This is a genomic window from Reyranella sp. GW821-FHT14A01, assembly GCF_058803965.1.
On record NZ_JBXAPM010000004.1, the window covers coordinates 175,026 to 228,195 of the forward strand.

General features: G+C 66.6%; 58 protein-coding genes and 1 pseudogene (1 of these 59 running past the window's edge). 24 read left to right on the forward strand and 35 right to left on the reverse strand.

What is annotated here, in order from left to right:
- From AC1ROX_RS09675 to AC1ROX_RS09695, 5 genes are all read right to left on the reverse strand, one after another.
- Positions 1–3,663: beta strand repeat-containing protein (locus AC1ROX_RS09675; RefSeq protein ID WP_493124822.1), on the reverse strand; the 3,663-nt coding region annotated here is incomplete at its 3' end.
- A gap of 124 nt (positions 3,664–3,787) precedes the next feature.
- Entirely contained in the window at positions 3,788–4,177 is a 390-nt protein-coding gene (locus tag AC1ROX_RS09680) for a DUF805 domain-containing protein (RefSeq protein ID WP_493124824.1), read from the reverse strand.
- Between the two features lie 25 nt (positions 4,178–4,202).
- Positions 4,203–5,408 (reverse strand): hypothetical protein, encoded by a 1,206-nt coding sequence (locus AC1ROX_RS09685; RefSeq protein WP_493124826.1) that lies wholly within the window; start codon positions 5,406–5,408, stop codon positions 4,203–4,205.
- A gap of 165 nt (positions 5,409–5,573) precedes the next feature.
- Entirely contained in the window at positions 5,574–5,855 is a 282-nt protein-coding gene (locus AC1ROX_RS09690) for a TehB family protein (protein WP_493124828.1), read from the reverse strand.
- Positions 5,856–5,995: 140 nt separating this feature from the next.
- Complete coding sequence (locus AC1ROX_RS09695; protein ID WP_493124830.1) at positions 5,996–6,397, reverse strand: group III truncated hemoglobin; 402 nt, start codon at positions 6,395–6,397, stop codon at positions 5,996–5,998.
- 114 nt (positions 6,398–6,511) lie between these two features.
- Here AC1ROX_RS09695 and AC1ROX_RS09700 point away from each other — a divergent pair, with 114 nt between their 5' ends.
- Positions 6,512–6,931, forward strand: a complete 420-nt coding sequence (locus AC1ROX_RS09700) for an Rrf2 family transcriptional regulator (protein WP_493124832.1) — start codon at positions 6,512–6,514, stop codon at positions 6,929–6,931.
- 25 nt (positions 6,932–6,956) lie between these two features.
- Here the strand turns inward: AC1ROX_RS09700 and AC1ROX_RS09705 are convergent, their stop codons facing one another.
- The gene (locus AC1ROX_RS09705; protein ID WP_493124834.1) at positions 6,957–7,559 is read right to left on the reverse strand and encodes a DUF1062 domain-containing protein; all 603 of its coding nucleotides are present in this window, start codon (positions 7,557–7,559) and stop codon (positions 6,957–6,959) included.
- 658 nt (positions 7,560–8,217) lie between these two features.
- On the opposite strand from AC1ROX_RS09705, the gene AC1ROX_RS09710 reads away from it, so the two are divergent.
- Together AC1ROX_RS09710 and AC1ROX_RS09715 are read left to right on the forward strand one after the other, a co-directional pair.
- Positions 8,218–8,973: a DUF5131 family protein gene (locus tag AC1ROX_RS09710; RefSeq protein WP_493124838.1), complete on the forward strand. Its 756-nt coding sequence runs from the start codon at positions 8,218–8,220 to the stop codon at positions 8,971–8,973.
- Positions 8,974–9,417: 444 nt separating this feature from the next.
- A complete protein-coding gene (locus AC1ROX_RS09715; RefSeq protein WP_493124840.1) occupies positions 9,418–10,233 on the forward strand; it encodes a Crp/Fnr family transcriptional regulator in 816 nt (271 codons plus the stop codon).
- A gap of 68 nt (positions 10,234–10,301) precedes the next feature.
- Here AC1ROX_RS09715 and AC1ROX_RS09720 read toward each other — a convergent pair whose 3' ends face one another.
- Entirely contained in the window at positions 10,302–11,081 is a 780-nt protein-coding gene (locus AC1ROX_RS09720) for an SDR family oxidoreductase (RefSeq protein ID WP_493124842.1), read from the reverse strand.
- Positions 11,078–11,401 (reverse strand): nuclear transport factor 2 family protein, encoded by a 324-nt coding sequence (locus tag AC1ROX_RS09725; protein ID WP_493124844.1) that lies wholly within the window; start codon positions 11,399–11,401, stop codon positions 11,078–11,080. Before AC1ROX_RS09725 ends, AC1ROX_RS09720 begins: the two co-directional genes overlap by 4 nt.
- Before the next feature lie 106 nt (positions 11,402–11,507).
- Between AC1ROX_RS09725 and AC1ROX_RS09730 the strand changes: the two genes are divergently transcribed.
- Positions 11,508–12,413: a LysR family transcriptional regulator gene (locus AC1ROX_RS09730; RefSeq protein ID WP_493124846.1), complete on the forward strand. Its 906-nt coding sequence runs from the start codon at positions 11,508–11,510 to the stop codon at positions 12,411–12,413.
- Positions 12,414–12,553: 140 nt separating this feature from the next.
- Here AC1ROX_RS09730 and AC1ROX_RS09735 read toward each other — a convergent pair whose 3' ends face one another.
- Positions 12,554–12,931, reverse strand: a complete 378-nt coding sequence (locus AC1ROX_RS09735; RefSeq protein ID WP_493124848.1) for a hypothetical protein — start codon at positions 12,929–12,931, stop codon at positions 12,554–12,556.
- An 84-nt stretch (positions 12,932–13,015) separates the two neighbouring features.
- Between AC1ROX_RS09735 and AC1ROX_RS09740 the strand changes: the two genes are divergently transcribed.
- From AC1ROX_RS09740 to AC1ROX_RS09760, 5 genes are all read left to right on the forward strand, one after another.
- Positions 13,016–14,206 carry an MFS transporter gene (locus AC1ROX_RS09740; protein WP_493124850.1) on the forward strand — a complete coding sequence of 397 codons (1,191 nt, stop codon included), beginning with the start codon at positions 13,016–13,018 and terminating at the stop codon, positions 14,204–14,206.
- 53 nt (positions 14,207–14,259) lie between these two features.
- Positions 14,260–14,595 carry an ArsR/SmtB family transcription factor gene (locus tag AC1ROX_RS09745; protein ID WP_493124852.1) on the forward strand — a complete coding sequence of 112 codons (336 nt, stop codon included), beginning with the start codon at positions 14,260–14,262 and terminating at the stop codon, positions 14,593–14,595.
- Positions 14,596–14,597: 2 nt separating this feature from the next.
- Positions 14,598–15,101 carry an SRPBCC family protein gene (locus AC1ROX_RS09750; RefSeq protein WP_493124854.1) on the forward strand — a complete coding sequence of 168 codons (504 nt, stop codon included), beginning with the start codon at positions 14,598–14,600 and terminating at the stop codon, positions 15,099–15,101.
- 117 nt (positions 15,102–15,218) lie between these two features.
- Entirely contained in the window at positions 15,219–15,428 is a 210-nt protein-coding gene (locus AC1ROX_RS09755) for a hypothetical protein (protein ID WP_493124856.1), read from the forward strand.
- Positions 15,429–15,490: 62 nt separating this feature from the next.
- Positions 15,491–15,856: a hypothetical protein gene (locus tag AC1ROX_RS09760; RefSeq protein WP_493124858.1), complete on the forward strand. Its 366-nt coding sequence runs from the start codon at positions 15,491–15,493 to the stop codon at positions 15,854–15,856.
- 33 nt (positions 15,857–15,889) lie between these two features.
- Here AC1ROX_RS09760 and AC1ROX_RS09765 read toward each other — a convergent pair whose 3' ends face one another.
- Positions 15,890–16,324 carry a hypothetical protein gene (locus AC1ROX_RS09765; RefSeq protein ID WP_493124860.1) on the reverse strand — a complete coding sequence of 145 codons (435 nt, stop codon included), beginning with the start codon at positions 16,322–16,324 and terminating at the stop codon, positions 15,890–15,892.
- A gap of 238 nt (positions 16,325–16,562) precedes the next feature.
- Complete coding sequence (locus tag AC1ROX_RS09770; protein ID WP_493124862.1) at positions 16,563–17,318, reverse strand: C40 family peptidase; 756 nt, start codon at positions 17,316–17,318, stop codon at positions 16,563–16,565.
- Positions 17,319–17,581: 263 nt separating this feature from the next.
- Here AC1ROX_RS09770 and AC1ROX_RS09775 point away from each other — a divergent pair, with 263 nt between their 5' ends.
- Positions 17,582–18,205 (forward strand): cell envelope biogenesis protein TolA, encoded by a 624-nt coding sequence (locus AC1ROX_RS09775; RefSeq protein WP_493124864.1) that lies wholly within the window; start codon positions 17,582–17,584, stop codon positions 18,203–18,205.
- Between the two features lie 9 nt (positions 18,206–18,214).
- Here the strand turns inward: AC1ROX_RS09775 and AC1ROX_RS09780 are convergent, their stop codons facing one another.
- The 3 genes and pseudogenes from AC1ROX_RS09780 to AC1ROX_RS09790 form a co-directional block, all read right to left on the reverse strand.
- The gene (locus tag AC1ROX_RS09780) at positions 18,215–19,717 is read right to left on the reverse strand and encodes an SGNH/GDSL hydrolase family protein (protein ID WP_493124866.1); all 1,503 of its coding nucleotides are present in this window, start codon (positions 19,715–19,717) and stop codon (positions 18,215–18,217) included.
- 156 nt (positions 19,718–19,873) lie between these two features.
- Positions 19,874–20,155: pseudogene (locus tag AC1ROX_RS09785) on the reverse strand (GFA family protein); the annotation flags it as partial.
- 1 nt (position 20,156) lies between these two features.
- Positions 20,157–20,846: a helix-turn-helix domain-containing protein gene (locus AC1ROX_RS09790; RefSeq protein WP_493124868.1), complete on the reverse strand. Its 690-nt coding sequence runs from the start codon at positions 20,844–20,846 to the stop codon at positions 20,157–20,159.
- On the opposite strand from AC1ROX_RS09790, the gene AC1ROX_RS09795 reads away from it, so the two are divergent.
- Positions 20,796–21,464 (forward strand): TauD/TfdA dioxygenase family protein, encoded by a 669-nt coding sequence (locus tag AC1ROX_RS09795; RefSeq protein ID WP_493125331.1) that lies wholly within the window; start codon positions 20,796–20,798, stop codon positions 21,462–21,464. The genes AC1ROX_RS09790 and AC1ROX_RS09795 overlap by 51 nt on opposite strands.
- Positions 21,465–21,491: 27 nt before the next feature.
- Here the strand turns inward: AC1ROX_RS09795 and AC1ROX_RS09800 are convergent, their stop codons facing one another.
- Positions 21,492–22,160, reverse strand: coding sequence for a glycoside hydrolase family 19 protein (locus AC1ROX_RS09800; protein ID WP_493124870.1), 669 nt, complete (start codon positions 22,158–22,160; stop codon positions 21,492–21,494).
- A 319-nt stretch (positions 22,161–22,479) separates the two neighbouring features.
- Between AC1ROX_RS09800 and AC1ROX_RS09805 the strand changes: the two genes are divergently transcribed.
- Positions 22,480–23,565, forward strand: a complete 1,086-nt coding sequence (locus AC1ROX_RS09805) for a hypothetical protein (RefSeq protein ID WP_493124872.1) — start codon at positions 22,480–22,482, stop codon at positions 23,563–23,565.
- Between the two features lie 9 nt (positions 23,566–23,574).
- On the opposite strand, the gene AC1ROX_RS09810 is transcribed toward AC1ROX_RS09805, so the two are convergent.
- The 8 genes from AC1ROX_RS09810 to AC1ROX_RS09845 all read right to left on the reverse strand — a co-directional run bounded on the left by AC1ROX_RS09810 (position 23,575) and on the right by AC1ROX_RS09845 (position 35,973).
- Positions 23,575–23,874 (reverse strand): PRC-barrel domain containing protein, encoded by a 300-nt coding sequence (locus tag AC1ROX_RS09810; protein WP_493124874.1) that lies wholly within the window; start codon positions 23,872–23,874, stop codon positions 23,575–23,577.
- A gap of 68 nt (positions 23,875–23,942) precedes the next feature.
- Complete coding sequence (locus AC1ROX_RS09815) at positions 23,943–24,371, reverse strand: GFA family protein (RefSeq protein ID WP_493124876.1); 429 nt, start codon at positions 24,369–24,371, stop codon at positions 23,943–23,945.
- A gap of 20 nt (positions 24,372–24,391) precedes the next feature.
- Positions 24,392–30,829, reverse strand: coding sequence for a beta strand repeat-containing protein (locus AC1ROX_RS09820; RefSeq protein WP_493124878.1), 6,438 nt, complete (start codon positions 30,827–30,829; stop codon positions 24,392–24,394).
- Positions 30,830–30,957: 128 nt separating this feature from the next.
- Positions 30,958–31,341, reverse strand: a complete 384-nt coding sequence (locus AC1ROX_RS09825) for a nitrile hydratase accessory protein (protein ID WP_493124880.1) — start codon at positions 31,339–31,341, stop codon at positions 30,958–30,960.
- Complete coding sequence (nthB, locus tag AC1ROX_RS09830; protein ID WP_493124882.1) at positions 31,341–32,000, reverse strand: nitrile hydratase subunit beta; 660 nt, start codon at positions 31,998–32,000, stop codon at positions 31,341–31,343. The genes AC1ROX_RS09825 and nthB overlap by 1 nt, the downstream gene beginning before the upstream one ends.
- The gene (gene nthA, locus AC1ROX_RS09835) at positions 31,997–32,656 is read right to left on the reverse strand and encodes a nitrile hydratase subunit alpha (protein WP_493124884.1); all 660 of its coding nucleotides are present in this window, start codon (positions 32,654–32,656) and stop codon (positions 31,997–31,999) included. Before nthA ends, nthB begins: the two co-directional genes overlap by 4 nt.
- Before the next feature lie 23 nt (positions 32,657–32,679).
- Positions 32,680–35,181, reverse strand: coding sequence for a glycogen/starch/alpha-glucan phosphorylase (locus AC1ROX_RS09840; RefSeq protein ID WP_493124886.1), 2,502 nt, complete (start codon positions 35,179–35,181; stop codon positions 32,680–32,682).
- A 492-nt stretch (positions 35,182–35,673) separates the two neighbouring features.
- The gene (locus AC1ROX_RS09845; protein ID WP_493124888.1) at positions 35,674–35,973 is read right to left on the reverse strand and encodes a PRC-barrel domain containing protein; all 300 of its coding nucleotides are present in this window, start codon (positions 35,971–35,973) and stop codon (positions 35,674–35,676) included.
- A gap of 140 nt (positions 35,974–36,113) precedes the next feature.
- On the opposite strand from AC1ROX_RS09845, the gene AC1ROX_RS09850 reads away from it, so the two are divergent.
- Together AC1ROX_RS09850 and AC1ROX_RS09855 are read left to right on the forward strand one after the other, a co-directional pair.
- Positions 36,114–36,302: a hypothetical protein gene (locus AC1ROX_RS09850; protein ID WP_493124890.1), complete on the forward strand. Its 189-nt coding sequence runs from the start codon at positions 36,114–36,116 to the stop codon at positions 36,300–36,302.
- Positions 36,303–36,306: 4 nt separating this feature from the next.
- Positions 36,307–36,510 (forward strand): hypothetical protein, encoded by a 204-nt coding sequence (locus AC1ROX_RS09855; protein ID WP_493124891.1) that lies wholly within the window; start codon positions 36,307–36,309, stop codon positions 36,508–36,510.
- 28 nt (positions 36,511–36,538) lie between these two features.
- Here AC1ROX_RS09855 and AC1ROX_RS09860 read toward each other — a convergent pair whose 3' ends face one another.
- Positions 36,539–36,946, reverse strand: coding sequence for a hypothetical protein (locus tag AC1ROX_RS09860; RefSeq protein ID WP_493124893.1), 408 nt, complete (start codon positions 36,944–36,946; stop codon positions 36,539–36,541).
- Between the two features lie 146 nt (positions 36,947–37,092).
- Here AC1ROX_RS09860 and AC1ROX_RS09865 point away from each other — a divergent pair, with 146 nt between their 5' ends.
- Positions 37,093–37,443: an ethanolamine utilization protein gene (locus tag AC1ROX_RS09865; RefSeq protein ID WP_493124895.1), complete on the forward strand. Its 351-nt coding sequence runs from the start codon at positions 37,093–37,095 to the stop codon at positions 37,441–37,443.
- Positions 37,444–37,455: 12 nt separating this feature from the next.
- On the opposite strand, the gene AC1ROX_RS09870 is transcribed toward AC1ROX_RS09865, so the two are convergent.
- Positions 37,456–37,806: a hypothetical protein gene (locus AC1ROX_RS09870; RefSeq protein WP_493124897.1), complete on the reverse strand. Its 351-nt coding sequence runs from the start codon at positions 37,804–37,806 to the stop codon at positions 37,456–37,458.
- Between the two features lie 180 nt (positions 37,807–37,986).
- On the opposite strand from AC1ROX_RS09870, the gene AC1ROX_RS09875 reads away from it, so the two are divergent.
- Positions 37,987–38,232: a hypothetical protein gene (locus AC1ROX_RS09875; RefSeq protein WP_493124899.1), complete on the forward strand. Its 246-nt coding sequence runs from the start codon at positions 37,987–37,989 to the stop codon at positions 38,230–38,232.
- Positions 38,233–38,238: 6 nt separating this feature from the next.
- Here AC1ROX_RS09875 and AC1ROX_RS09880 read toward each other — a convergent pair whose 3' ends face one another.
- Positions 38,239–39,438, reverse strand: coding sequence for an MFS transporter (locus AC1ROX_RS09880; RefSeq protein WP_493124901.1), 1,200 nt, complete (start codon positions 39,436–39,438; stop codon positions 38,239–38,241).
- Positions 39,439–39,544: 106 nt separating this feature from the next.
- Here AC1ROX_RS09880 and AC1ROX_RS09885 point away from each other — a divergent pair, with 106 nt between their 5' ends.
- From AC1ROX_RS09885 to AC1ROX_RS09895, 3 genes are all read left to right on the forward strand, one after another.
- Positions 39,545–40,471 (forward strand): LysR substrate-binding domain-containing protein, encoded by a 927-nt coding sequence (locus tag AC1ROX_RS09885; RefSeq protein ID WP_493124903.1) that lies wholly within the window; start codon positions 39,545–39,547, stop codon positions 40,469–40,471.
- A 126-nt stretch (positions 40,472–40,597) separates the two neighbouring features.
- Positions 40,598–41,350 carry a helix-turn-helix transcriptional regulator gene (locus AC1ROX_RS09890; protein ID WP_493124905.1) on the forward strand — a complete coding sequence of 251 codons (753 nt, stop codon included), beginning with the start codon at positions 40,598–40,600 and terminating at the stop codon, positions 41,348–41,350.
- A 202-nt stretch (positions 41,351–41,552) separates the two neighbouring features.
- The gene (locus AC1ROX_RS09895; RefSeq protein WP_493124907.1) at positions 41,553–42,011 is read left to right on the forward strand and encodes a hypothetical protein; all 459 of its coding nucleotides are present in this window, start codon (positions 41,553–41,555) and stop codon (positions 42,009–42,011) included.
- A 9-nt stretch (positions 42,012–42,020) separates the two neighbouring features.
- On the opposite strand, the gene AC1ROX_RS09900 is transcribed toward AC1ROX_RS09895, so the two are convergent.
- Entirely contained in the window at positions 42,021–42,830 is an 810-nt protein-coding gene (locus AC1ROX_RS09900) for a M48 family metallopeptidase (protein ID WP_493124909.1), read from the reverse strand.
- On the opposite strand from AC1ROX_RS09900, the gene AC1ROX_RS09905 reads away from it, so the two are divergent.
- The 3 genes from AC1ROX_RS09905 (at position 42,829) to AC1ROX_RS09915 (ending at position 44,585) form a co-directional block, all read left to right on the forward strand.
- Positions 42,829–43,029, forward strand: a complete 201-nt coding sequence (locus tag AC1ROX_RS09905; protein WP_493124911.1) for a hypothetical protein — start codon at positions 42,829–42,831, stop codon at positions 43,027–43,029. The genes AC1ROX_RS09900 and AC1ROX_RS09905 overlap by 2 nt on opposite strands.
- Positions 43,030–43,181: 152 nt before the next feature.
- Entirely contained in the window at positions 43,182–43,856 is a 675-nt protein-coding gene (locus tag AC1ROX_RS09910; RefSeq protein ID WP_493124913.1) for a nitroreductase, read from the forward strand.
- A 12-nt stretch (positions 43,857–43,868) separates the two neighbouring features.
- Positions 43,869–44,585 (forward strand): TSUP family transporter, encoded by a 717-nt coding sequence (locus tag AC1ROX_RS09915; RefSeq protein WP_493124915.1) that lies wholly within the window; start codon positions 43,869–43,871, stop codon positions 44,583–44,585.
- Here the strand turns inward: AC1ROX_RS09915 and AC1ROX_RS09920 are convergent.
- Positions 44,572–45,006, reverse strand: a complete 435-nt coding sequence (locus AC1ROX_RS09920; RefSeq protein WP_493124917.1) for a MerR family transcriptional regulator — start codon at positions 45,004–45,006, stop codon at positions 44,572–44,574. The genes AC1ROX_RS09915 and AC1ROX_RS09920 overlap by 14 nt on opposite strands.
- A 65-nt stretch (positions 45,007–45,071) precedes the next feature.
- Between AC1ROX_RS09920 and AC1ROX_RS09925 the strand changes: the two genes are divergently transcribed.
- A complete protein-coding gene (locus AC1ROX_RS09925) occupies positions 45,072–45,731 on the forward strand; it encodes a cation efflux transmembrane domain-containing protein (protein WP_493124919.1) in 660 nt (219 codons plus the stop codon).
- A 56-nt stretch (positions 45,732–45,787) separates the two neighbouring features.
- The gene (locus AC1ROX_RS09930) at positions 45,788–46,084 is read left to right on the forward strand and encodes a hypothetical protein (protein ID WP_493124921.1); all 297 of its coding nucleotides are present in this window, start codon (positions 45,788–45,790) and stop codon (positions 46,082–46,084) included.
- Positions 46,085–46,312: 228 nt separating this feature from the next.
- On the opposite strand, the gene AC1ROX_RS09935 is transcribed toward AC1ROX_RS09930, so the two are convergent.
- The 7 genes from AC1ROX_RS09935 to AC1ROX_RS09965 all read right to left on the reverse strand — a co-directional run.
- Positions 46,313–47,557, reverse strand: a complete 1,245-nt coding sequence (locus AC1ROX_RS09935) for an MFS transporter (RefSeq protein WP_493124923.1) — start codon at positions 47,555–47,557, stop codon at positions 46,313–46,315.
- A complete protein-coding gene (locus AC1ROX_RS09940) occupies positions 47,538–48,707 on the reverse strand; it encodes an MFS transporter (protein WP_493125333.1) in 1,170 nt (389 codons plus the stop codon). The genes AC1ROX_RS09935 and AC1ROX_RS09940 overlap by 20 nt, the downstream gene beginning before the upstream one ends.
- The gene (locus tag AC1ROX_RS09945) at positions 48,707–50,059 is read right to left on the reverse strand and encodes an FAD-dependent oxidoreductase (protein WP_493124925.1); all 1,353 of its coding nucleotides are present in this window, start codon (positions 50,057–50,059) and stop codon (positions 48,707–48,709) included. The genes AC1ROX_RS09940 and AC1ROX_RS09945 overlap by 1 nt, the downstream gene beginning before the upstream one ends.
- Before the next feature lie 60 nt (positions 50,060–50,119).
- On the reverse strand, positions 50,120–50,440 hold the full coding sequence (locus tag AC1ROX_RS09950; RefSeq protein WP_493124927.1) for an ArsR/SmtB family transcription factor: 321 nt from the start codon (positions 50,438–50,440) through the stop codon (positions 50,120–50,122).
- A 62-nt stretch (positions 50,441–50,502) separates the two neighbouring features.
- Positions 50,503–51,738: an organoarsenical effux MFS transporter ArsJ gene (gene arsJ / locus AC1ROX_RS09955; RefSeq protein ID WP_493124929.1), complete on the reverse strand. Its 1,236-nt coding sequence runs from the start codon at positions 51,736–51,738 to the stop codon at positions 50,503–50,505.
- Positions 51,735–52,778, reverse strand: coding sequence for an ArsJ-associated glyceraldehyde-3-phosphate dehydrogenase (locus AC1ROX_RS09960; protein ID WP_493124931.1), 1,044 nt, complete (start codon positions 52,776–52,778; stop codon positions 51,735–51,737). Before AC1ROX_RS09960 ends, arsJ begins: the two co-directional genes overlap by 4 nt.
- 16 nt (positions 52,779–52,794) lie before the next feature.
- On the reverse strand, positions 52,795–53,170 hold the end of the coding sequence (locus AC1ROX_RS09965) for a metalloregulator ArsR/SmtB family transcription factor (RefSeq protein ID WP_493124933.1). Its footprint extends 473 nt past the window's final position; the window shows 376 of its 849 coding nt (coding positions 474–849); its start codon lies off the right edge, out of view — the gene reads right to left on this strand; its stop codon occupies positions 52,795–52,797.

The window sequence follows — 53,170 nt, forward strand, 5'->3', positions numbered from 1 at the left end:
CAGCACGTTGGTCAGCGCGTTGCCCGTCCCGCCGATGTTGCCGCTCCCCGTCAGGGTCAGGTTCTCGATATGCTGGCCGGCGAGGCTGAAGGTCACGGTGCTCCACACGAGATCGGTACCCTCGCCATTCTTCTCGACCACCGTGTCGCCGGCATCGTCGACGACATAGGTGTCGTTGCCGTCGCGGCCGACCATTCTGTCGGCGCCGGCGCCGCCGTCGAGCAGGTTGTTGCCGGCATTGCCTGCCAGCACGTTGGTCAGCGCGTTGCCCGTCCCGCCGATGTTGCCGCTCCCCGTCAGGGTCAGGTTCTCGATATGCTGGCTGGCCAGGCTGAAGGTCACGGTGCTCCACACGAGATCGGTACCCTCGCCATTGTTCTCGACCACCGTGTCGGCGGCATTGTCGACGACATAGATGTCATCGCCCAGGCCGCCGGCCATCTGGTCGGCGCCAGCGCCGCCGTTCAGCGTGTTGTTGCCCGCGTTGCCGGTCAGCACGTTGGCCGCTGTGTTGCCCGTGCCGTTGATGCTGGCGCCTCCGGTCAGGGTCAGGTGCTCGACGTTCGCGCCCAGGGTGAAGGTCACGGAACTCAACACGAGATCGGTGCCCTGGCCCGCCAGCTCGAGCGCCCTGTCGCCGGTATTGTCGACGACATAGATGTCGTCGTCCGAGCCGCCCTCCATCCGGTCGGCGCCGATGTCGCCATTGAGCTGGTCGTTTCCGGCGTCGCCCCGAAGGGTGTCGTCGCCGGCCCCGCCGTCGATTGTGTCGTTGCCATCCCCGGCCTGGATCGTGTTTGCGACGGCGGTGCCGGTGATGGTGTCATCGCCGGCGCCCGTGACCAGGTTCTCGAAGTTGGTGAAGGACTCCCCGCCGTAATTCGTGGCGCCGGTCACGAGGTCGATCGTGTAGAGGCCACCCCAGCTCGTCGTGTCGAGCGTATCGATGCCGTTGCCGCCATCGATCGTCTCGAGCGAGTTGGTCAGGCCGGCAAAGACCTTGTCGTTGCCGTCGCCGGCGAGATAGACGCCGTCGCCGTTCGAACGGATCGTGTCGTTGCCGGCGCCGGCATCGATCGTCAGCGTCGCGATATGCGGGACGAGTCCAATCGCGGAAATGACGTCGTTGCCGCTGAGCCCGAGGAGGGTGAGCCGGTCCACGGTGCCGCTGGTCTCGAACTGGCTGATCGTCACGGTGGCCGGCAGCCCGGTCACCGTCAGAAGCGCGCCGGTCGTGCCGGTGAGGTTGATCGTGTTGTTGCCCCCGCTGGCATTGAGGGTCAGCGTGTCGACCTGCGCGTCGCCCGCCAGCCCTCCGGCCGTCGAGGCGAGGTCGATCGCCAGTTGCGTCAAGTCGGTCGACGCCAGGTTGTTGACGAGGATGGTGTCGGCGCCGCCCAGCGCTGCGAACTGGATCACCTCGGTGTCGTTGAGATCCATCGTGACGGCGGCGACGTCGCGGAAGAACGTGACGCGCCCGCCGTTGGCCGAGAGGGTAATGTTCTCGGCGATATTGGCGCCGTTGAAGCGCAGCGTGTCGATGCCGCCCTGGCCCTCGATGATGTCGTTGTCGTCGCCGGGATTCCAGAGGACGGTGTCGTTGCCGGCACCGAGCAGCGCCGTGTCGTTGCCGTCGCCGCCGGTGAAGATGTCGTTTCCGGCGGAGCCGATGAACGTGTCGTTGCCGAGCCCGCCGTTGACGTTGAGCGAGACGAGGCCGGCCGCGAGCGAGCCTGCGTCGATCACGTCGTCACCGGCTGCGGCGTTGACGTTCAACCGGTCGTTCGCGCCTTCCGCGCCGGCGATCGAGACGGTCCAGGGCAGTCCGGCCGTGGACACGATCCCGCCGGCCGACGATACCGAAATCGTCTCGGCGCCGTTTGTGCCGTTGACCGCGACGGTATCGGCTGTCCCGTCACCGCCGCCGCCGGACGCTTCGAGGTGCAGCTCGACAGTGGTGACGTCGGTGCCGCTCAAGTCGTTGACGGTGATGTTGTCCGAGCCGCCGAGCGCATGGAAGGTGATCTTCTCGACGTCGTCGAGATCCATCGTGACCGCCGCAACGTCGCGCAGCAGGAGCGCGCGTCCGCCGTTCGCGGAGAGCGTGACGGTCTCATTGGCGTTCGAGCCCGTGAACAGCAGTTCGTCGAAGCCCGCCTGACCCTCGACGATGTCGTTGCCGTCGCCGGGCGCCCATTCGAACCGGTCGTCGCCGGCGCCGAGGAAGGCGGTGTCGTTGCCGTTGTCGCCGAACACCTGGTCGTTGCCGTCGCCGCCGAGGATGGTGTCGGCGCCCTGGCTGCCCAGGATCGTGTCGGCATCCGCACCGCCGTCGATCACCAGCCTGACGATGCCGGCCGCCAGCGTGGTCGCGGTGATGGTGTCGTTGCCGCCAAGGCCGTTGACCGTGAGCGTGTCGTTGGCGCCTTCCGCGTTGGTCGCCGCGACCACGGCCTTCAGGCCCGAGACACTGAAGGAGGTGCCCGCGCCGGTCACGGCGATCGCATTCGCGGCAGCGCTGCCGTCGACGGCCAGCGAATCGGCCTGGCCGTCGCCGGCCGATCCGCCGATCGTCGAGGCGAGGTTGACGTTGACCGTGGTCGCGTTGGTCCCGGTGAGGTCGGTGACCGTGATCGTGTCGGCGCCGCCCAGGGCGTTGAGCGTAAACCTCTCGACGCCGTTCACGTCCATTACGATGGCGCCGACGTTGCGCGCCAGTTGCGTCCGCGTGCCGTTGGCCGAGAGGGTGAGAACCTCGTTGGCGGCGCTGGCGTTGAACAGCAGCGTATCGGTGCCGCCCTGGCCCTCGACGATGTCGGAACCGTCGCCCGGATCCCATTGGAACGTGTCGTTGCCGTCGCCGAGGAGGGCGATGTCGTTGCCCTGGTTGCCGTCGACGAAGTCGTTGCCGTCGCGGCCGTAGATCGTGTCGATGCCGTTGCCGCCCAGGATCGTGTCGTTGCCGTCGCCGCCGTCGAGCGTCAGCGCGATCAGCGCCGCGAGGTTGCCGGTGGCCGAGATCGAATCGTCGCCGGCGCCGGCGTTGAGCACGAGTCTCTCGGCGGTGCCGATGTCGAGCGCAAAGGGCGCAGGATCGATGCGGTCGAACCGCACGCGCGTGCCGTTGGCGCTGACGGTGAACACCTCGGTGCCGTTGCCGCCATTGACCTCGACCGTGTCGGTGCCGGCGCCGCCTTCCATCAGGTCGGAATCATCGCCCGGGTTCCACACCATCCGGTCATTGCCGTCGCCGCCGTAGATCTCGTCGTCGCCGTCGCCGCCGCTCAGCGTGTCGTTGCCGAGGCCGCCGACCAGCAAGTCGCTGCCGCCCCGGCCGAACAGCGTGTCGTTGTTGTCTTCGCCGGACAGCACGTCGCCGGCCGATCCGCCGGTCAGCGTGTCGTTGCCGGCGGCGCCGTTGAATTCCGCCGCCGGCAGGGCGCCGTTGGCCTCGTCGAGCGCGATGGTGTCGGCGCCGCTCAGGCCGACGGCCTCGATGATGTCGGTGTTGGCGACTGTCGCCGGCCCGCCCGTGACGGGAACGGCCCCGCCGTTGACGAGCAGGGTCCCGCCGGCGTTGCGCGAGATGGTAACGGCATCGGTGGCGGACGTGCCGGTGACGGCCAGCTTGAATTGCGCCGGAACGTAGGTCGCAGTGGCCATGCTATCGATCTCCCTGTGCAGGAGCCGGAGAGAATTTTTCCGCTCGAACGATCGCCTCGGTGCTCACGATGGCACGGGGTGCAGGCGGATGCCACCTCGGGGCGTCACCTGGTTCGGGATGGCCTCATCCGACCTTGTTGCCGGCCAGGGGATCGGCGCCGAACCTGTTCGGACCTGTCGTGCCTTCCAGGAAACCGCATTCGATCAGGAGCCACACGGCGCCCGCGACGGGGATGAAGACGATGAAGACCCACCAGCCGCTCTTGTCGCGGTCATGGAAGCGCTTGACGTCGGTCGCGATCGAAACCAGCAGGCTGACCAGGGTCACGAGGATGACACCCGCGATCAGGATCCATTCCCCGGTCTGCGTGGGCGGCCGATGCAGGGAGGAGTGGCCGAACTGTAGCGCCACCCAGATGTGGAAGAAGAAGTTCGCGAAGAAGATCCCGATCTTTATCCGCCAGTATCTTGCCCGATTGATCCGGCCCTCGAAGCTGAAGCCGTCGAACTTCATGTGCTGAGTCCCTCGCTGGGCATTGTCACTCCGCCGCGCCCTTCTTCGCCTGGCATTCCTCGATCTTGGCGATCGCGGCGCCGATGCCCTCGAGGCTGAAATCGTAGTCCTGCGTGCCGACGCCCACGAGGCCCTCACGGCCGCCCTTGCGCAGTCCGTCGACCTCCGCCGCACCCAGCCAGGCGATGCTCCAGTCGCCACCGGCGCCACTTGCGCCGATGCCGCTCATCTGGTTGCCGCCGCCGTTGCCGGAGCCCTTGCCGTCGATCTGCAAGGTGCCGTCCCATTCCTTCGGGCCCTTCATCGGCACGGCGAGCTGCCACTGCTCCGACGCGCCCAGCTGCACGAAGTCGACGCCGAGGCGGACCTTGCGGTTGTCGACGTTAGACACGGCCACGCAGTACATGAAGGTCTGCCCGCTCATCGCCGCCCGCACGGTCAACCGTCCGGCCTGGCCATAGGGCCGCTCGAACCTCTCGTTGCCGACGATGTCGTAGCCGCCATATTCCGTCGGCGCGGCCAGCGCGCCGTGGGTGCACTGGCTCGCGAGCCGGCGGATGTGCGTCGAGGCGCCTTCGACCGCCGTGCGATCGGTGCGCTGGCACCACTCGACATGCGCCTTGGTGACGGCGTGGACGCCCTTGCTGAAATCCTGGCAGGCCGGGTCGATCGCGATGGCGTCCTTCGCCACGGTCGAAACGGTAGCGGCATATTGCTGGCAGAAGGCGGCGTCGCCCGGTCCCGACCCCGAGCCCGATGCGGCCGCCTCCACCGCGTCCGAGGTCACGCAGCCGTCGATCCGGGCGCTCATCGTGTCGGGATCGCCGAGATCGAACGTCCGCTTGAGGTTGCGCGCGGGCAGGTTCACCTCCATGCGCTTCGAAGCGAAGAAGACGTCGGTGAAATCGTTCTCCAGGACGGGGCTCCACAGCCGGTTGGGATTGAGCTGGGTCATCGTGAAGGTGAAGACCTTGCCGCTGGGCCGCAGGGTGACGGTGGCCGGATCCTTCGTACCTCTCGGCGTTCCCGGCCCGGGCATGACGAAGTATCGCTTGCCGTCGGCCCCAAAGCTCAGCCGCAATCCCTCGTTTTGCGCACCGCCCGTCGTATCGGCGACGCAGCGCTGGAACTTGCCGTCGTCGCCCCGCAGCACGCTGATGGCCCAGCCGCCAAACAGGCCAAGCTTCTTCGTCTCGGCCATCGCAGGCCCGGCGAGGGCAAGAGCTCCCATGATTGAACCGCCGACCAGAATGCCCAACGCCCCTGTACCCAACGAACGTCCCGCCATAGCGACCCCCAGCTCACGCCGACGCTGATTCACCCGGTGCGAGTCCTATCGCGTCGATGATGCGGAAACCACGGAAAGCGAGTGCGTCAGTGTGGCAACCTCGTCTTCTTACCGGCTCGGAGGGGGAGGGACGTCGTAGAACTCGACCTGCATCCGAATCTTCCCGAGCGGCTCGACGTGATGGGTCTGCTGCGGCAGGACGAGGCCGGGACGGTCCGGCGTCAGGATCGTCTCGCCGCTGCCGTCGGATAGGACGAGCCGGACCTCGCCCTCGAGCACGCGGATCACGCCCCACACGCCGTCTTTCGTCCGATGCTCCCGCCGCAGGGCGGCGGGAAGCGTCTTCTCGTCGAAGACCGGCGTCGAATTGTAGGGCGCGGGGGAAATCATTCCATTCCTCTTCCTTCGACGCTCTCGGACCTTGCCAAGGGCCGGCGGTCGCTGAAGCTACGCGCCCGGTGATGGACGCCGAGATCGACTTTCGGAATCCGGGCCGGGATTTGTGCAAAGACAGCCATGACACTCCATCCTCAACGAATGCCCTGAAGCGTCCGGCTGCCGAGTGCCAGCTTGAAGCTCTCCGCGATGCGGGCCGCCTTTGCCTGCATCGAGTGGGCGGCCGCCGGCGGCATGTCCGCCTCGGTGGCCTCGCGCCACAGCATGAGCCAACGGTCGAACATCTGCGGCGTGATCCGGTCGCGGTGTTTCAGATGGGCCGCCATCGGCATGCCCTTGTAGCGGCCGCTGGTCAGCATCAAGGAGGACCAGAAGGCGGCAAGCTTCTCCAGGTGTTCGGGCCAGTCGTCGATGGCGTCGTTGAAGACCGGGCCGATCAGGGCATCGGCGCGGACGGCGGCGTAGAAGCGGTCCACGAGCCGGGCCAGGCCCGCTTCGTCGACACCTTCGAGTTCGCCCACCAGCCGGCCATCCATCACCCGCTCCAATCATTTATCGAGAATACATCTATGGTGGACCCCTAAACATGTAAAGTAGATGCATGTATTATGAGTGCCCGTTCCCCAACGTGTCGCAGGGCCACCCGACAGATGCGCCTGACCCGCTACACCGACTATGCGTTGCGCGTGCTCACCTATCTCGGCGCCCAGCCCGACAGGGTCTGCTCGATCGCCGAGATCGCGCGCGCCTACGGCATTTCGCAGAACCACCTGATGAAGGTGGCGCACGACCTGGGGAAGGCAGGCTACGTCGAGGGCGTGCGCGGCCGCGCCGGCGGCATCCGCCTCGGCAGGGCGCCCGAGAAGATCAATGTCGGCGAAGTGGTCCGCCACACCGAGGAAGGCTTCGATCTGGTCGAATGCGGCGGCTGCGCGATCGCCCCGGCGTGTGAATTGACCGGCGCGCTGAGCGAGGCGCTCGCGGCGTTCATGGCGGTGCTCGACCGCCACACGCTGGCGGATCTGTTGAAGCGACGCACGAAGCTGATGCGGTTGTTGGAGGTGGGGTAGGGCGTCCTGCGCCTCGTAGTGACGCTCATCTTGGCGCAAGATGGATGGTCAGGAACACCCCATCCCGCACTGGCCGCCGAAGGTCGATTCCCGCCGGCATCGTCCGGATCATCCCCGCCTTCGCCATCCGCCGAACCGCGTTCCGCGACAGCCGCAGCTCACCCGCCAGAAGCCGGTCGGCGCGCAGGCCGATCGGGTACGGTACGCGGCACTCGATCTCCAGCGTCAGCGCCGGCAGTGCGCGCGGTTCTTCGATCACGCGCTTCGTTACAGCGACGTCGCCGGACTCCTGCACGCGATCGGTCCAGCGCCTCAGCGCGGCGGTGTCACAGGCGAGAGTGCGGACGAGGGTGGGATCGTTCGACTGCAGCGCCTGCAGGTATTCGCGGTCGAGCGTGTCGACGTCGCGGCGCTCGACGATCGGGCGGTTCCAGGTGCCGTCGCAGTCGGCACATCGGTAGATGAGCCAGGCGTCGACGCGCCGGCCGTTGGCGTTGAGCCGGATGCGGCCGCTGCTGCGGAAGCCACGCGGGCCCCGGCAGCGGCTGCAATGGAGCCAGGGTTGCGGCTCGGTTCGGGGAGTGATCGTCCACTGCATGCGCAGGGTCTGAGGATGGGTATTGGACACGCCGGTTGGGTCTTCCCGTTGGGAAGCCCGGCGAGGCGGCAGTAGGAGCGAGGCCCCCTCTGGTCAGGGGCGCGGCGTGGCAGGGACGGTCTGAAGCGGACGCGAAGGAAACAGTCCAGGCGGCGGTGGTCAGCAATGCCAAACCGGTCTCGAACCGCCACCCCGACGGGCTCGCGCGCAGGCACTCGTGCTCAAACACACATGCACATGCGCAAGGATCGGCGGCGTCGCATCGCGTCGCCGCACGATCGGGGAACTGCTGAGACCGGCGTTACTTAGGCAAGGTGAACTCGGAACCGCTCTTTGCTGGAGGCGCGTTGCTTAGCCGAGAGGCGTGGGTTTGACAAGCTGTAGTGCCTGTCCTGCAGGCGCCATTGAAGTTGTCTTGTTATTAACGATGGTCGGTAAAGTTGTAGATGATTCTTGATAATGCAAGCTATCTTGACGTCAAGCTTGAAACAGCCAATCGACGTGTTGCTCGATGCGTTCGCCAGTCGACTGAAGGCTGCAGGATTCACGCATGTGTCGAGAGGCTTGGCGATGCGTAACAGCAGCGATGCCGTGCTCAATCATCTATTCTTCGCGACACACAATCCGACCGCGATTAGAATCGCCAACGACATCCTGACGGCTGAAAGCTCACCGAAGGTCCCGCGGCATGGCCAGTAGTTCGATCGAATGGACGGAGGCGACCTGGAATCCGGTTGCCGGCTGCACGATCCTGTCTCCGGGCTGCACCAACTGCTACGCAATGCGCATGGCCGCGCGCCTCGAGGCGATGGGCATGGCGAAATATGCCGGGCTGACGCGCAAGTCCGGCGGCCGCGCCAAGTGGACGGGTGCGGTGCGTCTCGATCGAGAGGCGCTTTGCGCGCCCCTCGGCTGGCGCAAGCCGCGCATGATCTTCGTCAACTCGATGTCGGATCTCTTCCAGGAGACGGTGCCCGAATCGTTCGTCGCCGAGGTCTGGGAGATCATGGCGAGGACGCCGCATCACACCTACCAGATCCTCACCAAGCGACCCGAGCGGATGGAGGAGCTGACAGCCCGGCTGCCGCTCCTCGCCAATGTATGGCTGGGCGCAAGCGTCGAGAACGCCGACCATCTGTTCCGCATTGACCCTCTCCGCCGCACCCGCGCGGCCGTGCGCTTCGTATCGCTGGAGCCGCTTCTGTCGTCGCTGGCTGGCATCGACCTCCACGAGGTCGATTGGGCCATCGTCGGTGGCGAGTCCGGTCCCGGCGCACGTCCGCTCGATCCATCGTGGGTCCGCGAGATCCGGGACGCCTGCAAGGCACAGGGCACCGCCTTCTTCTTCAAACAGTGGGGTGGCAAGAACAAGAAGAAGCAGGGCCGAATGCTTGACGGCAAAACCTGGGACGAATTCCCGGCAGTTGCTTCGTTCGCAGCCTAGAGGGCGGGCACGCGGCTCCTGCCGAAGCCGACCGTATCCGGCCCGAACCCGTGTTCAGCGTTTTGGCCTCGTCGGAACGAGCGATGACGAGTGCGTCATTGTTTGAGAATACGACCATAGGTTTTGCGATGCAGTGTCGGCCCGGCCGTCCAATCGAGTTCTCACCGATCATCACCGATTGTTGAACGCGGTCTCGTCATAGTCCTCGTCGGCCGCGCCAAACGCTGCACTGGCTGCATTTTGCGGGCATCCAGAGCAGGGGCGTAGAGCCGGCGCTTTGTTCGGTCGAATACCGACGGGTTGCTACACGTGAAAGTTTTCTCTCGAAGGTTTCACCGCCCCTGCTATAAATCTCGCAGTGTTCGAGTTGGGAGCTCGGCACTTCGTGTGGGTGACCTGCACTCCGTTGGGAGCGAAGCGCAGGTTTTGGGGTCGGAGTTCTACATGACCGTTTCGCTGAAGCGATCGGAGCGCGAGAGCTTTCGTCATCTAAGCGTGAAGCTCAAGAGTCTGGGTGTGGGCGACGCAGAAGTCGATGCGGTTCTCAGCCGGATCAGAGTGAGGACTGGTGTCGTCGATCCATCCGGGGAGGTCGAGGCCTGCGGCGGCTCACCTGGATGTTCGACAGTCGTGATGGAGGGAATTGCCTGTCTGTACCAGAGGCTGGCAGACGGCGGTCGACACATCCTCGCGTTTCAGTATCCGGGCGACTTCTGCGATCTGAACCGGCATCTGTTGCCGGAAGCCATCAGTGAAGTCGGCATAGGAGCCATCACGCACTGCTCGGTCGGCACGATCAGTCACGTCGACCTCGATCGACTGATCGCGCAATATCCATCGCTGGGCCGGGCGCTATGGCGCGCCTCCATGCTCGAGGCGGTCATCCTTCGCAAGAGCCTGGTCAATGTCGTTCGACAGCCGGCGCTGCAGCGCGTCGCCCATCTATTGTGCGAGCACCTGGTCCGGCGGGAAGCCGTCGGAATGAACACCGCCGTCGTTGCGCTTAGCCAGTTGGATCTGGCCGATGCGACGGGGCTTTCGATCGTACACATCAATCGTACCTTCAAGGAGCTTCGCGAGTTGAAGCTCGTGTGCAAGGAGGGCCGCAGGATGAAGGTGGTGGACAGGAAGCGACTCGCTTGTCTCGCCGCTTTCGATGGCGACTATCTCAATCTGCCGCAGCGCCTTTCGCACTGGCAGGTCGATATCGAGCCGCCGCAGCCAATTCCCTTTCGCCGACGACAGGGTGGCAATCAGTAACCACTGCAAGGGTTTGCGGACAGAGACTGTTTGCAACCCGTGGACGACGCCCCGGACCTGCCACCTCGTCACACCGTCGGGATCGTCCCGCCGTCGATGACGTACTCCGTGCCGGTGATGCTCGTGGCGCGGTCGGAGGCGAGGAAGGCGATGAGGTTCGCGACCTCGGCCGGCGTCGAGGGGCGGCCGAGGGGGATGCCGCCCAGCGCCTTCATGACGATCGCCTTGCCGCCTTCGCGGTCCACGCCGGCGTCCCGCGCGATCCGCTCCGTCAAGCGGACGGCGGCTTCGGTCTCGATCCAGCCGGGTGACACGCGCACGACCCTCACGCCTTTGGGCGAGACCTCCTTCGAGAGGCTCTTGCTGTAGGTCGAGAGTGCCGCCTTTGCGGCGGCGTAGGCGGTCGTCGCCTCGGGCAGCGGCAGCCTGCTCTGGATCGAGGTGACGTGGATGACGACGCCGCTTCCTCGCGCGACCATGCCGGGCAGGAGCGCGCGGTCGAGCCGCACGGCGGGCATCAGGTTGAGGTCGAGCTCCCGTGCCCAGTCGGTATCGTCCAGCACGGCGAAGCCGCCGGCCGGCGCGCTCGAGCCGCCCAGCATGTGGACGATAACGTCGATCTCGCCGAGTCGTTCGCGCGCCGCCGCGGCCAGGTCGGCGCAGCCCTGCGCGGTCGTGAGATCGGCGGCAACGAACATCGCTTCGGGGACTGAGGCCGGTCGCGAGCGGGCCGTCGTGAGTACGCGCGCGCCGAGTTCGGAGAAGAGCGCGACGGTGGCCGCGCCGGCGCCGCGCGTGCCCGATGTGATCAGCACACGCTTGTCCTGGAGGTTCAGGAAACCGCTCATGCGCCGATCCTCAAGCCCGAGATGCGCCCGCCCGTGAGCCGGAAGGTGAAAGTGAGGAGGGCGGGGCTGCCCGGAAATGCTCCTGTCATTTTGGCACGGACGATGGTCCGGTCCGGTTCCTCGCGGATCTCGCACGGCTCGGCCGTGTGCCGGTACTGCGCCTTGGCCGCGCGCCACCACGCTTCGATGGCGGCGAGGCCGGAATGCGTGCGGCCCTCGTCCTCGACAACCGCGTCGGATGCGAAGGCGGCGAGGGGAGGGGCATCGAGCGTGCCTTTGTCGGCGTCGAAAAAGGTTTGTATCGGGGCTGGCAGCTTCATGATCGTGTCCTTCCGCCTGTGGTTGCCCGCGATGTAGGCGTTTACGGAAATCCCGATAAGTAGGACAAATCGCTATGTGTTATTCCGAAAATCAGGACAATCTGCGATGAAAGGCATCGGGCTGGGCGAACTCGACGCCGTCCTGGCCGTTTCCCGCGAGGGCTCGTTCCGCGGCGCCGCCCTGGCGCTCGGCCTGTCGACGACGGCGCTGAGCAATGCCGTGGCGAAGCTCGAGGCGAGGGTGGGTGTGCGCCTGTTCAACCGGACGACGCGCAGCGTCTCGCTCACCGATGCCGGCCGCGCCTTTGTCGAGCAGGCGGGTCCGGCCCTGCGCGAACTCCACGGCGCGATGGACGCGGTGCGTGCGCAGCAGGCGACGCCCTCCGGCACCTTGCGCATCAACGCCTTCGCGTCGGGGGCGCGCGAGATCATTTCGCCACTGGTCCTGGAATTCCTGCGCCGCCATCCCGGCGTGCATATCGACCTGGTGACCGAGGGACGGCTGGTCGACATCGTGGCCGACGGCTTCGACCTCGGTGTGCGCCGGGCCGATCTCGTGCCCGCCGACATGATCGCGGTCCCGCTCGGCCGGCCGCTGCGTTACGCTGTGGTCGCGTCTGCGGCCTATTTCAAGCAGAAGGGAAAGCCGCGCACGCCGACCGATCTCGGCCGGCATCGCTGCGTCCGCGGCCGCCTGCCCAATGGCGCGCTGCTGCGGTGGCACTTCGAGAAGCGCGGGGAAACCATCCTGATCGACGTGAACGGGCCGCTCACCCTGGACGAAGCCAGTCTCGCACGCATCGCCGTCCTGGAAGGCGTGGGTATCGGTTTCTTCCTGGAGCAGGACGTGCGAGATGACATCGCGGCCGGCCGCCTCGTGCGCGTGCTCGAAGACTGGACACCGCCGATCGCCGATCTCTGCCTCTACTATCCCGGCCGCCGCAATCCGTCGGCCGCCCTCAAGGCATTCATCGGCCTGGCGCGTGAACTCGGCCGGAAGGCGAAATCATAGGCGTTGCGGGTCAGGCGCACGAACGGTCAGGGTCTCGTCCGCTCGAATAGGCGCGAAGAGCCTCGGCTGCCTCCTGCCAGAGTTCCTGGGCGCATCGCACGACCTCGGGATGTTGCTCGGTTTGGCCGCGTACCGCCCGGCTATCGTTGGCGAACGGCAGAGAGTGCGCCGTAACCTGCGACCGCACAGAAGCCTGCCAGGATGACGAAGAAGAGCGCAAACGGATCGTGGCGGCCCACACCCAACCAGACGGCCAAGGCGCCGAATGCCAGCACGAGGGTGACCGCACTCCACCATATCGCACGCACCCCGAAGCGGAGTTTCTGGAGGCGCTCGACCGGCTTCGGTTTGTCAGGCGGATCCTCGGGTGGTGGCGCCTCGGAAGGTTGACCCGGCGGCTTCGCCGGAGGCGCTTCCCTGGGCAGTTCACCTTCGGCGGGAGGCTCGCCGACAGGTAGATCTTTTGCGGGAGGGTCGATCCTGGGATCGTCTTTTGGGGCGATACGGGTCTCGGCCATCGACACTAACGCACGACACGGGCCAGGGCTGCGTGGGCCCAAAGGCTTGGCGCGGTGCCGCGGCCTGTCTAGACAGCATGCGTCATGACGATCGGCGATTCTCCGCACCCCAATGCGTCGAGCAGAGAAAAGCTCGTGCGCTGGGCGATCTCGTCGGCGACGCTGACCTTCCCGCAGGCTGCGGCTCCGGTGGCCTTTGCGCTGCTGGCCGTCGCCCTCAGCGGCGAGGCGAGCGGCGGTGCGGCCATGATCCTCGCCATGACGCTCGCGCAGGTGGCTGGCGCGTTGCCCATCACGCGGCTCGGCCGGCGTTTCGCCATGGCCACATTCCTCAGGCTGCTGCTGGCGATTCGCACGGCCGCGCTCGTGGCCATTGCGGTGTGCGCTGCCTCCGGGGTCTCGCTCCCCTGGCTCATCGCGCTCGCAGCCGTCGCCGGCCTCGTGAACGGCGCTGCCTCCGGTTACCTGCGCGCCGTTCTCAACCAGCTGGCGCCGGCGTCGGGGATGTCGCGCGCGTTGGGGATCGCTGCCACGCTCAACGAGCTGACTTTCGTGCTGGCGCCCGTGATGGCTTCGGGTCTCGGCTCGATCTCGCCGGTCTTCGGCGTCGTCGCGATGGCGCTCGTGGGCGCACTGCCCGCCTTGCTGATCCCGAACCTCGGTGCGGCCGCCGTTCCCGCCGGCGAGGCGCAGCACGGGAAGGGCTCGATCTTCACGCCGTCGATCCTGCTTTGGCTGTTCTGTGCGATGGCGGGCGGCGCGACCGTGGCGTCCATCGAGATCGGCGCCGTCGCGCTGGCGCTGAACTTCGGCTACGAGCCGGCGCTGGCGATCGTCTTCACGGTGCCGCTGTGTCTCGCCTCGGTGGCGGGCGGCGTCTGGGTCAGCGTGCGCAACCGGCGGGCGGCGCGGAGCACCGTCGTGGCGCAGCTCTTTGTCATGAGCGCGGGATCGGCGCTCGCGGCGGCCAACCTCTCCGTGGCAACGACCCTTGTCGGCGCGATCCTGATCGGCCTCGTGCTGGCACCGCTCGCCACCCATTACTCGCTGATCCTCGACACGCTCGCGCCACCGCACCGCCGCCCTGAAGTCTTCGCGTTGATGCGTACCGCCAACGCCTGCGGCGTCATCCTCGCCAGCGCCCTGCTGACCGTGGCATCCCTGTCTGCTTCCCTGGCCGCGGTCACTGGTGTGATTTTCGCTGCGACTCTTGCGGTCGCCGTGTCGTCGGCGGCTTTCGGCCGTAAGAGGAGGGCGCGGTTCTCCAATAGTTAGCCAACTATGAAAGTATTTCTTGACCGGTGCCGCGCCACTCAATACTTTCAGATATGGCTAAGTATTCGACCGATCTCGACAGGGCATTCTCCGCACTCGCGGATCCGACACGGCGGGCGATCGTCAGCCGTCTGTGCGAGGGGCCCAAATCCATCAGCGAACTGTCGGAGCCGTTCGACATGGCCCTGCCGTCGCTCTTGAAGCATGTGCAGGTGCTCGAGCAGAGCGGTCTGATCAGCTCGGAGAAGACGGGGAGGGTCCGGACCTGCCGGATCGAACCGCACGCCCTCCAGGAGACCGAAGCGTGGATCCACCAGCATGTCGCCAGCTGGGAGAGACGCCTCGACCGCATGGAAGCCCACATCCAGCGCATGAAGAGGAAGCACTGACCATGAGCAATCCCGTAAAGAATCCCGCGTCCCCCTGGCGCGACTGGCCCCTGGATCGCGAGATCGTGCTGGGCCGGCTGATCGATGCGCCGCGCAGCCTCGTCTATGCCGCCTGGACGGACCCGGAGCAGATCCAGGTCTGGTTCGGCCCCGAAGGCTTCGCCATCGAAACGAAGGAGATCGACCTCCGGCCGGGCGGCGTCTGGCGCTTCGACATGGTCGCGCCCGACGGCACGCGCTACGGCAACCGGATGGTCTTCCTCCGCCTCGAGGAACCGTCGCTCATCGAGGTCGAGCACGGGTCGGACCAGGACGACGATCCCGGCAAGTTCAGGATGCTTCTCACCTTCGACGAGCAGAGCAACGGCAAGACCGCGCTCACGCTGCGGCAGATGCATCCGTCCAAGGCGCAGCGCGAAGGCGCGATCGGCTTCGGCGCCGTCGAATATGGCGGGCAGACGCTCGACAAGCTGGCGCGCCATGTCGCGCAGCTCAGGAGCAGATGAGCGTAGGGTTACTGTTTTGTATCAATGGTAATCCGGCGGCCGGGCGCCCCTCCGCGCTTCGGCCGCCCGTGATATTCTGGCGACAAGGGTCGAGAGGACGGTTCGAGAGGATTGCCGGTGGCCAGGGACGACAGAAAGCTTGCCGAGCTCGAGAAGAGCCTCCATCAGCTGCGCGACGATCTCAACGATCTGTCGAAGGCGCTGAACGTCAACCCGAAGAACACCAGCCTCGTCATCCGCCGCGTCAACCTGATGGGCCGGATCGTGGCGGCGCAGTCCAACGTCGAGCAGTTGCGCGGCACGCTGCATCACGCCTCCCGCGCCTGACGCGGCCGCTGATGGCCAGTCGTCGCACTGTATCCCCGCGCGTTTAGGGGTATAAGGCGCCGATGTCCGATATCGAAGCGCTCCGCAAATCGCTCGCCCTCTCGTCCGAGGGGCTGGCGTCCGAAGACAAGAAGAAGATGGCGGTCGACGCCCTCATCGCGATCCTCGACGCGCTGGAGCGCGGCGACGGCTCGTTCGGCGAGTGGGAGCAGCGCTGCCTGGCGGCATCTGTCATCGCGCTGCGCGCCGCGAAGTACGACGACGCCCGCTCGCTGGCGCGGCGGGCGATCTGGCCTGAGGAAAACCGGCGCAATTCCGGCGTCGCCCGTCTGCTGCTACGGCCGGGGATGCTGACCATTCCCGAACTCCGCCACGAAATGAAGATCGCCCTGTCCATGCCGCCCCGGAAGGTCCGGCCCGTCGAATAGGATATTCGCGCGTCCCGTGCATGACCTCCGGGGTCAGCCTGTCGGCCGAAGGGTGAAGCGGCAGGAATACTGCCGGCTGAAGATCTGCAGCGCCCGGTCCTTCACGTTTCCCGTCAGGTCCACTGCGAACCGCCTTTCTCCTACCGGAACGGCGATGGCGCCGTTGATGAAGCCGTCGGCGGCGATCGGCACCGAATAGGTGCCGTTCTCGGCGGTCCTCACCGAAAGCTCGTTGCCCGTCTCGGTGAACTCCAGGACCACCTTCGAAACGTCCGCCTGCCTGCACAGGAAAGGAGACGAAGGATCGAGCATCGGCGCGGCCCGCCAGGAATTGGCCAGAGCGGCGGTCGACGACAGGGAAGCGGCGGCGACCGCTGCGACAGTGAGGAGCGAAGGGCGCACGAAATCACCTTGAAACGGGCTGTGAAGATGTCCCTCGTCAACCGGCTGCGGCGCCGCGCGTTGCATGGGAAGCGCGCCAATGCGCACTGTGGCCGGTAGGACACGCTCCCACCTCAATCCCGTCGCGCGTTGGCCATCGTCGCAACGCCGTGGACTCGCCGTCGTTCGTTTGCGTGCAACAACAGGATAGCCGCCAATGGACGACAGCTCTCGCCAACTGCTCTTCGCGACCTTCGCCTATCTGATGGTCATCGGCGGCATCATCGGCACACTGGGTGCCGCTTTCGGCGCCTGATCGGCGCCTTTACTGCGGCGTCAGACGGACGGCCTTCAGGTAACGGGTGTTGTAGTAGTCGGCATCGAGCGACGTCACCATCACCGGCGAGCCGCGATGGGTCGCGTGCACGAACTGATTGTTGCCGCTGTAGATGCCGATATGGGTGATGGCGCCGCGATAGCCGAACATCACGAGGTCGCCCTTCTGCAGGTCGTTGCGGGCGACGGGCGTGGCCTCGCGAACCATGTCGTGCGGCATGCGCGGGATGCGCTGTCCGAAGACCGCGCCGTAGAGATAGTAGACGAAGCCGCTGCAGTCGAAGCCGGTCTGGGGCGAGATGCCGCCGTAGCGATAGGGCGTGCCCAGGTAGTTCATGGCGCGCGAGACGAGCTTGTCGCCCCACTCGTTGCCGCCAGCGGCCTTCGGGGCGGCCGGACCCGTCGAGAAGGCGGCCGGGGTCACGGCGGCCTTGGAACCGGCCGCCTGGGGCGCCGGAGCGGCGGGCGTCGCGGCGGTGAAGCCGGCGAAGGCGTTGTTGTTGTCCTGCTGCCACCTGGCATTGAGCTCGTCGGCCATGCGATCCGTCGCATCCGCCGGCGCCGTCTTGGCCACCGGCTTCACCTTGGCCTTGGGCGGCGCCTTGCTGGCCTGCGCCATCGCGGGAGAAACCGCGCCGGCCGTTGCGAAGAGAGCCACTGCGGCCACCACCGCGAGCGAATAGGCCGTTGCTTGGAAAAGGACGCGCGCGCTCGTGCGGGTGTAGTGCCGGGCTCCCAACGTCATTATTTCGTCTCCTCTTGCAACCAATCCGGAGTGGCCAAAGCCTGACCCCATACTGGCCAAGGAAAGGCGGCCCGTCCAACAAATGTTGTAATTTTGCCACAGTAAAATTCGGCGCCTAAATAATTGAAATTTAAAGGTTTTTGACATTTGGCCGCAGCCGAAAGGTCGCGGCGGCGTCATCTTCCGGACGTAACCGCGCCGCCTCCAACCGCGTTGTCACGAGGTCGAAGCCGAACTGAAATCCGCTCCGCCGAGGGCCCAGGATGGCGCGCAAGCTCAAGACCTTCACCACCTCGGCCGGCTTCTTCGACCTCGCTGTGTCGGCTCCGTCGATGAAGGCCGCGCTGGAGGCGTGGGGTGCCGAAAGCAATCTCTTCCACCAGGGGTTTGCCCGCGAAACCAGCGACGTGGCGATCGTCGAAGCCACCATGGCTCACCCTGGCGTGGTGCTGCGCCGGCCGGTCGGGACCGGCGATGTCTTCACCGAAGATGCCGAGGTCTCAGCGGCCGTACTGACCGGCAAGGCGAAGGCCCAGCGGCCGAAGCCGCGGCGTCCTGAACCACCGAAGCCCAAAGATCGGCATGCCGGGCGCAAGGCGGCCGCCGCCTATGAGAAGGAGCAGCAACGGCGAGAGCAGCGGGAGCGCAAGGAAGAGGCGGCGCGGCAAAGGGAAGGGGCTCGGCGCGACAAGGCGATCGTGGCCGCGCAGGCGGCCCTCGACGAAGCCGAGAAAGCACACGGCCGGATCGTCAAAGGGATTGAAAAGGCGCAGGCCGCGCTCGACAGAAAGTCGAGTGCGGAAGAAGCGCGTTGGCAAAAGGAGCGGGAAAAGCTGGGGGACGCGGTGCGGCGCGCCCACGCACCGCGCCATCTGCGGCTGGTGTAGCGACGCCGACTACTGCGTCGGCTTCTGCTGCGGGCAGGTGAACTCGATCCGCCGCGGCGGCGTCTTGAGCACAGGCGGCGTGGCGTCCATGACGGGCTGCGGCTTGGGCCAGGCGCCGGATGCCAGGCGTGCTTCGATCAGGGGCACGAGCTGCTGGAGGATGACCCAGCCTTTCATGCGGGTGCCGGGATAGGTCGTGTGGACGCCATCGGCATAGAGGTCCGGGTCGAACGGCATCTTGCCCGCGAGGTCGATGAAGGGGAGCCCGTTCGCCTCGGCATACTTCTTCAGGACCCGGTTCTGGAAGAGCGCCAGGCGCTCCAGGTCGCGATAGCGCCACGGATACATGTAGATGTTGAGATAGTCCCAGATCATGCGGTTGCGGATCGGATCGAGCTGCATCCCGTCCTTCACCATCCACAGGAACGAGGTCAGTGCGAATTCACTGTCCACAGGCGCGAGGTCGGCGCGGATCCTGTCGAAGTCCCCCAGGATATCGGCGAGCTTCACTGGCAGGTCCTTGCGCGCCAGATCGGGATCGGTTTCGGACAATTCCTTGGGCCAGACGATTTCGTAATCGGGCTTGTCCGCCTCGCCGCCTTTCGACTGCAGCTTCATGGTGCCGACCAGCGTGTAGATACGCCTGGCGATATCGGAGTAGCGCGACAGGTCGGCCAGCCATCCCGTGGTCGTGTTATCGAGATGCACCATCGGCGCCGGCTTCTGCCCCGTCGGCACCGACGCCACGAGGCTCTCGAGCGAGAACTGGTTGCCGCCCTCGTGGTAGATCACGAGATCGGGACGGGCCGGCGCGACCTCGGTGCGCACGATCGCCTCGATGCCCGGCGATGCCACGGACTCACGCGCGGCACTGGCGACCTCGAAGCGGAGGTCGGGCCTGTTCTTCGCCGCCCACAGGTTCATCCAGTGGCCGATGAACTCGGGGAAGGAATAGGGCAGCTGGTGGGTGTCGGCGGTCGTCGAGGCGCCGACGAACACGATGCGGATCGTGCGCGGCGACCGGGCGAAGGTGATCGGCGGTCCGCGCCAGCCCAGCTCGTTGGTCACCAGCCCGGCCGGTGTCGTCATGTTCGGCAGGAAGCGGAAGGGCGGCTGCACCTTGCCGTCCACCGGGTCGAACAGATCGAGCCAGCCCGGCGCGCCGGCGAAGAATGGCGAGCTGCACGGGTCGTTGCCGACGAGCACCGAATTCCAGACCTTCAGGGCCTCGCTGGCCTTGAACGGCTTGCCGGCGCGTTCGAGCTTACGGTCGAGCTCCTCCAGTTGCTCGGGAACAGGCTGGCGATTGGGCAGCGGTGGCGGATCGCTGAAGAACCAGGCCCGCTCCACGGACGGCGCCCGCGCCACCTCGTCGAGGCGCTCGCCCGTCGTGTCGTTGCCGATGTTCACATAGCGCGTGGGAAGCGCGAGCTGGGTGAGCGGCAGCCTGTCGAAAGCCCGCGCAAGGGCTTCGGCAAGCAGGAGGCTGATCAGAATCGAGGCGGATGCCAACGCCACATTCGCCAACGTTCGACCGCGCAAAACCTGCTCCTCTGCCCGCTTCAGTGTTGGGGCAAATTTACGCGGCCGGATGGCAAAGGCAAAGCGCCCGGTTGCCGCAAGGAAGTCTCATGGCGCGCGCTACTTTCGGCTCGATGAGAACGGTCTTCAATCGTCGGCCGGGATGAAACGCAGCGTGCCGGCGCGGCGCGTGGGCTTGCCGGTGTCGTTGGTGTGGTTGATCCCGTCCATGACGGGTACCTCGGGAAAGTCGAAAGGGCTCACGCCGTCGAGGCAGGCGATGTTCACGGCATAGAGGCTGGTGTCGGAGCGCCGCTGGTGATGGGTGTAGATCCCGCAGTGCGAGCAGAAGAAGTGCTGCGCGGTCCCGGTGTGGAAGCGGTAGCTGGTCAGCGCTTCCTCGCCCCGCAGGAACTTGATCCCGCCCACCCTAAAACGACGGCGGCGTGTTGATCCAGACAACCCGGGTCGTCTGCTTGCCGGAATTCCCGTAGGTGTGAACCAGGTCGGACAGGAAGTGGAAGGAGTCGCCCGGCTTCAGCAGGAAGCGGGTGCCGCTGACCGTCAGGTCGAGCTGTCCTTCGAGGACGTAGCCCGCTTCCTCGCCGTTGTGCTGCAGCTCGCCGCTGAAGGCGCCAGGCTGCAGGACCACGATGAAGCCTTCCAGCAGCCGGCCGTCGGCCTGCGGCACGATGATCTCGGCATGGATGCGGTCATTGTCCTCCGCCTCGGCGTGGCCGATGAGCGGACCCTCCCCGTTGCGGCTGATCGAGACCGGCGACTTCGGCCCGCCATGCAGCAGCGCCGAGACGCTGATGTTCAGCACCTTGCAGATGCGGTGGTGGGTGGTGAGGGAAGGGATCACCCTCTCGTTCTCGATCTTGGAGATCATGCTCTCGGAGCATCCCGCGAGATCCGCCCTGGGACTGGAAATCGAAGACTGCGATCTGTCGACCCACGCCGAGCTGGATTGGAAGCAGATCGCAACGCTGGCTCTACCGGCACCAGCTGCTCGTCTTTCCGGCGCAGCGCCTGTCCAACGGCGATCTGGTGGCCATAAACCAACAGGCTGGGCCCGCCGCAGGCCCAGAAGCCGCACAAGTACACACTGCGGGGACATGAGGAGATTTTCCTTCTGTCGAACATCGTCGCGGATGGACGGCAGATCGGCAGAACCATGACCGGCTTCGGCTGGCACACCGACACGATCTACCTCGCTGAGCCGACGGCGCTCACGATGCTGTACATGGTGGAGGTCCCCGAGAATGGCGGATCGACGCTGTTCGCCAGCACCCAGGCGGCGCTCGACGCCATGCCGGCGGACGAGGTGAAGCGCCTCCGGCAGTCGCGCACCGTGCATTCGGTGGAGGCGATGTATGTGCGGCGGCGGAACTCGCCGCCGGTGCCCGACGAGGAACGCGTGCCCATCGTCTCGCATCCCATTGTCCGCGTTCATCCGGAGACCGGTCACGAGGGGCTGTTCATCAGCCGCAACTCACTGTGCGGCGTCGAATCGCCCTATACGGACATCACCGAGCAGACCGTGGTCGAGCTGATCAAGTACGCCACCCAGCCGCAGTTCTGCTACGAGCACCACTCGCGGCCCGGCGACTTCATCCTGTGGGACAACAGGGGAATGTTGCATTCGGCGACCGACTACGATTTCGAGAAGGACCGGCGTCTCGTCTATCGACTCGTGACAGGCGGAGAGATTCCCATCGGTAGCGCCAACGTCTGAGCGGCGATTTGCGCGACCGTCGAGGCCTCAAGCGACGCCGACCGCGCGCAGTTTCTTCAGCGTGTTCTTGCCGATCTTGCCGTCGTCATCGAGACCGTTGGCGCGCTGGAATGCCTTGATGTCGTCGGTCTCTTGGTCGAGGTTGGCGGGCGGCAGGCCGAGCAGAGCGCGGTTGACGGCATAGTAACGACAGCGTTCCGCCATGCCGTTGTCGCCGCCGTTGATCAGCCGCGAGACGGTCTTGAACCAGCCGCGCGCGGCGATGGGGGATAGGCCGCCGACCTTGTCGTTCCAGAACCAGCAGGCGGCGCGCGTGCCGTGCTCGGGCTGGCAGATCAGCGTGGGATGGTTGATCAGGTCGAGTTCCATTGCAGTGCCACAGCGGTGATGCGCATCCTTGCCGGTGATCTGGATAGGACCGTGTCCCTTGAATTTCGGGCCGTCGCCCTCCTCTGTGTTGCCGAGATCGGCGCGGAACTCGTAACCAAGCTGCTGCTCGGTCGGTCCCCAGATCTCCTCCATGAATCGATATTCGCCACTTTCGTGCGCGAGCTGCGCCATGAAGGCGGCGACCAAGATGGGTGTGTCGATCTTGCCCCAGTCGAGTGCAGGATTGATGAAGGGCAGGTGCGCGTTCAGCCGGGCGCCGGCATTGGGCATCATCTGCCGCAGCAGGTTTTCGGAAATTGGGAGCATTGTGACCTCGATCGGTCTGCCGGGAAAAAGTCCGGTGATATTCAATTATACCCCGTCAGCCACGGCGTTGGGGAGAGGTGTTTTGTTCGCCCGGGATATGCACCAACGCAGAGCGGGCCGTACACGCTGCCGCGAGGCAGACGAATTGATTTCAGGCAGCACCAGGCTTGCAGGAGTTTGCGAATCATTCTCATGGCGAGCCGCTTCCTGGCATCGTCATCTGCTTCCCTGGCCGTCTACATCGAACACCGCGACGACCTCCTGAACGATGGCAACAAGTCGTCGCCGGGGCTCTAATCGTGGCATCCTGGTGGATTTCGTGGGGAAGAAAGACAGTGGCGTCAGGAGCGATGTCGGCAACCGGCGATTGATGCCGGTGATGCCTCGTGGCAGGCTGCCGTCGAGCATCGAGAGGGCACCTTCACAGATGACCCCTGAAGAACTGAAGCTCAGCCGCCAAAGGCTACACATAGAAACTACATTGAAGCGGGTCGACCAGAAACTTGCCCGCGATCAGTTCGAATTCCAGAGCACCCACCAGTTCGAGCTCCAGAAGAAGAAGGAGGCGCCGAACGGATGGAGTGCGCTTCTCACTCCCACCGGCGGCATCCTCGTCGCCGCCACCATCGGCCTTCTGGGAACGGCCGTGGGAAAATGCACCGACAACGAGATAGAGACGAAGAAGCAGCAGACTGCGATCATTCTCAAGGCTATCGACGTTCCGGCTGGTCTTTCGGGGGAGGAGCAGGAACGTCAGAGAACCAGCAATCTTCTTTGGTTCGAGGACAACAAGTTCATTTCGCTCCCCGCGGAACGCGTCGCTGAGCTTCGGAAGATGCTGGACCTCAAGCCGGGACAGAGTGTGCCGCCGCCGACCATCGCGACGGCAGCACAGACAGTCGTCGAGGTGCCCGACAAGCCCAACTACAATCTGGAAGCGCCAGCGAAGAGTCCTGGTCAGACGAATGCGGCCTACAAGCTCCTCAATCTCGCGGTGGCTGAGATCAACAGGAACATCGACAGGCAGCGGACGCCGGACCGAATCCTCGAATACTGGAAATCTGTCTCGTGGCAGAACCCTACTATCACGCTCCCGTGGAACGCCGCCTTCGTTTCGTGGCTGACCCAGCAAGTCGCGCCCAACCAGTTGAAGCCCAGTGCCTCGGTTGTGCGATTGTGGGAGGAAGCCCGGAAGGCGAGTTTGGCGGTCGACCCGCCGGCTCCCTTGCCCGGCGACATTGTCGTCCTCCGAGGTTCGCCCGATGGTCCGCCGGCTCATGTCGGCATCGTATACAGCATTGATGGCGACCGGCTCATGGTCGTTTCCGGCAATGTGAACAGCGCCGTTCGACTGAACCCGTTCAGGGTATCGAACGTCGTGGGCTACATCCGCCTCAAGGATTGAAGAGAGATCCTATCGGTCCCGATGCTCGGGCATCGCCTTGAGCTGATCCTTGGTCCAGCCCGTCACGGCATGGACGTCGCCGTCCTCGTCGCGCATGCAGTCGAGGCCGGCGATCGGGACGCCCACCGGCTTGGCGCCGATGCCGAGGAAGCCACCGACGTCGATCACGACCTGGGCCGTCGAGCCCGCGCCGTGTAAATGCGCGACCGAACCGATCTTCTCGTCGCCGGGCCCGTAGATGGTGGCGTCTTCGAGAATTTCCGCGGTGAGTTCGTCGGCCGTCAGGCGGACATGCTTGCTGTGGTCCATGGTCCCACTCCTCTCCGGATGGTCAGGACCTCGTTACCCGCCGGACGCGTGGCCGTTCCCGGCAAACGTCAATCGTCGGCCGGAACGAACCGAAGCGTGCCGGCGCGGCGTGTGGGCTTGCCGGTGTCGTTGGTGTGGTTGATCCCGTCCATGACGGGCACCTCGGGGAAATCGAAGGGGCTGATGCCCTCGAGGCAGGCGACGTTCACGGCATAGAGGCTCGTGTCGGATCGCCTCTGGTGATGGGTGTAGATCCCGCAGCGCGAGCAGAAGAAATGCTGCGCCGTGCCGGTGTGGAAGCGGTAGCTGGTCAGCGCTTCCTCGCCCCGCAGGAACTTGATCCCGCCCATCTCCGCCATGGTCACGACCGCACCGCGCATGCGGCAGAAGGAACAGGTGCAGCGGCGGATCGAATTGAACCCGTCGCTCAGCGTCACCTCGAACCGCACCGCGCCGCAATGGCATTGACCGGTCCGAACCTTCGCGTCGTCCACCATGGTGCGATGTCTCCTTGTCCCTACACCACGAAGTGGTCGTGCTGCGTGTCGTGATGCAGCGCGTCGAGGATCGGCGGCGCATCGGTGGCCGGGGCGTCGTGGCTCTCGACCGGTGTTCCCATGTGTTCGGCCATCGCCTGCGCCATCTCGTAGGTGTCGGCCGCGCTGGGCTGCGGCGGTGGATCGGCGATCATGATGTGGGCGTTGAAGCCCTCGCCCTCCGCGCTGGTGATGATCTCGAAGGCGAAGTGGAAATCGATCTTGCCGTTCCCATCCGCGTCGCGGAAGCGCTCGATCGAGCCGTACTCCGCGAAATGGTCGGAGAAGAAGTCCAGCGCGCCGGTCAGAGTGCCCCAGCTATGGTTCTCCAGCTCCTGGCCTTCGACGGTGACGGAGAAGGACATCGAGGTGAAGCCGCCACCAGCGCCGCTGAAGCCCATCACGAGGTCCTGCCGGTCGACCAATGCGTCGATGTCGACCCCGAAGTCGATCGACGCATTCAGCGTGTGCACGCCGGAGCCGGCACCGTGATCGGCGACCATTTGGATCATCGCGAAGTATGAAGTAGCGTCCGCAAAGCCCGCCGCGATGTTCGCGCCGGCGTTCATGAAATCGTCGACCACAGCCGCATTCGGCGCGGCGACGACCATGGCAAAGGCGTTCGTATCGCTCATATCGGGGTCCAATGAGTGATAGTCGCCATACACTGCGATGGCGACCGCCTTGTTGAAGTCAGCGCCTGCTCTGCTGGCGTCGACCGTCGCTTCCACGATCAGCGCGCTGCCTGGCGTGCCGTCGCCGGCACTGATGCCTGCCGTGGCCTGGGCCAGGCTGTCGAGGAAACCCTCGGCAGTGGCAACCGCCTGCGCGGTACCGGCATCGGACATCGTGAACGCGTTACCGCCCTCGGCATGGGTATGGGCGATGGCTTCACCGTCCGTTGCCACAGCATGAGCCTCGGCGACGGCGTTGCCGCCGGTACCGCCATCGGAACCGTCACCGCCGAAGGCCTCGGCGGTCGCCGTGACCTGCGAGGCGACGCTGGAGGCGAGTGAGATGATGGCTTCGGCGTTTCCGCCGTTGCCGCCCGCCAGAGCCGAATGACCGCCCGCGCCGCCGCTCGCCCCCGACGTGCCGTCGATGATGTCGCTCAGGTCGGGAAGGGGAACCGTGGAATCGAGCGCAAGGGAGGAGGAAGCGTCGCCGCCCGCGCCGCCCACTCCGTCCGCCGCGCCGCCGTCACCGCCGATGGCGTGCTGGAGCATGGTCGCAGTGCCCTCTGCGGCGACCGCGATCGCGGCGTCGATGAGCGCGCTGCCGCCGCCGTCGCCGCCATCGGCACCGTCCAGGCCCGCGCCGCCGTTGCCGCCGGTCTGGGTGATGGTCGCTGTCGCCATCGCCGGCACCATGGGGTCGATCGGAGTCGTGACGACTGCCCCGGTGCCCGTCAGGCCGCCGCCGCTGATGCCGCCGCCGCCGGTGCCTCCGACATTGCCGGCGCCGGTGCCGGTGCCGCCGGCCCCGCCGACGGCCACCGCCGTTGCCGTCGCCGAGATCGCACCAAGTGCCGCCGCGCCGACCGCGACCATGCCGCCGTTGCCGCCGTTCCGCCCGTTACCGCCCGCGCCGCCTGTCGCTGTGGCATTCGCGATGCCGTCGGCGGCATCGGCTGTGGCGACCGTCGTCACGGCGGCCGCACCGCCGTTGCCGCCGGTGTTGGCGGCGGAGTCGCCACCCGTGCCGCCCGTCGCCGTGCCGTCGGCCGTCGCCGTTCCCGTCGTGGCTTCGGCGGAGATGGGTCCCCCCATTATGCTCAAGGCATCGCCGCCCGCGCCGCCCTTACCGGTTCCGCTCGCGGCCCCACCGTTTCCGCCATTGGCGGTGGCGGTGGCGCTGGCCCAGGTGACGCCTTGCACCTGCATATAGACTTCTGCCGATCCACCGGCGGCGCCGTTGCCGCCAGCGCCGCCCGTCGCCGTGGCGGTCGCGATGGCATCCTTGGCGGACGACGAAGCCGTCGCGGCGGCGGAGGCCATACCGCCCGCGCCGCCGAGGTTGCTGTCGGCGCTGCCGCCCGCGCCGCCGGTCGCGATGGCCCGGGTCTCCGCATTCTCCAGCAGTGAATCGGTTCCGCCAAGAGCGAGTGCCAAGCCGCCGGCTCCGGCTCGGCCGCTGCCGCCGTTGTCGCCACCCGTGCCGCCGGTCGCCGAGACCTCCGCAAGCAGGATGCCGTCATCCAGCAGCGCAAGCTCCGCCTGGGCGTTGCCGCCGGCCCGTGCATCGACAGCGCCCGACAGGACGTTGCCGGCATTGCCGCCGACTGCCGTGGAGGAGCCGGTCATCGAGGCGGTGACGGGGCTGCTGCAGCCGCAGTTCTCGACGTCGAGTGTCGAGATGGCATTGCCGCCGTTGCCGCTTGCAATCCCGTCGCCGTCGCCGCCGTTGCCGCCGGTCGCGACCTGCTTCAGCGTCACATAGCCGTCCGCAGCCATGCCGGACACCGCATTGTCCATCCGGGAGGCCGCGCCGGCACCGCCGCCGCTGCCGCCATTGCCGCCCGTCTGCAGGGCCGTGACGGTGATGGTGCCTCCGGTCACGCCGGTGCCCGTGGCCGTCGCGGCGGCCACGCCGCCCGCGCCGCCCCGGTAACCGGTGCCCGACGCACCGCCATCGCCGCCGATGGCGGTAGCCTGCACGTCGTTGTCGGTGCCGGTCGATGTCACCGAGGCGCGGGCGATGGCCGTTGCCTTGCCGCCCGCCTGGCCGGCGCCAGCCGAGCTGTCGCCGGCATTACCGCCGGTTGCCAGGGAGATCACGTTGCCGTCGACCAACGTCATCCCCGTTTTGGCCGTGGCCGTACCGCCTACGCCGCCGACACTGCCGTTACCGCCCTTGCCGCCCGTGGCGGTGACATTGGCAATTGTCTGTTCCCCGGTGTTCGTCGCGACGAAGCGGGCGAGGGCGTTGCCGCCCTTGCCGCCGGTTGCGCCGGCGGAGTCGCCACCCGCGCCGCCAGTGCTGAGCGCGCTCAGCATCAGGTCGGCGGCAGTGCCGCTCACCGCATTGGCGACCGAGACAGCGCCGCCGGCGCCGCCGTGGGCGCCGTCGATGCCATCGCCGCCTCGGCCACCGGTCGCGATGACCGAGGCGCTGCCGACGCCAAGGGTCTGGGCATTGGCCGTGACGCCGCTGACCACACCACCCGCGCCGCCCGACATGCCGCTGCCGCTCCCCTCGCCGCCGGAGCCGCCCAAGGTTTCGACGTCGGCGGTGGACAGGAAGTTACCACTGGTTTTCGAGGTCGCGTTGGCCCTGACGACGGCACCACCTGCACCGCCGCTGGCGGCAATAGAGTTGCCGCCATCTCCGCCGATCGCCGTGACGCCGGCGCTGGCCACGCCACCAGTGACGGAAGACCCCGCCGCACTGGCCGTTCCGCCGGCACCACCCGGACCACTCTCCTCATTGTCGCCGCCACGGCCGCCGCGGGCCGTGGTGGTGGTCAAAGCCGACTGTTCGACGCCGGTGGATACGACGGAGTTGCTTGCCGTTGCATTGCCGCCCGCCGCGGCGGCGCCGGTCGAACCGTTGCCGCCGTTGCCGCCCGTCGCCTCGGCGCCAGCCGTGCCGCCGACCAGCGTGACGATGGACTTGATCGTCGCCGCGCCGCCCGCGCCGCCGCTGGCTCCGGCGCCGGCCTGGCCGCCGTTAGCCGTGACGCTGGCGTCCGTGGCCGTACCGGTGTTCGTCATCGAGAGGCCGGCGGTCACGTCACCGCCAATGCCGCCCGTCGCGTCCGGGGCCTCGCCGCCTGCGCCGCCGGTGAGGTTCGCGGCCAGCGTCAGGTTCGCCGCGGTGCCACTCATAACCTTGCTGGCCGTGACCGCGCCGCCTGCGCCGCCATTGGCGCCCTCGATGCCGTCGCCGCCCTTGCCACCGGTCGCTTCGACCGTCACGGCGGCGCTGCCGGCGCTTTGTGCATTGGCCGATATGCCGCTGACCGCACCGCCCGCGCCACCCACGTAGCCACTGCCGATGCCCGTGCCGCCGTCGCCGCCGGTGGCATTGGTTGTGGCGATCGCATCGGAGTTACCGAAGGACAGGGCACTGGCGCCGGCCTGGACGACCGCGCCGCCCATGCCACCATTGGCGGCCGTCGAATAGAGATCGCCCCGGCCGCCGGCGCCGCCCGTTGCCGTGCTGCTGGTGGTGGCGCGGTGACCGGCGCTGATCGTCGCCGTCACACCGGCCGCTCCCCCGGCGCCGGCATTGCCGCTGCCGGAGCTATCGCCGCCATAGCCGCCGGTCGCCGTTACGGCACCGTCGACATCGCCGCCCCCTCGCGAGATCGAGGAGGAGGCCGTGGCATTGCCGCCCGCGCCGCCCGAGTCGCCGTTGCCGCCGTTGCCTCCGGTAGCTTCGTTGGTCGCGATGCCGGCGTTGGCCTCATCGAGCACACTATGGGTAACGGACGAGAGCGCCGCGCCGCCGGCGCCGCCCAGACCGCCGGATTGGCCTTCGCCACCGTTACCGCCGACTGCCGTTTGCGACATCGTCCAGTTGGCAGCACCGACGGCCACCGCCGCGGTGCCGAGCGTGCTGCCGCCGCCATTGCCGCCATCGGCTCCATCGTAACCCGTGCCACCATTGCCGGCGGTCTGTGTCACTGTCGCCGCGGCCTCGGTGCCGCCGCCTTCGGTCGTCGTAATGGCCGTCGCGCTGGTCGCCTTGGTGAGCGATGCGCCGTTGCCGCCGCGATAGCCCGCAAGCAAGGCGGTGCCGCCATTGCCGCCGGTCGTTTCCGCCTGGGCTGTGGCGCTGAGGCCGGCCTGGGCAAAGGCCGTTGCCTTGGCATTGCCGCCCGCGCTACCGCTGCCCTCTCTGCTACCGCCCGACCCCGGCATTATGCTGCCGCCGTCGCCGCCGCTCGCGGTCGAGGTGGCGCTTGCGCTTTCTCCCGTGAGGGTGGCGCTGCTCGTCGCTGTGGCTGCGGCTCCGCCAGAGGTGCGGCCGGGCGCATGCGCCGAGCCTGCGTCACCGGCGTCAGCTGTCGATTCCAGCGTGACCGACGTCGCGGTCGTATCATTTACACTCAGGTTGGAAACCGCCGCGCCGGCCGAGCCGGCATAGCCACTGTCCTCGGCGCCGCCGCCATTGCCGCCGATGGCGAGCTGCCTGAGGGTGAGGGTGGCATTCACGGCCTGGCCGCTTGCCGCGTTGTTCAAGGTGACCGAACCGCCGTTGCCGGCCTGGGCGCCACCATAGCCCCAGCCGCCGGAGCCGCCGGTGACCGAGACACTTGCCTCCGAGTCGACGACGGTGTCGACCGTCGCGGTGCCACTGCTCTTGCCGCCGTTGCCGGCACGGAAGCCCGAGCCATAGGCATCGCCGCCGTTTCCACCCTGGGAGAGGGCGGAGGCGGTGACGTTGCCGTCCGTCGGCGTCGGGGTCACCTGGTTGCCGTTGACCGCGGAGGCCGACGCGGCGCCCCCATTGCCGCCATTCCCGTCGCCAGTGCCCGCGCCACCAAAGCCGCCGCGCGCATCGGCATAGGAACTGAGGTAGGTGTATCCTTTGAGATTGCTTGTTGCGATGGCCTCGCCGCCCGCGCCGCCACCGGCTGCGCCAGTGCCGCCCCCGCCGCCCTGAGCAATCGACTGCGCTGCGACAGTGCTGCTGGCCGTCGGGTTGGCCGTGTCGTCGAAGGCGAGAGTCGATTTGGCGACGCCGCCGGAGGCGCCGCGACCGAAATCGGAGGCCGCGCCGCCATTGCCGCCAGTCGCCGTCTGATCGAGATGCAGCGTGCCGAAATCGGTCGAGCCGGTCACGCCGTTGATGACTCTGGCCAAACCACCCTTGCCGCCTGAACCGGCGCCAGTGCCGAGGCCGCCATTGCCGCCCGCGTGGTCGATGGTGGCCCAGCCGGTCGCTCCCGCACCGGCATGGACCTCGGCCGTCGAAAGGGCACCCTTGACGCCGGTATCACCGCCCGCTCCGCCGGTGCCGTCATTGCCGATGTCACCGTTGCCACCGCGGGCAGTACTGGTCGCCCTTGCGTCGCCGTCGGCGTTGCTGGCGGTCGAGTTCGCGCGCGCCTTGCCGCCTGCGCCGCCGGCGGCACCCGCACCGGCCGAACCGGGTGTGCCCGCCGCGCCACCGTCGCCGCCATATCCCTCGGCGGTGGCGAGGGTCTCGCCCCCGGGGGTACTCGCCGACGTTCGGGCGATCGCACGCCCTTGGCTGCCCTGGCCGCCCGCGCCGGCATTGCCGCTGGTCTCGGCGCCGTCGCCGCCGATGCCGCCTGAACCGCCATAGGCCAGAGCGATGGAGTCTTCGCTGGTCGAGTCGGCGGTCGCGAGGGCCGGGCCGCCATTGCCCCCATCGCCACCATTGCCATTGGGCTCAAGACCGTTCGTGCCATTGGTGCCGGCTGTACCGGTCTCGACGACATACGCCATGGCGAATCTCCCCCAAGAACGGGGGTATGTTTAGTTGGTATGAGCAAACATGTCTTGCCCCGGCTTGGGGGATCGAGCCGGCGTCGTCGCGTCGGCGATCTGGTCCGGCCTACATGCCGGTCACGGTGTCAGCGAAAGTCTTCCCGCTTGAGTTCGATCGTCTGGCCGTGCGGCGTGCGATCCGCGGCATGGTCCCAAGCGTGATAGTAGCGGTCGAGCGTTTCCGGCGAGGCAATGCCCTTGCGCGCGACGAGCCGTTCGAGCGTTGCGAGCCAGTGGCGGTAGTAGGTCGTGCCGTCGTCGGGATCGCCCTCGGCAATGGCGGCCTTGATCTGGGCGCCGAGTTCGTCGGCCCATTCGTGCCAGGAGAAGACGCCGCGCTGCTGCAGGGTGAGCGCCATGGCGAAGGCCTGGGCCTGCCAGGGCTCGGCGAAGACCGGCGCTTCGCCTTCGCAGGGGATTCCCGGCACGGCTTCCAGCGCCGCGCGAACGGACGTGAGATCCGACGGCATCAGGCCGGCTCCAGGTACGGCTCGAAGGCCTCGATGGAGATGGTGGCGCCGTCTTCCGCATCGGGTCCCCACAGTTCCCTTCCGTCGAACACGACGGTGTAGAGCCATTCGCCCTGCTTGATTCCCTTCTCGACCATCGCGTCGGGATAGGTGTGGCAGCCCTGGATGCGCCCGACCGTGCCGAGGTGGCCGCGCGCGAAGCGCGGCAGGCGGGTGTGCGAATGGGGATGGATGTTCTTCGCACGAACCTTCTGGCCGACCTTGAAGACGGCCGGCGCGCGCGGCGGCTGGTCGTGGTTGGGGCGGCTCACCGAAGCGCCGGCCTTCGCGCCGGACAGCGGCTGACGCTTCAATGGACGGCCAGGGCCACTTGAGTGACCGGCCGCCAGTTCCGCATCGGAGAGGAGGCCGCGGTCGAGGCAGAGCCGTTCGAGGCGCAGGAACCACTTCTTGTAATAGGACGAGGAGAGATAGACCGCGGGCGGCAGCGTCTCGATCCAGTAGCGGCCCACGTCGATGTTCCATTCACCGGCCGAGCCCATGACCCTGTTGAGTGCGAAGGAGCGCGCCTGCCAGTCGGCATGGAAGGGAACTTCGTGCGGATCGGGCGTGACCTTGCCGAAGCCGTCCATGCCGCCCATGTCGTGGACGCCGTTCATGCCGCGACCTCGTTCGCTTGCTTCGGGAAGCCGGTGCCGATCATCGAATCGCGCGTGACCAGTTCGGCGAGCTTCTCCTCGGACCAGCCTTCGGTCGCGGCGGGTCGCATCGGCAGGACGATGAAGCGCGTCTCCGCCGTCGAGTCCCACACGCGGACCTTCGTCTCGTCGGGCAGGGTGACGCCGAAATCGGCCAGCACCTTGCGCGGCTCCTTCACGGTGCGGGAGCGATAGGGCGCCGACTTGTACCAGGTGGGTGGCAGTCCCAGCACATCCCACGGGTAGCAGGAGCACAGGGTGCAGACGATCATGTTGTGCGTCGTGGGCGTGTTCTCCACGGCAATCAGGTGATCGCCGACCTTCTGCTCGAGGCCGAGCTGCGCGATCGCCTTGCTGGCGTCCGCGAGCAACGCCATGCGGAATTCTGGATCGGCCCAGGCGCGCGCCACGACCTGCGCGCCGATATGCGGCCCGATCTTCGTCTCGTAGGTCTCGATGATCGAATCGAGCGCCGCCGGATCGACGTAGCCTTTCTCGGTCAGGATGGTCTCGAGCGCGCGGACGCGAAGCTGCATCTCCGAAAGCTCGGAGCCATGCTCGTGGTCATGGTGATGATCGTGATCGTGCCCATGCTTGTGGTCGTGGTCGTTCGACATGGCATCCCTCTTCGCCGCCGGCGTCACGGAGTGTCGACCTTGATGTTCCAGATGTCATCACAGTATTCGCGGATCGTGCGGTCGGAGGAGAACCAGCCCATCCGGGCCGTGTTCAGCACGCTGGCCTGCCACCAATCCTTGCGGTCGCGCCACCGGGCGGCGACCTGATGCTGCTTCTCGGCATAGGCATCGAAATCGGCGCAGACCATGAAGGTGTCGTGATGCGTGAGGACGTCGACCAGTTCGCGGTAGCGATCGCGCTCGTCGGGAGAGAAGAGCCCGGAGCGGATGGCACCGATGGCGTCGAGGAGATCGGGTGACGCCTCGATGGATTTCTTCGAATCGTTGCCCGCGGCCCGTCGCGCATTCACCTCCTCGGCGGTCATGCCGAAGATGAAGATATTCTCCCAGCCGACATGTTCGCCGATCTCGATGTTGGCGCCGTCCAGCGTGCCGATGGTGAGCGCCCCGTTGAGCGCCAGCTTCATGTTGCCGGTCCCCGACGCTTCCAGTCCGGCCGTCGAGATCTGCTCGGAAAGATCCGCGGCCGGGATGATCCGCTCGGCGCGGCTGACATTGTAGTCGGGCACGAAGACGATCTTCAGCATGCCCCGGATCGTCTGGTCGTTGTTCACGCGGGCGGCGACATCGTGGATCAGCTTGATGATCAGCTTGGCGCGGTGGTAGCTGCTCGCGGCCTTGCCGGCAAAGAGCTTGACCCGCGGTGTCCATTCGCGCGTCGGATACATCCGCATCGACTGATAGAGCGCCACGGTTTCGAGGATGTTGAGGAGCTGGCGCTTGTATTCGTGGATGCGCTTGATCTGGACGTCGAACATCGCATCCGGGTCGATGCGGATCTGCAGCGTATCGGCGATGCGGTCCGAAAGCGCCGCCTTGTTGGCGCGGCGGACGGCGATCAACCGGTCATGCAGTGCGGCGTCGCCGGCGCTCTTGGCCAGCGTCTCGAGTGCCCGCGGATCGTCCATCACCTTTTCGCCCGCGACATCGACGAGCAGGCGGGTCAATCCCGGGTTGGCCTCGAAGAGCCAGCGGCGGAAGGTGATGCCGTTGGTCTTGTTGACGATGCGGTTCGGATAGAGCTCGTTGAGGTCGCGGAAGACGGTCTGCCGCATCAGTCCGGTATGCAGGGCCGACACGCCGTTGACCCTGTGCGAGCCGATGAAGGCCAGCGAGCCCATGCGGACGCGGCGACCGTTGTGCTCGTCGATCAGCGACAGCGCCGCAACCAGCGAGGCGTCCCGCTGCTTGTCGGCGGGCATATGGGCCAGATGACGCGAGTTGATGAGATAGATGATCTGCATGTGACGCGGCAGCAGGCGTTCCATGAGCTGGACCGGCCAGGTCTCCAGCGCTTCCGGCAACAGAGTATGATTGGTGTAGGAAAACACCGCCTGCGTGATCTGCCAGGCCTCGGGCCAGGGCAGGGCATGCTCGTCCACCAGCAGGCGCATCAGCTCCGCGACCGCGATGGCGGGATGGGTATCGTTCAGCTGGACGGAGGCATACTCGCCGAGGTTGCGGACGTCGCCGTACTGCTCGATGTGCCGGCCGATCAGGTCGGCGAGCGAGGCGGCCGAGAAGAAGTACTCCTGGCGCAGGCGGAGTTCCTGGCCGGCCGGCGTGTGTTCGCTGGGATAGAGGACCTGCGAGATCGCGTTGGCGCGTGCCCGGGCAGCACTCGCACCGACATGGTCGCCCTGGTTGAAGGCGTCCAGCCGCAAAGGGTCCGGTGCGCGCGCCGACCACAGGCGCAGGGTGTTCACGTGCTTTCCCCGCCAGCCCGGCACCGGCGTGTCGTAGGCGATCGCATCGATCGTTTCGGCGGGATGCCAGACGTAGCGGATGCTCGTCTCGTCGGCGTGATCGCCGCCCAGCGCTTCCACGGTTCCGCCGAAATGGATTTCGTGCCTGGCCTCGGGACGTTCGAACTCCCAGGGGTTGCCGAGGGACAGCCACGATTCGGGATATTCCTGCTGCCAGCCGTTCTGGATGACCTGGCGGAAAAGCCCGTGATTGTAGCGGATGCCGTAGCCGTAGGCGGCCACGGAGAGCGTGGCCATGCTTTCCATGAAGCAGGCCGCCAGCCGCCCGAGGCCACCGTTGCCCAGCGCCGCATCGGGCTCGATGTCGCGCAGCGTATCGAGGTTCACGCCCAGCTCGGCCAGGGCAGCCCGCATGGGGTCGAGCAGGTTGAGGTTGTTCAGGTTGTCGATCAGCAGGCGGCCGATCAGGAACTCCAGCGACAGGTAATAGACCTGCTTGCGCTTTTCCGCCTGGGTGTCGCGGCTCGACTGCATCCAGCGATCGACGATGCGGTCGCGGACCGCGAGCGCCGTGGCGATGAACCAGTCACGCGTGGTTGCGACCACCGGATCCTTGCCGACGGAATAAGTCAGCTTCCGGATAACGCCTCTGCGCAAGGCAGCGACGTCCTCATCGCGGGCCGGCAGGGCCAGCCGGGAAGCGATGGCATTGTTGAGGGCCGGTGGTGTCTCACTCATCAGGATCGTTCCTCACATGGCTTAAGGTGATCGCCCGTAAATTCGACAAGTCGTCCGGTGACTTGGGGACTCTCTTTACTGTCTCGAAGGCTTCGATGCCTTCGGACCATGCCATATCTGGTTCGCTGGTTGGGATTCTCAAACAGCAAACGACGACCTTGCGTCGCTCCGCATCTTTCCGGTCCTTACCGGAACAACACCCGTCCGGGCGCGTTACGCGGCGCCTCGATCCGGTGGTCGCGGTATGATGGAGCGCTGGTGAACTATCGCCTGCAGATAATGGTCAGCGCTCTCGACCGGCTGGCTGAGGGCCGCTCGGCCGGGCTGCGCCGGCGCCTCGATGCGCAGATTGCTTGGTGAGCGATAGGCCTGCTCGACATGCGCCTGCATCGCGCAGCCGATCCTCCCAAGGCGACCTTCTCGTAGCGCGGGTTGCATGCTGACATGCCCGCTCGTGCGTTCTCTACCGCGCGGCGATTACTGTCCGATCGACTAGGGATCGCGATGCTCGGGCATCGCCTTCAGCTGGTCCTTCGTCCAGTTCGTAACGGCGTGGACGTCGCCGTCCTCGTCGCGCATGAAGTCGAGGCCGCTGATCGGGACGCCGACCGGCTTGGCGCCGATGCCGAGGAAGCCGCCGACATCGATCACGATCTGGGCCGTCGGGCCGGATCCGTGGAGATGCGCGACCGTGCCGATCTTCTCGTCACCGGGGCCGTAGATCGTTGCATCCTCCAGGACGTCGGCACTCAATTCTTCGGCCGTCAGACGGACATGCTTGGTGTGGTCCATGATCCGCAATCCCTTTGCGTGGTTCAGGACCGGGATAACCCCGCCGGCCTGTCGTCGTTCCGGCAGAGAGAGGTTTTACCGCAACGCCCAGGGCGCTCGATCATTGACTCGGCACGTCCAGACAGACCGAGGAGAAACCCATGGCCAAGCAACCCCCCGTGCCACCCGCAAGCCGTTCGCCGAAGGGGCCGGGCGCCGAAGCCGCCGAGGGCGAGATCACGCGAGAAGAGGCCAAGCGCGCCAACCGCATCGACAATCCCAAGGAGCAGGGCGGTCCCGGCAACATCTCGCAGAACACCCACAATCAGGGCTACCAGCAGGACCGGTGATCCCATGAGCAGCAAGCATCCCAATTCCGACCGTATCGGCGGTCCGGGCGCGTCTCACGAGAATGCCAAGCATCCGGAGAAGTCGCAGCCGCGAGGCGAGCGTCCCGAGGACTCGCACAGCGACAAGCGTACCGGTATTTCCGGAGGTGGCGGCGAGCGCGATTCCCATCACACGCACGAGCCCCGGCTGAAGGGCGGGCGGGACTGAGAGGGCCACGCCGCGGCAAGCGACCTGTCTACGAGCAGGTCGCCGTCATGCTCGGCTGGTCGCTCATGACATGGGCCGTCTTGAGCCATTTCTCTGCCGGTGCGATCTCGCGAAATATGCGCATGGGTCGCTTGGCCGCCGCCAGGAACCCGAGCAGTCGCAGCAGCTCGGGGGTCTCGCTTTCCGGCACAACGAAGGCAAGAGGGCCCATCGTGCGTGCCGCATCGGCGGCACGAAGGATCGTGCCGATCGCATTCACATCTTCCCGATCGAGGACAAAACGGGCGGAGCGCGCATCGACGAGCTTGCGCCATTCGCTCGCTTTCGCGCCTTTGACCGTCGAGAGATAGGCCTCGACATCCCGCCGGAAGACGTCCCCTTCGGCAACGACGGTGACCAGCTTGAGCGTGGATTGCATTTTCCAGTCGAGGGGCATCCTCAAAAGTTATTACCCCAAGTTTTCGTTGTAAATTGGACCTTTTGTTGAGAGCGAGGCCGTTTGGTCTCGACCGTTTGGCTAGGGCAACCTTGATGTTGGAAGGACGTTTGGCGACCTGCTGCATCTAGGAGCAGTCGCTGACCATGAAAGTCACAAAATTCTCTCTAGCCGACGCAAAGCTCGAACGCTCGCCGGGGCAGGGCGCCGACATCTTCGCGGGCAACGTGATCGACCAGCGCCACGGCGGGCCGATCACGATCGGCTACGGTCGTTATGGGCCCAACCAGAGCCTCGACGAGACCATGGCTGTCGACGACGTTATGCTGGTCCTCGAAGGGCATCTATCCGTGACCAGCCGAGGCGTCACTGTGACGGCGGGGCCGGGCGAGATCGTCTACATGCCCAAGGGCGAAGCCGTCATCATCCGAGCGCACGAGAACGGCGCCGTCACCGCCTACGTCACCTATCCGCACTGGCAGGAGGCGCGCGCTTAGAGCGTGCGGCTTTCAGCAAAGCGGGAGCTTGGCGTGCTTGGGCTTGCCGGCGTGGGCCATGCCCTGCGGCGGATGCCCGGTCGAACCCGAGGCTTGGCGGGCCGCCTGCTTGGCGGCCTTGCGCTGCGCTACCTGTTCAGGGGTGAGCTGAGGGCGGGCCGTCGCCTGACGACAGGCGCGAGTGCCGGGCGTGCCCGGTTGCGAGTTGGTGCCCATGTTGGGCGCGGCGGGCGACGCGCCTTGCGTCGTATCCTGCGCCGTGTTGGGGATGCCCTCGTTGGCGGCCCATGCGGCCGTGCCCAATGCTGCGGTCGAAGAAGCGACTGCCAGCAAAGCGCACAGCATGTGAGTTCTCAGCGACACAAGTCCCTCCCGCAATGTCGAATGATGCCGCCATGTGACGCCGGATTGCGTCGTTTCGATGAGGAGCGATGGGCTTGTGTGAGGCAATGGCATGGGGTCGGTTCGGCGGGTGACCGTAGCCGGCAACTTCTCTTTCCGCGTCCCGTTCAATGCCTCGCATTCGGGAGGAGATTGCAGTTCATGAGCAGCCTGATAGACGCCATCAAGGTGTCGGCCGCCCTGCGCGGCCAGCAGAAGTATCGCGAAGCCATCGACCTGATCGAGAAAGCGTTGGCTGCGGCGCCGCCGGAAGACTTCGCCCGGCTCGACGCCAATCGCGAGGGCCTGCGCGCTGCAGAGGCGGCGGGCCTTCCCGCCGTCGCCAAGCGCTTCGCCGACGCGATCTCCATCAGGGAGACGGAAGGCGACGAGGAAGACGAGGCGTAGCCCCGTTCAATCGCCGGCCGGCGGCAGAGGAGCGAGTTCGCGGCGCATGACACGGATCTGTGCGAGCACGAGCATCAGGCTCAGCAGCGCCAGCACGCCGCCGCCGATCGCGACGGCATCATAGCCGAAGCCTGCGCGCAGCATCTCCGCCCCGAGGGCCGCGCCCAGCGCATTGCCGAGATTGAACGCGCCGATGTTCACCGAGGAAGCGAGCCCCCGGGCGCCGGTGGCCGCGCGCATCACCCGCATCTGCAGGGGCGGCACCACGGCAAAGGCGGCCGCACCCCACACCAGCAAGCCGAGCGCCACGCCCGGCGGACTGGCGACCAGCCAGGGGAAAGCGAACATCGAGGCCATCAGCAACAGCAGGGCGCCGATCAGCGCACCGTCGACCGAACGGTCGGCCAGCTTGCCGCCGACCGCATTGCCGATCGTGAAGCCGATGCCGATCAGCACCAGCATCGCGGTGATGAAACCCGGCGACGCCTTGGCAAGGGTCTCCAGCGACGGGCTGATGTAGGTGTACAGGGTGAACATCGCGCCGGCGCCCATCACCGTGGTCGTGAGTGCCATCAGCACGGACGGCCGGCCGATGACGCGCAGTTCGGCACGAATGTCGACACGCTGTCCCGCATCGCCCACCGGCAGCGCGAGCCGCAGCGAGACCATGGCAACCAGGCCCAGCACCGCGATGGCGGCAAACGACTCCCGCCATCCGATGGCCTGTCCCAGCCACGTCGCCGCGGGCACGCCGCCCACATTGGCGATCGTCAGGCCCATGAACATCGCCGCCACCGCACTTGCCTGCTTCTCGGGCGGCACCAGGCTTGCCGCGACAAGCGAACCCAGGCCGAAGAAGGCACCGTGGTTGAAGCTGGTGACGAGGCGCGAGGCGAGCAGGCTCTCATAGTCGGGCGCCACCGCCGACAGCAGGTTGCCGGCGGTGAAAATGGCCATCAGCACGATCAGGGCCCGGCGGCGCGGCCAGCGGGAGAGCAGCAATGTCATGACCGGGGCACCCACCATGACGCCGACCGCATAGGCCGAGACGAGCATCCCGGCGGTCGGGATCGACACGTCGACGCCCTGGGCGATGGTTGGCAACATGCCCATCGGGCCGAACTCGGTCGTTCCGATGCCGAAGGCGCCGATGGCGAGGGCGAGGAGGGGCCAGAAGGCGCTGGCGGGGGTGGCGGGCGTGGTCATGAAGGGCTTGCGGCTCCGATCGGGCGTTGGGAGCCTCCCATATTGCGTTCCCGCTTTTGCTCATAAGGGCCTGCGGATCGGAAATACTTTTGCTAAAAATGGGAAGATGAAATTCTCCCTGGAAGAGATCGAGGTCTTCCTCACCGTGGTCGACACCGGCTCGCTGACGGCCGCGGCGCTGCGGCTGGGGCAGCCTGTCTCCACCACCAGCCGTCTGCTGCGCCGGCTGGAGAAGGCGCTGCGCACGACGTTGCTGCGCCGCACGACGCGACGCCTCGACCTGACGGACGAAGGCTGCAGCTTCCTCGAGGATGCACGGGCCATCATGGCGTCGGTCCAGGCCGCCGAGGAGCGCCTGGCGCAGCGACATGGCCAACCCTCCGGACCACTCAGGATCGACGCCTCCACGCCGGTCATGCTGCATGTCCTGGCACCCTTGATGGACGGTTACCGACGGCGCTATCCGCTGGTCGAGCTGGAGCTGAGCAACAACGAGGGCTTCATCGACCTGCTGGAGCGGCGCATCGACCTCGCCATCCGGATCGGCCCGCTGAAGGACTCGACGCTGCACAGCCGGCTGCTGTGCCATTGCCGCCTGAGGCTCCTGGCGAGCCCGGCCTATATCAAGCGCCACGGCCAGCCCGCGACGGCGGCTGATCTTCGCGATCACGTGCTGCTGGGGTTCAGTCAACCCGACAGCCTGAACGCCTGGCCAGTGCGCCAGGGCAACGACAGGACCCTGCACATCCGGCCCGACATCGCGGCCAGCAGCGGCGAGGTCCTGCACCGGCTGGCCTTGAACGGACAAGGCATCGTGTGCCTGTCGGATTTCATGACCGTCGGCGAGCGGGCGCGTGGCGAGCTGGTGGAAGTCCTGGCGAACCAGAGCAACGGCACCACACAGGCGATGCATGCCGTCTATTACAAGAACTCTGCCGTCTCGCTGCGCGTCTCATCGTTCGTCGATCATCTGGTTGAAGCGGCCCGGACGTGGCCCTGGGCCGAGAAGCCCTCGCACAGGCGAGCTGGCTAGCACGTTCCTGCTGTCGACGATCGCGGTTTGGCGGTTGGCAATGTCACCCTTGCGCTTGGGATGCCGCTATGCAACCTGTGAAAGTTAACATATGATAATTATGCTACTTGGGGGTGTCGTCGCGACTTGACCGGGAAGAGGCTCGCGCATATCGACTCGTTCATCGCCGAGATCGATCGGACCGATGATCGCGACCAGATCCTGTCGATTCTCGAAAAGCACATCCAGGCGCTCGGCTTCGAACGCTTTGCCTACTGGGTTCTATGGCCGACCGAGGGGCCGCGACGGCCCTTCTGTCTCACGAACTATCCGGCGGAGTGGACGGCGCACTACACTCGGTCGGACTTCAAGAGCCACGATATCATCGCCAGCCGGTCGGCTGTTTCCTTGCGGCCTTTCCTATGGACCGAGCTGCCGCGCGATGCTCTGTCGAAGGCGCAGAAGCCCGTTTTCAGCGACGCGCTAGACTTCGGTCTGCGGGCGGGCGCCTGCATCCCCCTGCATGGACCGAAGAATGCACTGGCCACGCTGACCGTCTGCAACGACTGCCCGGACCGCGTCTTCGACCGGCTTTTTGTCGCACGCCGCCACGAACTTCATCTCATTGCCGCGTACCTCCACGAGAAGGTCGTCTCCCTGGGCATGGACCGGGGCGGAACGGACGGGACTGCGCCCATCGGACGACGCCTCACGCCTCGCGAGATCGATGTGCTGGCATGGTCGGCCAAGGGCAAGACACGCTGGGAAATCGGCGCAATCCTGCATGTCTCCGAGGACACGGTGAAGAAGCATCTCCTCAATGCCTGCCGCAAGCTGGGCGTTTCCAACAAGACGCAGGCGATCGCCGCGGCCGTTCTCCACGGGGTATTCGTTCCGTGAACCCCCGGCCGGCACCACGGGCAGGTACCCAAACGGGTAATACCGCGGCGGTCGTTCTTCTGACACGGTCTGTCTGGCGAAAGATCGCAAATCGCCCGGCCGTGTCCGACGGGACGTCGGCTGATGGAGGGGGGGCGGCGGGAGTGTTTGGGGCGCTCTCGCCGCGCCTCCTTCTCCCCGAACGTTCCCGGAGTTCTTCATCATGTCCCTCAGGCGATCTAATCCCGCCGGGCGGCGGTCGGCTGTCGTTGCCGGGTTGCTGGCCCTGATTCCGGCGTTGTCGCTGCCCCAAGCCGTCGGTGCGGAGATCGTTGCCAGCCTGCCCCTGCAACGCGGTTTCTATGTCAGCACGCAAGCCACTTGCGCGACGGCTTCCAACGCGACGCTCATGCTGGTGACGCGCACGGGAATGAACGTGTCGCGCGTCATCACCAGCTTCCGGAAAATCGACAAGGTCGGTCCGACGACCTTTGTGGTCACGGCCGTGTCCGAGGAGCTCGACGGCCGCCCAGGCCCATCCGTGACGCGGACCTACGAAGTCCCCAACGCGACGACATTCCGGGGCCGGGAAGGGAGCAGCACGTACGAGTACCGCTACTGCCCGCAGACCAGCCTGCCGGCGCCATGGCGCAACAACGATATCCGCGACATTATCCGATAGCGGCCGTCCCTAGGCCCGCGCCGGCAATGCGCCCTGCGACGCACGGATCTCGGCAACGGCCTGATCCCAGCTCGCGAGACGATCGGGGCCGGCAGGATGGGTGTCGAGCATGCCGGTGTCGCGACGCCCCGAGGCGCGGGCCAGGGTGACCAGCATGCCGCGCGCCTTGTCGAGATCGACATTCGAGCGATAGAGGATCACCGCCGCGAGATAATCGGCTTCGCGCTCCTGCTCCTTGGAGAAGGAGATGCGGCCGATCGCGCCGCCGGCTCTGGCACCGGTGTCCATCGCCGAGCGCGTCAGCTGGCCGACATAAGGGCTGCGATAGGAGGCGGCGGCACCGGCCGCCCCTAGGAGGATGGCGCCGATCAGCGCGCCCGTCGTCTGGTTGCGCTGGCTCGTGGCGATGTGATCGGCCGCCTGGTGGCCGATCTCGTGCGCGAACACGAGGCAGACCTCCTCCTCGTTGCCGGCATATTCGACGACGCCGCGGTTGATGAAGATCAGGCCGTTGGCGCCGGCGCCGGCATTCATCGAGCGGTTCGCCGATGCCATGAACCGCCAGTTGCACACGCCGACGTTCATCTCGCGGCACATCTGGTCGGCCGGCGGCCGGATGCGGGCGAGGGCGGAGCGCATGATCTCTTCCGCCTGTTCGTCCGTCAGCATGCGGCGCGCCGGCGGCCCGCCGGCACCCTGCACCTCGCTCTGTGCCAGGCTGAGATGGCTGTCGCTGACCTGCGGAAGCTGATGAACCGCCCCGGCACAGCCGCACAGCGCGCAGGCGCCCCCAAGCGCCAGAAACGATCGTCTTTTCATGGCCTCCCCCAAGCGCAACCCTACGGTTGCATCGCACCGGATCGACGCTACCCAGAGCTATGCGGGGGAGTCAATATCTCCGGTACGCTCGACGCAGGCCGCCCTGTCACACGTGGCGCAGGAGAAGGACGACGAGGCCGGCGAAGGTGACGTCCAGGGCTATTTCGAGAAGAAATTCGTTCACCGGGCGCCCTCATGATGATTCCCTGCACTTTTGCACAAAATGTGCAGTTGTGAAATCTCCATTCAGTGTCACCTCCATTGCCGAGGAGTGAAACGGCGCCGCGGCTTCGTGTTTCCCGACCCGGCGCGGCTGTTATCTTGCCGCGCAGGATGAAGGTGTGAGGAAACATGGACTTCCAGGAACTGGTGCACAGCCGCCGCAGCGTGCGGGGATTCGCGGACAGGGCGGTACCCAAGTCCGTAATTCAGGAGATCATCGAGGACGCCAAGCGCGCGCCCTCGTCGATGAACAGCCAGCCCTGGCACGTCCATGTGCTGACCGGCGCGCCGCTCGACGAGGTGCGGCGGCGCAACATGGAGGAGATGGCGGCGGGCAGGCCCTCGAAGCGGGATATCTTCACCCACGGCCCCTACGAAGGCGCCCATCGCCAGCGCCAGGTCGACATCGCCAAGCAGCTCTTCGCCGCCATGGGCATCGCGCGCGACGACAAGGCGATGCGCCAGGACTGGGTGATGCGCGGCTTCCGCCAGTTCGACGCGCCGGTCTCGCTGGTGCTGACCTACGACCGCGTGCTCGATCCCGGCGCCACCTGCCATTTCGATCTCGGCGCGCTGTGTTACGGCATCGTGCTGGCCGCCTGGGACCGCGGCATCGGCGCCGTGGTGAACGGGCAGGGCATCTCGCGCTCCGACATCGTGCGCGAGGTCGCGAGCATCCCCGACGACGAGGCCATCATGACCTGCGTCGCGCTGGGCTATCCCGACGACAGCTTCGCCGCCAACGCCGTGAAGTCCGAGCGCACGCCGGCCGAGGAGTTCGTGAAGTATGTCGGGTTCGACTGAAGGGGTGGCATAATGCTGCTCGCGCTGGCCCTGTTCGCCATTTCGGTCGTCTACGCCACGGTCGGCCAGGCCGGCGGGACGGGCTTTCTTGCGGTCATGGCCGTGGGCGGCGTTCCGGTCGACCAGCTTCGACCGACGGCGCTCGCCATGAACGTCGTTGCCGCGTCCTATACGAGCTGGCGGCTCAACGCGGCCGGCCTGATCGATTGGCGCCGGTTGATGGCCCTGGCCGGTCCCGCGCTCCCCGCCGCGTTCGTCGGTGGGTTGATCGCCCTGCCTTCGGGACTCTACGTGTCCGTGACGGGCGTTCTGCTGCTTGCGACGGCCGTTCTGATGGTCGCCCGGCCTGCGACGGCCATCCTGCCGGGTGTCGCGGCTTCCCGGTTGGGCCTGGCAGGCATTGGCGTGGTGGCCGGCTTTCTCTCCGGCCTCTCCGGCATCGGCGGCGGCGTCTTCATCGCGCCCGCGCTGATCGTGCTCGGCTGGGCCCGGCCCAAGGAAGCTGCCGGCCTGTCGGCGCCGTTCATCCTCGGCAATTCGTTGACGGGTCTTGCGGGCACTCTCCTTGCCGGTCAGCAATTCGCGCCGGAGCTTCCGCTCTTCGCCTGTGTCGCCCTGCTGGGCGCGGCTGTCGGCACCACCGCGATCCTTGTCATCTCCGAGCGTGTGGTGCGCCTCGTCCTGGCGGCCGTCGTCGGCGTTGCCGGCGTACGTCTCATGACAAAGTGAGCGAGCTTCGCGGCTGGTCAGGTCTCGCGGTGCCCAGCGCCTCGATGATGCGGCAGTCGGCGATGGTGCCGCGGCGGCACTGGCCGATCATGTCCTGCAACTCCGACTGCAGCCTCTTCAGGTCGGCGATCTTGTCCTCGACCTCCTTCAGGTGCTGGTTGGCGATCCGGTCGACCTCGTCGCACGAGCAGGCGCGATCGTCGGAGAGGCGCAGCAACGCACGCACCTGGTCGAGCGAGAAGCCCAGCGCGCGCGAGCGGCGGATGAAGCGCAGCCGCGCCAGATGCGAGGGAAGGTAGGCGCGGTAGTTGCCTCCGGTCCGCTCCGGCGGTGACAGCAGGCCGATGCGCTCGTAGTAGCGGATCGTCTCGGCCTTGGTCTCGGTGGCGGCTGCGAGCTTGCCGATCGTGAAACTGTCCATCCCGGCTTGACCCTCTAGTAACTACAACCTCTACGTTGGGCCTGTCGCAAACGTCAAGGTGCGTCATGGCCTGCTGTCAGTCGGCGGAATGCTCGAGCTCGCAAAGCCTCAACAGCCCGCGCTGGCGGCTCGCGCTCTGGATCGCGCTCGCGATCAATGCCTCGTTCTTCCTGGTCGAGATCGTCGCCGGTGCGGCGGCCGGCTCGGTGTCGCTGCAGGCCGACGCGCTCGATTTCCTGGGCGATGCCGCCAATTACGGCGTGAGCCTCGGCGTGGCAGGGATGGCGCTCGCCTGGCGGGCGCGCGCTTCGCTGCTGAAGGGCGCGACGCTCGGCGTCTTCGGCGTGTGGATCCTGGGCGTCACGCTCTACAACGTCTTCGCCGGCCGCGTGCCCGACGCGCATACGATGGGCGTCGTCGGCTTCTTTGCGCTGCTGGCCAACCTGTTCGTGGCGGTGATGCTCTACCGTTTCCGGGAAGGCGACAGCAACATGCGCTCCGTCTGGATCTGCAGCCGCAACGACGCGATCGGCAACGTCGCCGTCATGCTGGCAGCCCTGGGCGTGTTCGGCAGCGGCACCGGCTGGCCCGATCTCGCGGTCGGCTCGATCATGGCGCTGCTCTCCCTCTCGGGTGCGTGGCAGATCTGCCGGCACGCTTTGTCGGAACTCCGCGAACCGTTGCTTCGGGAATCCACGGCGCGGCCCGCCGTCCCGGCCGAATGAGCCCTGACGGGCCTGACAGTCCCGGGCCGATCGCCTATCCTCGGAGCGTGAGCGCCTTGTTCTCCCGCATCGTTCCGGCCTTCGTCCTTTTCGCGGCGCTGGCCTGGATCGTCCTGCCGGCCGCGGTCTTCGCGTCACCGCGGGCCGCGCCTGTCGAGGGTGAAGCGTGCCCCTGCTGCGACGGGCCCGCCACGGTCGGACCGATCATGGCATGCCCCGGTTGCCAGGCCGCCACCCCGGCCGAGGACGGCCTGCCGATTCCCGACCGGACTTTCTCAGTGGCCTGGATCGAGACAATCGGCACCCACGCCACCGGTCTCGATCCGGCGCCTGCCGAGCCGCCGCCGCGATAAGCAATCTCCGTAACGCGTCTCTTTTCAATCAACGGAGAAACCACATGTTGCGTACGATTCTTTCCACGCTCGTCCTGTTGTTCGCCTTTGGAGCGGCGGCGCATGCGGCACAGCCTTGCTGTGACGAAGGCAGCCCCTGCTGCGAGGAGGCGAGCCCCTGCTGCGACGAGTAGCACCCTGACGGGTACGAGCTGAGAGGCGCCCGCCCCTTCATCGGGGCGGGCGTTTTCAGTTCCGGCGATCGCCGGCGAGATCGGCGGGTCTCAGCATCAGGAATATGCCGAGCGCGAACAGCATCAGCAGGCCGACCACGCCGAAAGCCAGCCCCCAGGCCATCGGCGACATGCCGCCGGCGAGGTCGAGCGTCCAGCCGACGACCAGTGGACCGACGAACCCGCCCGCGTAGCCAAGGGTCGAATGCACCGCGAGCGTGGCGCCACGGCGAGCGGGATCGGCATTGCCTGCCGCGCCTGCCGTCACCGACGAGGAGTCGAGCCACACGACCATGCCGTAGGCGATCAGCAGCACCACGGCGAGCCAGTAGTGGGTCGAGCCGGCGAAACCCACGACGGCGGCGAAGGCGATGGACAGGATCATCGCCGTCGCGACGAGGCGGCGGCGACCGAAGCGGATCGAGGCTTCGTTGCCGGCGATGCTGGCCAGGGTGCCGAGCAGCGCCAGCACGGTGACGACGAGGGCGGGGGAGAGCGTCTCGTCGCTGAGCCCGGTGTGCGCGGCGACGAAGGCGAGGAACGCGACGCCCCATCCGCGCAGTGCGCTCATCTCCAGCGTGTGGACGCAGTAGACGACCGAATAGGCGAAGGACGAGGTGTTGCGGATCACCGGCCGGAAGTCGAACAGGCCGCCGCCCTGGGCGGGCTTGCGCGGTGGTGGTCGGTGTGTCGGCACGACCGCCGCCACCATCGTCCAGGCGATGGCCGCCGTCACGGCGGAGAAGACGAAGGCCGAGCGCCAGCCGAATTGATCCGCGAGCACGTCGCCCAGCAGGAACGAGACGGCGCCGGAAATGCCGATACTCGCCGCGTGTCCGGTGACGGCGCGCGACATCAGCTTCGGGCTCACCTGGTCGGCCAGCAGCTTCAGTCCCGTCATGTAGGTGCCGGCCCAGCCCAGCCCCGCCAGCGCGCGCGTGGCGAAGGCCGACCAGAATCCGTCCGCCGTCAGCCCGAACAGGAGATGACCCGCCACGGTGCAGGCGACGCCGAACAGGTAGACCTTCTTGGCGTCGATCCGGTCGGTGAGCGTCACCAGCACCGGCACCGAGACCATGTAGGCGCCGAAGAAGATCGCGGTGATCCAGCCGGCCTCGCTGTTGTTCAGGCTCCAGCGCTGCATCATCTGCGGCAGCAGTGCCGGCCAGAAGCCGGCGCCGATCTGCACGAAGATCTGCGCCGCGCAGACGATGGCGACGAGGCGCGTGCCCCTGGAGGTATCAGTCGGCGGAGCTTGCATGGGGAGCGGGTAACCGGATCATCAAGAGGGCGAGGAACGCTACGACACAAAGCGCGGAGGAAATGAACAACACGCCGGCACCGAGCCGGTCGATCAGCAAAGCGAACAGCAGCGGTGCTCCGGCCGACAGGAAGCGCGAAGGGGCGCCCAGCAGGCCGAGGCGATAGCCGTAGTTCTTCGGCCCGTAGAGTGCGAGCGGCACCGTGCCGCGCGCGATGGTGAGAACGCCATTGCCCATGCCATGCAGCACCGCGAAGGCGCTCGCGGCAACGCCGCCGCCGAAGGTCAGCAGAACTGCGGCGCCGGCCGGATGCGTTGTGGTCGCGAGACGGCCGGAGACCAGGGGATGCAGGTGCCGCAGCGGCCCTGCCTCGAGCATGCGCGCCGCCACCTGGGCCGGTCCGATGAGCGCGCCCGCCGCGATGGCCTGCGTGGGGCTGGCCCCTGCCGCTTCCATGATGCGCGGGAAGTGCGCGGCCATACCGGCGGTGACGACCCATGCCAGGGCGAAGGCGATTCCCAACAGCACCATCGTGCGATCGAACGGCACCGGCTCGTCCGCCGCCTTGATGGTGGCCGCGAGATCGGTTGGACGTGGCAGCAGCAGGTAGTTGCACGGCAGGCCGATCACGATGTGCCCGGCGGCCCACATCAGGCATGTCTCGCGCCATCCGATTTCGGCGGCGCCCCACGCGGTCAGCGGCCAGGCTACGGTGCTGGCAAAGCCCGCGAGGAGCGTGATTCCGGTGATCGCACCGCGCGCGTCCTTCCCGTAGAGACGGCCCAGCGCGCCGAAGGCGGCATCGTACAGGCCAAGGCCCATGCCGACGCCCATCAGCATCCACGCCATGCCGAACGGCAGGAACGAATGAGATTGCGACAGCAGCACGAGTGCCGCCGCGAACAGCAGGTTCGACGCCGAGAGGACGCCATTACCGCCCGCCCGGTCGATCATCCGGCCGACCTTCGGGCCGATTACGGCGGAGATGATCAGCGAAGCGGAGAAGGTGCCGAAGAAGAGGTTGGTCGAGATGCCGATGTCTCGTGCCATCTCGTCCGCCAGCACCGCCGGCAGATAGTAGGTCGATCCCCAAGCCAGTGTCTGCGCCGTCCCCAGGACGAGGATTGTCGCGAGGCGACGGCGATCCATCATGAAGCCTTGGGAGTGCAGCAGCTTGTCGCGGCGGCTGGCTGCGCCGGCGCACAGCAGCTCGACGCGGTCTCGGCTGGCGAAGCCGACGGTGCGGGGCCGTTGCAGACGCCGGTCTCCGGCAATACCAGTTCGACCTTGCGCGCGGCCTCGTGGTCGCCCGCGATCTCGGCGGCGATCGAGCGGACCTGCTCGTAACCCGTCATCATCAGGAAGGTCGGCGCGCGGCCGTAGGACTTCATGCCGGCGAAGTAGAAGCCGGCTTCGGGCTGGCTCAGTTCACGCGCGCCGTGGGGGCGCACGCTGCCGCAACTATGCTCGTTGGGATCGATCAGCGGCGCCAGGACCGGCGGGCATTCCAGCGCCGGATCGAGTGAAAGCCGCAGCTCGCGCAGGAAATCGAGGTCGGGGCGGAAGCCGGTGGCGACCACCAGTTCGTCGACCGTCACGGCGCGCGCGCAGCAGGCCGAACCCGTTGCCACCCGCAGGCGATCACCATCGGATCCGATATGACCGATCGCGAAGCCGGTCTCGCTGCGAATGGTGCCGCCGGTGACGAGGGCGGCAAACCTGGAACCGAGCGCGCCGCGCACCTTGAGCTGGTCGCCCGAGCCGCCGCCGAAGGACTTGGCGGGATCGGTCGAGCGCAACAACCAGACGATCTCGGTCGCCGGTGCTTCCTCCTTGAGACGGGCGAGGTCGATCAAGGTGCCGATGGCCGAATGGCCGCCGCCGAGGACCGCGACCGTGCGCCCTGCATAGCGCGCGCGGTCACGACCCAGAACGTCGGGCATGCCGTAGGCGATGCGATCCTTTGCGTCGATCTCGCCGACGGCTTGCAATCCGTTCGCGCCGGCAGGATTGGGCGAGAACCAGGTGCCGCTCGCATCGATGACGGCATCGGCGATCAGCTTCTCCGCTCCTTTGCCATTCTCGTAACGGACCTCGAACGGCGCGGCCTCGCGGCCCTTCGTCTTCACCTTGTCGAAGCCGACACGGCCGATGGCGGTTACGCGACTGCTCGTGCGGATGCGATCCCTCAGAGGCGTGCGCGTTGCCAGCGGTTCGAGATACTGCTCCACCAGCTCGGCGCCCGTCGGATAGTGGTCGGGTTGCGGCCGGTTCCAGCCCGCGCTCGTCAGTAGCCGGTCGGCCGCCTTGTCGATGTTGAACTCCCATGGCGAGAAGGTCTGCACATGGCTCCATTGGCGCACTGCATGGCCAACCGTCGGACCGGCTTCGATCACGACCGGCTCCAGCCCGCGCTCAAGCAGGTGCGCGGCGGCGGCGAGGCCGACGGGACCGGCGCCGATCACGGCGACCGTCTTGGGCTTGATCAGGGAGTCGGGCATGGAGGTCTTCCTATCCTTCTAGAACCTTAGAAATTCGGGATAAAAATTTTTGCGGGCGGATCAGGCGACGCGCGGGACCGCGACGGGTGGGCAGGTGCCCTCGGCGCAGCATTCCTCGGCCATGAAGCCCAGAAGCTCGCGCATCACCTCATAGTTGGCGTGGCAGACCAGGGTCGCACCTTCCCGGACCTGCGTGACGAGCCCGACGATCACCAGCGACTTGATGTGATGAGACAGGGTCGACGCCGCGGCATCCAGCTTGGCTTGCAGGCGGCCGACCGACATTCCTTCGGTGCCGGCGCGCACCAGGGTGCGGTAGATTTTCAATCTCGTGGGGTTGCCTAAGGCTTCGAGCCGGGCAGCGGCATCGTCGAGCTTCATGGCGCTAACGTAGGCTCTCGATCCGGAGAGTCAACTATATTTCTAGAATCTTAGAAATGACTTCAGGTCGCCTGGGCGCGGGTCCGTCCGGCTGCTCCCGGCAGCAGGAAGGTGATGACCCAGCACGCCAGCAGCAGCGCGGCGGAGCCGAGCAGGCAGAAGGTCATGCCGCCCCACTGATAGAAGAGTCCCGAGAGCAGCGTGCCGCCCAAACGGCCACAGGCATTTGCCGCGTAGTAGAAGCCGACATCTTCGGCGGCCTTCTCCGAACCGGCATAGGCCAGGATCAGGTAGGAGTGCAGCGACGAGTTGACGGCGAACGGCAGGGCGAACACCGAAAGTCCCGCGACGACGATCCAATCCGGACGCACGCCGAATTTGCCGGTCAGGAGAATAGCGATCGCGACCGGCACGGCGAGCAGGATGCCTGCCCAGACGCGCGCGCCCGGCACTTCGCGACTGAGCCCGTCGGTGCTGCGCGGCACGAGCGTCGGCGCGCCAGCCTGCAGGCCGCCATAGGCGATGGTCCAGGCGGCGAGGAACGTGCCCACCTCCACGAACCGCCAGCCCGAGGCGTAGAGAAACACCGGCAGGCCGACGACGAACCAGACGTCGCGCGCGCCGAACATGAAGACGCGCGCCGCCGCGAGGAGATTGACGCCGGCCGACTTGGCGAACAGCTCGCGCATCGATTTCGAGGCCTTCGCCTTGCCGAGTTGGCGCGGCAACAACATCAGTCCGGCGACGAGGATGATTCCTATCAGCGCGGCCATCATCCACAATGCCGGCCTGAAGCCGATCACATCGAGCAGCAAGCCGCCGACGAAGAAGCCGATGCCCTTCATCGCGTTCTTCGAACCGGTGAACCAGGCCACCCACTTGAAGAGTTGACCGGCGCCGTCGGCCGCCGTGGCTTTAATGGCCGATTTCGAGGCCGTCTTGGTGAAATCCTTCGCCAACCCCGCGATGCCCTGGGCCGCGACCACCCATGCAACGGACGCGGCGGCGGTCCACGAGGGATCGAGGGCCGACAGCATGAACAGGCCGGCGATCTGCAGTGCCTGACCTGCGACCAGCATGCGCGGTATGCCGAAACGCGTCGCCAGCCAGCCGCCCGCGAGGTTTGCCACGATGCCGGCGAACTCGTAGAGCAGGAACAGGAAGGCGAGCGTGAACGGCGAGTAGCCGAGCCTGAAGAAGTGCAGCAGCACGAGCATACGCAGCGCGCCGTCGACCAGAGTGAAGCCCCAGTACGACGCCGTGACGATCAGGTAATCGCGCGCCGACGTGCCCATCATGCGACTGCGTCGATCACCATTCGGGCGAGATCGACCATGCGGCAGACATAGCCCACCTCATTGTCATACCAAGCATAGACCTTGAGCAACGTGCCGTCGGTCACCATCGTGCTGGGTGCATCGACGATCGAGCTGCGTGTGTCGTTGGCGTAGTCCGCCGAAACGAGCGGGCGTGTCTCGTAGCCGAGGATTCCGGCCAGCGATCCCTTGGCGGCCACCTGGAAAAGTTCGTTAACCTCGGCTTCCGTGGTCGAGCGCTTCAGTTCGAAGACGCAGTCGGTGAGGCTCGCGTTGAGGATCGGCGCACGCACGGCATGGCCGTTCAGCTTGCCCTTGAGCTCAGGGTAGATGACCGTGATCGCGGTGGCGCTGCCGGTCGTTGTCGGCTGCAGCGAGAGCATGGCCGAGCGCGCGCGCCGCAGGTCCTTGTGCGGCGCATCGACGACGACGTTGGTGTTGGTCGGTGCATGGACCGTCGTGATCTGGCCGTGCCGGATGCCGATGGACTCGTGCACGACCTTGACCACGGGCGCGAGGCAGTTGGTGGTGCAGGAGGCCGCCGTGAGCAGGTGATGACGGGCCGGATCGTAGAGGCCGTCGTTGACACCTACGACGACGTTCAGCGCCCGATCGTCCTTGACGGGTGCTGCGACGATGACCTTCTTCACGCCGCGATCGAAATAGTCCTGCAACTGCTCCGGCTTCAGGAACTTGCCGGTGCATTCCAGGACGATGTCGCAGCCGAGGTCGCCCCAGGCGACATCCCCGGGCGAGGCGGCGGCGCTGAAGCCGAGATAGGTGCCCCCGACCACGATGCCGCGCTCGCCGTCGACTTCGAACGAGGTGTGCCAGCGGCCGTGCATGCTGTCGAACTCGAGAAGATGCGCCGTGGCTCCGGCGCCTCCCTTGATCTCGTTGAGATGCACGATTTCCAGGCGATTGTCCCGTCGCGGATCGTCGCCGGGGCGATGCATGCCGCCGAACGCCGCCCTGAGGGCGAGGCGTCCCATGCGGCCCATGCCGTTGATGCCGACCTTCATCGTAGCCTCCGCCCGCTTACGCCGGGGCCTTGGCGGAGTCGCCGATCTCGCCGAGGCGCTTCTTGAGCGCCATGCGATCGAGGGACGCGTAGGGAAGGTTGATGAAGATCTCCAGGCGCCGGCGAATCATGCCGTACAGCTCGTTGATCATCGTGGCGCGCTCGACATCCGAGCCCATGAACTTGGCGGGATCGGGCAGCGGCCACGCGCCCGTCACCGACCGCTCGCCGAAGTCGGGGCAATGCTGGCCCTGCAGGATGTCGCAGAGCGTGATGACGAAATCCATGCGCGGCGCATTGGGACCGGTGAACTCGTCCCACGACTTGCAGCGCAAACCCTCGACGTCGTGACCGAGCGTCTTGAGCTTTGCCAGCACCTCCGGCATCGGCCGG

What these genes read in the sequence shown, in the direction of transcription:
- AC1ROX_RS09925 (WP_493124919.1), top strand. Translation starts at nt 45,072, where the DNA reads ATGGCCTGCTGTCAGTCGGCGGAATGCTCGAGCTCGCAAAGCCTCAAC.
- nthA (WP_493124884.1), bottom strand. Translation starts at nt 32,656, where the DNA reads ATGTCGAACGACCACGACCACAAGCATGGGCACGATCACGATCATCAC.
- AC1ROX_RS09885 (WP_493124903.1), top strand. Translation starts at nt 39,545, where the DNA reads ATGAAATTCTCCCTGGAAGAGATCGAGGTCTTCCTCACCGTGGTCGAC.
- AC1ROX_RS09790 (WP_493124868.1), bottom strand. Translation starts at nt 20,846, where the DNA reads ATGTCCCCGCAGTGTGTACTTGTGCGGCTTCTGGGCCTGCGGCGGGCC.
- nthB (WP_493124882.1), bottom strand. Translation starts at nt 32,000, where the DNA reads ATGAACGGCGTCCACGACATGGGCGGCATGGACGGCTTCGGCAAGGTC.
- AC1ROX_RS09685 (WP_493124826.1), bottom strand. Translation starts at nt 5,408, where the DNA reads ATGGGAGCTCTTGCCCTCGCCGGGCCTGCGATGGCCGAGACGAAGAAG.
- AC1ROX_RS09935 (WP_493124923.1), bottom strand. Translation starts at nt 47,557, where the DNA reads ATGCAAGCTCCGCCGACTGATACCTCCAGGGGCACGCGCCTCGTCGCC.
- AC1ROX_RS09810 (WP_493124874.1), bottom strand. Translation starts at nt 23,874, where the DNA reads ATGGACCACAGCAAGCATGTCCGCCTGACGGCCGACGAACTCACCGCG.
- AC1ROX_RS09920 (WP_493124917.1), bottom strand. Translation starts at nt 45,006, where the DNA reads ATGGACAGTTTCACGATCGGCAAGCTCGCAGCCGCCACCGAGACCAAG.
- AC1ROX_RS09775 (WP_493124864.1), top strand. Translation starts at nt 17,582, where the DNA reads ATGGCGCGCAAGCTCAAGACCTTCACCACCTCGGCCGGCTTCTTCGAC.
- AC1ROX_RS09815 (WP_493124876.1), bottom strand. Translation starts at nt 24,371, where the DNA reads ATGGTGGACGACGCGAAGGTTCGGACCGGTCAATGCCATTGCGGCGCG.
- AC1ROX_RS09945 (WP_493124925.1), bottom strand. Translation starts at nt 50,059, where the DNA reads ATGCCCGACTCCCTGATCAAGCCCAAGACGGTCGCCGTGATCGGCGCC.
- AC1ROX_RS09820 (WP_493124878.1), bottom strand. Translation starts at nt 30,829, where the DNA reads ATGGCGTATGTCGTCGAGACCGGTACAGCCGGCACCAATGGCACGAAC.
- AC1ROX_RS09905 (WP_493124911.1), top strand. Translation starts at nt 42,829, where the DNA reads ATGGCCTCCCCCAAGCGCAACCCTACGGTTGCATCGCACCGGATCGAC.
- AC1ROX_RS09740 (WP_493124850.1), top strand. Translation starts at nt 13,016, where the DNA reads ATGACGATCGGCGATTCTCCGCACCCCAATGCGTCGAGCAGAGAAAAG.
- AC1ROX_RS09875 (WP_493124899.1), top strand. Translation starts at nt 37,987, where the DNA reads ATGAGCAGCCTGATAGACGCCATCAAGGTGTCGGCCGCCCTGCGCGGC.
- AC1ROX_RS09680 (WP_493124824.1), bottom strand. Translation starts at nt 4,177, where the DNA reads ATGAAGTTCGACGGCTTCAGCTTCGAGGGCCGGATCAATCGGGCAAGA.
- AC1ROX_RS09770 (WP_493124862.1), bottom strand. Translation starts at nt 17,318, where the DNA reads ATGACGTTGGGAGCCCGGCACTACACCCGCACGAGCGCGCGCGTCCTT.
- AC1ROX_RS09800 (WP_493124870.1), bottom strand. Translation starts at nt 22,160, where the DNA reads ATGCTCCCAATTTCCGAAAACCTGCTGCGGCAGATGATGCCCAATGCC.
- AC1ROX_RS09730 (WP_493124846.1), top strand. Translation starts at nt 11,508, where the DNA reads ATGAAAGGCATCGGGCTGGGCGAACTCGACGCCGTCCTGGCCGTTTCC.
- AC1ROX_RS09720 (WP_493124842.1), bottom strand. Translation starts at nt 11,081, where the DNA reads ATGAGCGGTTTCCTGAACCTCCAGGACAAGCGTGTGCTGATCACATCG.
- AC1ROX_RS09750 (WP_493124854.1), top strand. Translation starts at nt 14,598, where the DNA reads ATGAGCAATCCCGTAAAGAATCCCGCGTCCCCCTGGCGCGACTGGCCC.
- AC1ROX_RS09825 (WP_493124880.1), bottom strand. Translation starts at nt 31,341, where the DNA reads ATGCCGTCGGATCTCACGTCCGTTCGCGCGGCGCTGGAAGCCGTGCCG.
- AC1ROX_RS09735 (WP_493124848.1), bottom strand. Translation starts at nt 12,931, where the DNA reads ATGGCCGAGACCCGTATCGCCCCAAAAGACGATCCCAGGATCGACCCT.
- AC1ROX_RS09950 (WP_493124927.1), bottom strand. Translation starts at nt 50,440, where the DNA reads ATGAAGCTCGACGATGCCGCTGCCCGGCTCGAAGCCTTAGGCAACCCC.
- AC1ROX_RS09915 (WP_493124915.1), top strand. Translation starts at nt 43,869, where the DNA reads ATGCTGCTCGCGCTGGCCCTGTTCGCCATTTCGGTCGTCTACGCCACG.
- AC1ROX_RS09855 (WP_493124891.1), top strand. Translation starts at nt 36,307, where the DNA reads ATGAGCAGCAAGCATCCCAATTCCGACCGTATCGGCGGTCCGGGCGCG.
- AC1ROX_RS09715 (WP_493124840.1), top strand. Translation starts at nt 9,418, where the DNA reads ATGACCGTTTCGCTGAAGCGATCGGAGCGCGAGAGCTTTCGTCATCTA.
- AC1ROX_RS09760 (WP_493124858.1), top strand. Translation starts at nt 15,491, where the DNA reads ATGTCCGATATCGAAGCGCTCCGCAAATCGCTCGCCCTCTCGTCCGAG.
- AC1ROX_RS09710 (WP_493124838.1), top strand. Translation starts at nt 8,218, where the DNA reads ATGGCCAGTAGTTCGATCGAATGGACGGAGGCGACCTGGAATCCGGTT.
- AC1ROX_RS09745 (WP_493124852.1), top strand. Translation starts at nt 14,260, where the DNA reads ATGGCTAAGTATTCGACCGATCTCGACAGGGCATTCTCCGCACTCGCG.
- AC1ROX_RS09895 (WP_493124907.1), top strand. Translation starts at nt 41,553, where the DNA reads ATGTCCCTCAGGCGATCTAATCCCGCCGGGCGGCGGTCGGCTGTCGTT.
- arsJ (WP_493124929.1), bottom strand. Translation starts at nt 51,738, where the DNA reads ATGATGGGCACGTCGGCGCGCGATTACCTGATCGTCACGGCGTCGTAC.
- AC1ROX_RS09690 (WP_493124828.1), bottom strand. Translation starts at nt 5,855, where the DNA reads ATGATTTCCCCCGCGCCCTACAATTCGACGCCGGTCTTCGACGAGAAG.
- AC1ROX_RS09765 (WP_493124860.1), bottom strand. Translation starts at nt 16,324, where the DNA reads ATGCAACGCGCGGCGCCGCAGCCGGTTGACGAGGGACATCTTCACAGC.
- AC1ROX_RS09840 (WP_493124886.1), bottom strand. Translation starts at nt 35,181, where the DNA reads ATGAGTGAGACACCACCGGCCCTCAACAATGCCATCGCTTCCCGGCTG.
- AC1ROX_RS09695 (WP_493124830.1), bottom strand. Translation starts at nt 6,397, where the DNA reads ATGGATGGCCGGCTGGTGGGCGAACTCGAAGGTGTCGACGAAGCGGGC.
- AC1ROX_RS09940 (WP_493125333.1), bottom strand. Translation starts at nt 48,707, where the DNA reads ATGGATCGCCGTCGCCTCGCGACAATCCTCGTCCTGGGGACGGCGCAG.
- AC1ROX_RS09700 (WP_493124832.1), top strand. Translation starts at nt 6,512, where the DNA reads ATGCGCCTGACCCGCTACACCGACTATGCGTTGCGCGTGCTCACCTAT.
- AC1ROX_RS09865 (WP_493124895.1), top strand. Translation starts at nt 37,093, where the DNA reads ATGAAAGTCACAAAATTCTCTCTAGCCGACGCAAAGCTCGAACGCTCG.
- AC1ROX_RS09845 (WP_493124888.1), bottom strand. Translation starts at nt 35,973, where the DNA reads ATGGACCACACCAAGCATGTCCGTCTGACGGCCGAAGAATTGAGTGCC.
- AC1ROX_RS09960 (WP_493124931.1), bottom strand. Translation starts at nt 52,778, where the DNA reads ATGAAGGTCGGCATCAACGGCATGGGCCGCATGGGACGCCTCGCCCTC.
- AC1ROX_RS09910 (WP_493124913.1), top strand. Translation starts at nt 43,182, where the DNA reads ATGGACTTCCAGGAACTGGTGCACAGCCGCCGCAGCGTGCGGGGATTC.
- AC1ROX_RS09880 (WP_493124901.1), bottom strand. Translation starts at nt 39,438, where the DNA reads ATGACCACGCCCGCCACCCCCGCCAGCGCCTTCTGGCCCCTCCTCGCC.
- AC1ROX_RS09900 (WP_493124909.1), bottom strand. Translation starts at nt 42,830, where the DNA reads ATGAAAAGACGATCGTTTCTGGCGCTTGGGGGCGCCTGCGCGCTGTGC.
- AC1ROX_RS09725 (WP_493124844.1), bottom strand. Translation starts at nt 11,401, where the DNA reads ATGAAGCTGCCAGCCCCGATACAAACCTTTTTCGACGCCGACAAAGGC.
- AC1ROX_RS09850 (WP_493124890.1), top strand. Translation starts at nt 36,114, where the DNA reads ATGGCCAAGCAACCCCCCGTGCCACCCGCAAGCCGTTCGCCGAAGGGG.
- AC1ROX_RS09860 (WP_493124893.1), bottom strand. Translation starts at nt 36,946, where the DNA reads ATGCCCCTCGACTGGAAAATGCAATCCACGCTCAAGCTGGTCACCGTC.